The organism is Blautia sp. AF19-13LB (assembly GCF_003479105.1).
In the GTDB taxonomy this organism is placed as follows: Bacteria; Bacillota; Clostridia; order Lachnospirales; family Lachnospiraceae; genus Fusicatenibacter; species Fusicatenibacter saccharivorans.
Map to the genome: position 1 here is coordinate 115,344 of NZ_QUGO01000007.1, position 56,269 is coordinate 171,612.

At 53.4% G+C, this 56,269-nt stretch carries 67 protein-coding genes and 1 riboswitch (2 of these 68 only partly in view); of the genes, 51 read left to right on the plus strand and 16 right to left on the minus strand.

Translation table 11 applies throughout. The features are described 5' to 3' along the window. Positions 1-129, minus strand: partial view of a M42 family metallopeptidase gene (locus DWX32_RS08870; protein WP_117509152.1) — the 5' portion only. 918 nt of this gene lie to the left of the window's left edge; only the first 129 of its 1,047 coding nucleotides appear in the window; the start codon lies at positions 127-129; the stop codon falls past the left edge of the window. A 294-nt stretch (positions 130-423) separates the two neighbouring features. Between DWX32_RS08870 and DWX32_RS08875 the strand changes: the two genes are divergently transcribed. Next, positions 424-1,299 carry a YitT family protein gene (locus DWX32_RS08875; protein ID WP_055267889.1) on the plus strand — a complete coding sequence of 292 codons (876 nt, stop codon included), beginning with the start codon at positions 424-426 and terminating at the stop codon, positions 1,297-1,299. 80 nt (positions 1,300-1,379) lie between these two features. Here DWX32_RS08875 and DWX32_RS08880 read toward each other — a convergent pair whose 3' ends face one another. Continuing rightward, on the minus strand, positions 1,380-1,967 hold the full coding sequence (locus tag DWX32_RS08880) for a 50S ribosomal protein L25 (protein ID WP_118600932.1): 588 nt from the start codon (positions 1,965-1,967) through the stop codon (positions 1,380-1,382). A 230-nt stretch (positions 1,968-2,197) separates the two neighbouring features. Further along, positions 2,198-3,199, minus strand: coding sequence for a DnaJ C-terminal domain-containing protein (locus tag DWX32_RS08885; RefSeq protein WP_117804994.1), 1,002 nt, complete (start codon positions 3,197-3,199; stop codon positions 2,198-2,200). Positions 3,200-3,415: 216 nt separating this feature from the next. Here DWX32_RS08885 and DWX32_RS08890 point away from each other — a divergent pair, with 216 nt between their 5' ends. The 3 genes from DWX32_RS08890 to DWX32_RS08900 all read left to right on the plus strand — a co-directional run bounded on the left by DWX32_RS08890 (position 3,416) and on the right by DWX32_RS08900 (position 6,699). Then, positions 3,416-4,618: an iron-containing alcohol dehydrogenase gene (locus DWX32_RS08890; RefSeq protein ID WP_055267885.1), complete on the plus strand. Its 1,203-nt coding sequence runs from the start codon at positions 3,416-3,418 to the stop codon at positions 4,616-4,618. A gap of 85 nt (positions 4,619-4,703) precedes the next feature. After that, positions 4,704-5,183, plus strand: coding sequence for a DUF6465 family protein (locus DWX32_RS08895; RefSeq protein ID WP_055267883.1), 480 nt, complete (start codon positions 4,704-4,706; stop codon positions 5,181-5,183). Positions 5,184-5,313: 130 nt separating this feature from the next. Continuing rightward, positions 5,314-6,699: an MATE family efflux transporter gene (locus tag DWX32_RS08900; protein WP_055267881.1), complete on the plus strand. Its 1,386-nt coding sequence runs from the start codon at positions 5,314-5,316 to the stop codon at positions 6,697-6,699. 82 nt (positions 6,700-6,781) lie between these two features. Here the strand turns inward: DWX32_RS08900 and DWX32_RS08905 are convergent, their stop codons facing one another. The 12 genes from DWX32_RS08905 to DWX32_RS08960 form a co-directional block, all read right to left on the minus strand. Beyond that, on the minus strand, positions 6,782-7,555 hold the full coding sequence (locus DWX32_RS08905; protein ID WP_055217914.1) for a histidinol-phosphatase: 774 nt from the start codon (positions 7,553-7,555) through the stop codon (positions 6,782-6,784). Positions 7,556-7,582: 27 nt separating this feature from the next. Beyond that, positions 7,583-8,440: a transporter substrate-binding domain-containing protein gene (locus tag DWX32_RS08910; protein ID WP_055217916.1), complete on the minus strand. Its 858-nt coding sequence runs from the start codon at positions 8,438-8,440 to the stop codon at positions 7,583-7,585. Between the two features lie 122 nt (positions 8,441-8,562). Beyond that, on the minus strand, positions 8,563-9,306 hold the full coding sequence (locus DWX32_RS19840) for an amino acid ABC transporter ATP-binding protein (protein WP_055267879.1): 744 nt from the start codon (positions 9,304-9,306) through the stop codon (positions 8,563-8,565). A gap of 3 nt (positions 9,307-9,309) precedes the next feature. Then, positions 9,310-9,984, minus strand: coding sequence for an amino acid ABC transporter permease (locus DWX32_RS19845; protein ID WP_022462789.1), 675 nt, complete (start codon positions 9,982-9,984; stop codon positions 9,310-9,312). 207 nt (positions 9,985-10,191) lie between these two features. Further along, positions 10,192-11,493 carry a phosphopyruvate hydratase gene (gene eno, locus DWX32_RS08925; RefSeq protein WP_055217920.1) on the minus strand — a complete coding sequence of 434 codons (1,302 nt, stop codon included), beginning with the start codon at positions 11,491-11,493 and terminating at the stop codon, positions 10,192-10,194. Positions 11,494-11,690: 197 nt separating this feature from the next. Further along, the gene (gene sufU / locus DWX32_RS08930) at positions 11,691-12,119 is read right to left on the minus strand and encodes a Fe-S cluster assembly sulfur transfer protein SufU (protein WP_055267877.1); all 429 of its coding nucleotides are present in this window, start codon (positions 12,117-12,119) and stop codon (positions 11,691-11,693) included. Next, positions 12,109-13,326 (minus strand): aminotransferase class V-fold PLP-dependent enzyme, encoded by a 1,218-nt coding sequence (locus tag DWX32_RS08935; RefSeq protein WP_118659664.1) that lies wholly within the window; start codon positions 13,324-13,326, stop codon positions 12,109-12,111. The genes sufU and DWX32_RS08935 overlap by 11 nt, the downstream gene beginning before the upstream one ends. Next, positions 13,313-14,371, minus strand: coding sequence for a SufB/SufD family protein (locus tag DWX32_RS08940; protein WP_118659666.1), 1,059 nt, complete (start codon positions 14,369-14,371; stop codon positions 13,313-13,315). The genes DWX32_RS08935 and DWX32_RS08940 overlap by 14 nt, the downstream gene beginning before the upstream one ends. A gap of 13 nt (positions 14,372-14,384) precedes the next feature. Continuing rightward, on the minus strand, positions 14,385-15,791 hold the full coding sequence (gene sufB / locus DWX32_RS08945) for a Fe-S cluster assembly protein SufB (RefSeq protein WP_118659668.1): 1,407 nt from the start codon (positions 15,789-15,791) through the stop codon (positions 14,385-14,387). 30 nt (positions 15,792-15,821) lie between these two features. After that, positions 15,822-16,574: a Fe-S cluster assembly ATPase SufC gene (gene sufC, locus DWX32_RS08950; RefSeq protein ID WP_055217927.1), complete on the minus strand. Its 753-nt coding sequence runs from the start codon at positions 16,572-16,574 to the stop codon at positions 15,822-15,824. A gap of 175 nt (positions 16,575-16,749) precedes the next feature. Beyond that, the gene (locus DWX32_RS08955) at positions 16,750-18,072 is read right to left on the minus strand and encodes a sodium-dependent transporter (RefSeq protein ID WP_055217929.1); all 1,323 of its coding nucleotides are present in this window, start codon (positions 18,070-18,072) and stop codon (positions 16,750-16,752) included. An 88-nt stretch (positions 18,073-18,160) separates the two neighbouring features. After that, positions 18,161-19,000 carry a helix-turn-helix domain-containing protein gene (locus DWX32_RS08960; protein WP_117761482.1) on the minus strand — a complete coding sequence of 280 codons (840 nt, stop codon included), beginning with the start codon at positions 18,998-19,000 and terminating at the stop codon, positions 18,161-18,163. Between the two features lie 231 nt (positions 19,001-19,231). Between DWX32_RS08960 and arfA the strand changes: the two genes are divergently transcribed. Both arfA and DWX32_RS08970 read left to right on the plus strand, forming a co-directional pair. Beyond that, positions 19,232-20,731, plus strand: a complete 1,500-nt coding sequence (gene arfA, locus DWX32_RS08965; RefSeq protein WP_117801108.1) for an arabinosylfuranosidase ArfA — start codon at positions 19,232-19,234, stop codon at positions 20,729-20,731. A gap of 80 nt (positions 20,732-20,811) precedes the next feature. Next, complete coding sequence (locus tag DWX32_RS08970) at positions 20,812-21,111, plus strand: hypothetical protein (protein ID WP_118594421.1); 300 nt, start codon at positions 20,812-20,814, stop codon at positions 21,109-21,111. A gap of 192 nt (positions 21,112-21,303) precedes the next feature. Here DWX32_RS08970 and DWX32_RS08975 read toward each other — a convergent pair whose 3' ends face one another. Then, positions 21,304-21,906, minus strand: a complete 603-nt coding sequence (locus tag DWX32_RS08975; protein ID WP_022461732.1) for a folate family ECF transporter S component — start codon at positions 21,904-21,906, stop codon at positions 21,304-21,306. A 67-nt stretch (positions 21,907-21,973) separates the two neighbouring features. Continuing rightward, positions 21,974-22,073, minus strand: a riboswitch (THF riboswitch). 92 nt (positions 22,074-22,165) lie between these two features. On the opposite strand from DWX32_RS08975, the gene DWX32_RS08980 reads away from it, so the two are divergent. The 45 genes from DWX32_RS08980 to DWX32_RS09195 all read left to right on the plus strand — a co-directional run. Beyond that, positions 22,166-22,486, plus strand: coding sequence for a helix-turn-helix domain-containing protein (locus DWX32_RS08980; protein WP_005933190.1), 321 nt, complete (start codon positions 22,166-22,168; stop codon positions 22,484-22,486). 19 nt (positions 22,487-22,505) lie between these two features. Next, the gene (locus tag DWX32_RS08985; protein ID WP_118659670.1) at positions 22,506-23,321 is read left to right on the plus strand and encodes a hypothetical protein; all 816 of its coding nucleotides are present in this window, start codon (positions 22,506-22,508) and stop codon (positions 23,319-23,321) included. Positions 23,322-23,450: 129 nt separating this feature from the next. Beyond that, positions 23,451-24,770, plus strand: a complete 1,320-nt coding sequence (locus DWX32_RS08990; protein ID WP_243037570.1) for an SUMF1/EgtB/PvdO family nonheme iron enzyme — start codon at positions 23,451-23,453, stop codon at positions 24,768-24,770. Beyond that, on the plus strand, positions 24,763-25,497 hold the full coding sequence (locus tag DWX32_RS08995) for a 3'-5' exonuclease (RefSeq protein ID WP_118659674.1): 735 nt from the start codon (positions 24,763-24,765) through the stop codon (positions 25,495-25,497). The genes DWX32_RS08990 and DWX32_RS08995 overlap by 8 nt, the downstream gene beginning before the upstream one ends. A gap of 5 nt (positions 25,498-25,502) precedes the next feature. Further along, positions 25,503-26,258 carry a spore cortex-lytic protein gene (locus DWX32_RS09000; protein WP_118659676.1) on the plus strand — a complete coding sequence of 252 codons (756 nt, stop codon included), beginning with the start codon at positions 25,503-25,505 and terminating at the stop codon, positions 26,256-26,258. Further along, positions 26,255-26,506, plus strand: a complete 252-nt coding sequence (locus DWX32_RS09005) for a DNA-binding protein (RefSeq protein WP_118607963.1) — start codon at positions 26,255-26,257, stop codon at positions 26,504-26,506. The genes DWX32_RS09000 and DWX32_RS09005 overlap by 4 nt, the downstream gene beginning before the upstream one ends. After that, a complete protein-coding gene (locus DWX32_RS09010) occupies positions 26,478-27,134 on the plus strand; it encodes a host-nuclease inhibitor Gam family protein (RefSeq protein WP_118607899.1) in 657 nt (218 codons plus the stop codon). The genes DWX32_RS09005 and DWX32_RS09010 overlap by 29 nt, the downstream gene beginning before the upstream one ends. A gap of 11 nt (positions 27,135-27,145) precedes the next feature. Next, positions 27,146-27,976: an ERF family protein gene (locus DWX32_RS09015; RefSeq protein ID WP_118659678.1), complete on the plus strand. Its 831-nt coding sequence runs from the start codon at positions 27,146-27,148 to the stop codon at positions 27,974-27,976. Next, entirely contained in the window at positions 27,969-28,370 is a 402-nt protein-coding gene (locus DWX32_RS09020) for a single-stranded DNA-binding protein (RefSeq protein ID WP_004220570.1), read from the plus strand. Before DWX32_RS09015 ends, DWX32_RS09020 begins: the two co-directional genes overlap by 8 nt. Positions 28,371-28,456: 86 nt before the next feature. Then, positions 28,457-29,323 carry a hypothetical protein gene (locus DWX32_RS09025; protein WP_005933215.1) on the plus strand — a complete coding sequence of 289 codons (867 nt, stop codon included), beginning with the start codon at positions 28,457-28,459 and terminating at the stop codon, positions 29,321-29,323. Beyond that, positions 29,320-30,003, plus strand: coding sequence for a replicative helicase loader/inhibitor (locus DWX32_RS09030; RefSeq protein ID WP_008398642.1), 684 nt, complete (start codon positions 29,320-29,322; stop codon positions 30,001-30,003). The genes DWX32_RS09025 and DWX32_RS09030 overlap by 4 nt, the downstream gene beginning before the upstream one ends. Continuing rightward, a complete protein-coding gene (locus tag DWX32_RS09035) occupies positions 30,000-30,890 on the plus strand; it encodes a DNA-methyltransferase (RefSeq protein ID WP_118659680.1) in 891 nt (296 codons plus the stop codon). The genes DWX32_RS09030 and DWX32_RS09035 overlap by 4 nt, the downstream gene beginning before the upstream one ends. Then, positions 30,887-31,396 carry a type II toxin-antitoxin system PemK/MazF family toxin gene (locus tag DWX32_RS09040; protein ID WP_118659682.1) on the plus strand — a complete coding sequence of 170 codons (510 nt, stop codon included), beginning with the start codon at positions 30,887-30,889 and terminating at the stop codon, positions 31,394-31,396. The genes DWX32_RS09035 and DWX32_RS09040 overlap by 4 nt, the downstream gene beginning before the upstream one ends. Then, positions 31,393-31,932 (plus strand): DUF7768 domain-containing protein, encoded by a 540-nt coding sequence (locus tag DWX32_RS09045; protein WP_118659684.1) that lies wholly within the window; start codon positions 31,393-31,395, stop codon positions 31,930-31,932. The genes DWX32_RS09040 and DWX32_RS09045 overlap by 4 nt, the downstream gene beginning before the upstream one ends. Continuing rightward, positions 31,929-32,537: a Holliday junction resolvase RecU gene (locus DWX32_RS09050; protein ID WP_118659686.1), complete on the plus strand. Its 609-nt coding sequence runs from the start codon at positions 31,929-31,931 to the stop codon at positions 32,535-32,537. The genes DWX32_RS09045 and DWX32_RS09050 overlap by 4 nt, the downstream gene beginning before the upstream one ends. Then, positions 32,534-32,761 (plus strand): single-stranded DNA-binding protein, encoded by a 228-nt coding sequence (locus tag DWX32_RS09055; protein WP_118659688.1) that lies wholly within the window; start codon positions 32,534-32,536, stop codon positions 32,759-32,761. Before DWX32_RS09050 ends, DWX32_RS09055 begins: the two co-directional genes overlap by 4 nt. Further along, the gene (locus DWX32_RS09060) at positions 32,736-33,212 is read left to right on the plus strand and encodes a DNA N-6-adenine-methyltransferase (protein WP_118659690.1); all 477 of its coding nucleotides are present in this window, start codon (positions 32,736-32,738) and stop codon (positions 33,210-33,212) included. Before DWX32_RS09055 ends, DWX32_RS09060 begins: the two co-directional genes overlap by 26 nt. Positions 33,213-33,266: 54 nt before the next feature. Next, entirely contained in the window at positions 33,267-33,554 is a 288-nt protein-coding gene (locus DWX32_RS09065) for a DNA gyrase (protein WP_118659692.1), read from the plus strand. A gap of 4 nt (positions 33,555-33,558) precedes the next feature. After that, on the plus strand, positions 33,559-34,161 hold the full coding sequence (locus tag DWX32_RS09070; protein WP_118659693.1) for a replication protein: 603 nt from the start codon (positions 33,559-33,561) through the stop codon (positions 34,159-34,161). 13 nt (positions 34,162-34,174) lie between these two features. Continuing rightward, entirely contained in the window at positions 34,175-34,918 is a 744-nt protein-coding gene (locus DWX32_RS09075; protein WP_118659695.1) for a hypothetical protein, read from the plus strand. Between the two features lie 73 nt (positions 34,919-34,991). Then, entirely contained in the window at positions 34,992-35,141 is a 150-nt protein-coding gene (locus tag DWX32_RS20125) for a hypothetical protein (RefSeq protein ID WP_226973369.1), read from the plus strand. Between the two features lie 13 nt (positions 35,142-35,154). Next, a complete protein-coding gene (locus DWX32_RS09085; protein ID WP_118659699.1) occupies positions 35,155-35,796 on the plus strand; it encodes a hypothetical protein in 642 nt (213 codons plus the stop codon). Further along, complete coding sequence (locus DWX32_RS09090; RefSeq protein ID WP_118659701.1) at positions 35,780-36,142, plus strand: hypothetical protein; 363 nt, start codon at positions 35,780-35,782, stop codon at positions 36,140-36,142. Before DWX32_RS09085 ends, DWX32_RS09090 begins: the two co-directional genes overlap by 17 nt. After that, entirely contained in the window at positions 36,132-36,695 is a 564-nt protein-coding gene (locus tag DWX32_RS09095; RefSeq protein ID WP_118659703.1) for a tyro protein tyrosine kinase-binding protein, read from the plus strand. The genes DWX32_RS09090 and DWX32_RS09095 overlap by 11 nt, the downstream gene beginning before the upstream one ends. A gap of 3 nt (positions 36,696-36,698) precedes the next feature. Further along, positions 36,699-36,842, plus strand: a complete 144-nt coding sequence (locus tag DWX32_RS19575; RefSeq protein ID WP_005933248.1) for a hypothetical protein — start codon at positions 36,699-36,701, stop codon at positions 36,840-36,842. After that, on the plus strand, positions 36,843-38,180 hold the full coding sequence (locus tag DWX32_RS09100; protein ID WP_118659705.1) for a site-specific DNA-methyltransferase: 1,338 nt from the start codon (positions 36,843-36,845) through the stop codon (positions 38,178-38,180). Positions 38,181-38,203: 23 nt separating this feature from the next. Then, complete coding sequence (locus DWX32_RS09105; RefSeq protein ID WP_005933255.1) at positions 38,204-38,707, plus strand: DUF1492 domain-containing protein; 504 nt, start codon at positions 38,204-38,206, stop codon at positions 38,705-38,707. A 703-nt stretch (positions 38,708-39,410) separates the two neighbouring features. Next, entirely contained in the window at positions 39,411-39,683 is a 273-nt protein-coding gene (locus tag DWX32_RS20130) for a hypothetical protein (protein WP_243037571.1), read from the plus strand. A 324-nt stretch (positions 39,684-40,007) separates the two neighbouring features. After that, positions 40,008-40,586: a protoporphyrinogen oxidase gene (locus DWX32_RS09115; RefSeq protein WP_118659709.1), complete on the plus strand. Its 579-nt coding sequence runs from the start codon at positions 40,008-40,010 to the stop codon at positions 40,584-40,586. Continuing rightward, the gene (locus DWX32_RS09120; protein WP_118659711.1) at positions 40,570-42,492 is read left to right on the plus strand and encodes a phage terminase large subunit family protein; all 1,923 of its coding nucleotides are present in this window, start codon (positions 40,570-40,572) and stop codon (positions 42,490-42,492) included. Before DWX32_RS09115 ends, DWX32_RS09120 begins: the two co-directional genes overlap by 17 nt. 12 nt (positions 42,493-42,504) lie before the next feature. Next, a complete protein-coding gene (locus DWX32_RS09125; RefSeq protein WP_118659713.1) occupies positions 42,505-42,771 on the plus strand; it encodes a hypothetical protein in 267 nt (88 codons plus the stop codon). A gap of 216 nt (positions 42,772-42,987) precedes the next feature. Beyond that, a complete protein-coding gene (locus tag DWX32_RS09130; protein WP_243037572.1) occupies positions 42,988-44,574 on the plus strand; it encodes a phage portal protein in 1,587 nt (528 codons plus the stop codon). Positions 44,575-44,578: 4 nt separating this feature from the next. Then, positions 44,579-45,829, plus strand: coding sequence for a head maturation protease, ClpP-related (locus DWX32_RS09135; protein WP_118659717.1), 1,251 nt, complete (start codon positions 44,579-44,581; stop codon positions 45,827-45,829). Continuing rightward, complete coding sequence (locus tag DWX32_RS09140) at positions 45,829-46,236, plus strand: head decoration protein (RefSeq protein WP_118659719.1); 408 nt, start codon at positions 45,829-45,831, stop codon at positions 46,234-46,236. Before DWX32_RS09135 ends, DWX32_RS09140 begins: the two co-directional genes overlap by 1 nt. A 20-nt stretch (positions 46,237-46,256) precedes the next feature. Next, positions 46,257-47,333, plus strand: coding sequence for a major capsid protein (locus DWX32_RS09145; RefSeq protein ID WP_118043821.1), 1,077 nt, complete (start codon positions 46,257-46,259; stop codon positions 47,331-47,333). 27 nt (positions 47,334-47,360) lie between these two features. Then, on the plus strand, positions 47,361-47,765 hold the full coding sequence (locus tag DWX32_RS09150; protein WP_118043820.1) for a hypothetical protein: 405 nt from the start codon (positions 47,361-47,363) through the stop codon (positions 47,763-47,765). 13 nt (positions 47,766-47,778) lie between these two features. Continuing rightward, positions 47,779-48,105 (plus strand): response regulator receiver protein, encoded by a 327-nt coding sequence (locus tag DWX32_RS09155; RefSeq protein WP_118043819.1) that lies wholly within the window; start codon positions 47,779-47,781, stop codon positions 48,103-48,105. A 4-nt stretch (positions 48,106-48,109) separates the two neighbouring features. Continuing rightward, positions 48,110-48,436, plus strand: a complete 327-nt coding sequence (locus tag DWX32_RS09160; protein WP_118043818.1) for a hypothetical protein — start codon at positions 48,110-48,112, stop codon at positions 48,434-48,436. Positions 48,437-48,451: 15 nt separating this feature from the next. Continuing rightward, a complete protein-coding gene (locus DWX32_RS09165) occupies positions 48,452-49,081 on the plus strand; it encodes a hypothetical protein (RefSeq protein WP_118043817.1) in 630 nt (209 codons plus the stop codon). A gap of 85 nt (positions 49,082-49,166) precedes the next feature. Next, on the plus strand, positions 49,167-50,564 hold the full coding sequence (locus DWX32_RS09170) for a phage tail sheath family protein (protein ID WP_243037573.1): 1,398 nt from the start codon (positions 49,167-49,169) through the stop codon (positions 50,562-50,564). Positions 50,565-50,578: 14 nt separating this feature from the next. Continuing rightward, positions 50,579-51,088 carry a phage major tail tube protein gene (locus DWX32_RS09175; protein ID WP_118043815.1) on the plus strand — a complete coding sequence of 170 codons (510 nt, stop codon included), beginning with the start codon at positions 50,579-50,581 and terminating at the stop codon, positions 51,086-51,088. A 77-nt stretch (positions 51,089-51,165) separates the two neighbouring features. Continuing rightward, the gene (locus DWX32_RS09180; protein WP_118043814.1) at positions 51,166-51,573 is read left to right on the plus strand and encodes a hypothetical protein; all 408 of its coding nucleotides are present in this window, start codon (positions 51,166-51,168) and stop codon (positions 51,571-51,573) included. A gap of 117 nt (positions 51,574-51,690) precedes the next feature. Then, positions 51,691-55,482, plus strand: coding sequence for a phage tail tape measure protein (locus DWX32_RS09185; protein ID WP_118659723.1), 3,792 nt, complete (start codon positions 51,691-51,693; stop codon positions 55,480-55,482). Next, entirely contained in the window at positions 55,475-55,723 is a 249-nt protein-coding gene (locus DWX32_RS09190; protein WP_055236841.1) for a tail protein X, read from the plus strand. The genes DWX32_RS09185 and DWX32_RS09190 overlap by 8 nt, the downstream gene beginning before the upstream one ends. Before the next feature lie 41 nt (positions 55,724-55,764). Further along, positions 55,765-56,269: the 5' portion of a phage late control D family protein gene (locus DWX32_RS09195; RefSeq protein ID WP_243037574.1), read on the plus strand. It continues 368 nt past the right edge of the window; only the first 505 of its 873 coding nucleotides appear in the window; the start codon lies at positions 55,765-55,767; its stop codon lies beyond the right edge, outside the window.

A 56,269-nucleotide genomic window follows, 5' to 3' on the forward strand; every position in this document is an offset into this window, starting at 1 on the left:
GCCCATCGCTTCGTACTCTGCTTTCAGCCATGCAATGGCATCTTTCGTGTAGCCGGTCGGGCTGTCGATGGAGAGCAGTTTTTTCAGTTTCTCTGTTATAAAATCAACATAAACCTTTGTATTTTTCATGTTTCTTCCTCCATTTTTGTTTCTGTTTTTTCTTCTTTTTTCGAAACATTTTGAAACAGAAACTGCAGATTTTTTTCTTTCCGAAAAAAGATCCTGCCCTTCATCATACCACAGAAATAAATTGGATACAACCATCGGAAAACGGAAAAATGGAAATAAGGAAAATGTAACTGGACAAACTACCATATGCCATGCTATGTTTGAAGAGGGGGATACATTATTAGCTGTTATTCAAAAAAGTTTCTTCTATAATAAAATGAAGGTCGCCTCAAATTCAAATAAAGGAGCAAAAAAATGGACACAAAAGAACAGGCATCGCAGCCTGCATTACAAACGTTAAAAGAATATGCTGTCATTACCGCAGCTGTTCTGATCATGGACATTGGAATTTATGTTTTTAAATTCCCCAATAATTTTTCTTTCGGCGGTGTATCCGGTATGGCCGTTGTCATCTGCCGGTTTCTTCCGTTCACTGCCTCACAGATCAACCTTTTTATCAACCTGCTGCTTCTGCTGGTTGGTTTTGCTGTGCTGGGGCGGAACTTCGGCGTCAAGACAGCCTACGTGACCGTGCTTTCCTCGGTTCTTCTGAACATTTTTGAAAAGCTGTTTCCGATGGCACATCCGCTTACCGATGAGATCATGCTGGAGCTCTGCTTTGCCATTATTCTTCCGGCACTGGCGGCAGCACTGCTGTTTTTTGAGAATGCCTCCGGCGGCGGCACAGACATCATCGCCATGATTATTAAAAAATATTCTACAATGAATATTTCCACTGCCCTGCTGGTGACCGACCTCATCGTTGTCATCCTTGCTTTCCTGATTTTCGATACCTTAACCGGACTTTGTTCGGTTCTCGGTCTGATAGCGAAAACACTGCTGATTGACAAAACGATTGAGCGGATGAAGCTGAATAAATTTTTTACGATTATCTCCAACAATCCGCAGCCGATCTGCGATTTCATCACAAAGGATCTCAATCACAGCGCAACCCTTTACGACGCCGTCGGCGCTTACTCCGACCAGCAGCGGACAGTCATTCTCACGGTTGTGGATGTCAAGCAGGCCGTCTATCTTCAGCGGTTTATTCATGATACCGAGCCGACCGCGTTTATTGCGATCACAAAGAGCAGCGAAATTATCGGAAAAGGCTTCATGAGTTATATCTGATCGATTCAAACCATATTTTTCACGCAAAAAATCCGAAGGTTTTTGACGCCTTCGGATTTCTTTGTATGTGCTTATTCTGTTTATTTCTCTTCTGCTTCTTCGGTATCTTCTGCCGATGCTTCTACGTTGTGGGAAGCCATCAGACTTACGACAATGGATTCCGGATTGGTCTTTATGGTGATATCCGGGTCAGCGGCCAAGGACAGATCTTTGACGCGGATGACATCACCGATCTTCATCTCTCCGACATCGACCATTACCTGATCGACCAGGGATGCCGGGTATGCCATGTAGGCAACCTCGTTCAGATCCTCCTGCAGAACGCCTTCTGCGATCTTTTCATGGTTTACAAGGACAATCTCTGCAACGGAATGAACTTTCTCGTTGCTGACCAGTGCCTGGAACTCGATCGAATCGATCTGTCCGGCTACCGGGTTATAATCAACATTTTTGATCAGGACATCGTATGCGGTTCCGTCGACATCCAGCATAATCTGGCTGCCTTTGTGGTCTGTCTTCAGCAGTTTCTCGATATCTCTTTTTACCATCTTAACTGGAATGGATTCTTTCATCTCTCTGCCGAATACATTGCCGACAACGTATCCTTCTCTTCTAAGTCTTTTTGCTTTTACATCCAAACTTCTCTTTTCAGCTTTTAAAGTATTCATTTACCTTTTCCTCCAAAAATCTGATTCTTAGCAGGCTTCTTATCTTGTGAAGGGTGTTAAGTTTGCTTTGCCTTGTGGCTATGAATAAGTTTCTTGGAACAGGATGTTTGGGAACATGCAAGGAAGAATTGGTTTCTTGTTGATTCCTTTTCTTTGTTCTAGATGTAATATAATACCACAAACACGATTTGTCAACCCGGATTTTCCGATTTCACAGTTTCTTCACATTTTCAGCACGCTTCCTTATATTCCATCAGTTTCTGGCGTGCTGTGCGGTTCAGACTGCGCGGTACAGCAATCTCAATCGTCGCATAATGATCACCGTGCACGTTCGCATCTTTCATCGATACCATGCCCTTGCCGCGCAGACGGAGCTTACTGCCGGACTGTGTTCCTTCCTTGATTTTGCAGACCACATCTCCGTACAGTGTCGAGACACGCGCTTCACCGCCAAAGACTGCCGTTGTGTATGGAATCTGAATCGTCGTGTAGATGTCCATTCCGCGCCGTTCAAAGCCTTTCTTTTCTTCTACATTGACCTTCAAAATCAGATCGCCGCGGCGGCCGTTTGATCCTGTATGGCCTTTGCCGCGCAGACGGATGCTCTTTCCGCTCTCGATACCGGCCGGGATTTTAACCAGCAGCGTATTGGTCGTTCCATCCGGGTTCCGCAGGGTAATCTGTTTTTCACAGCCCGATGCCGCTTCCTCCAGGCGGATCGAAACCTCAGCGTGCAGATCGAGATCCTCTGCCGTACCGCGGCCGGAAAATGCATCCTCAAACGGATGTCTGCTACTTCCCGAACGCGTATACCGCTCGCTTCCGAATCCACGGCTTTTGCCATGAAACATCTGATCAAAGAAATCGCCGAACATATCGTCCGCGTTTCCTTCAAAGTGAAATTCGTGATAGCCGCCGTTGTTTCCGCTTCCGCCGAACGGGTTTCCATACGCACTGCCGTACGGATTTCCACCGCCCTGCTGGCCGTACGCGCCGGCTCCCTGGTCGAACGCCGCGAATCCGAACTGATCGTACATTTTCTTCTTTTCCGGATCGCTTAAGACAGAATACGCTTCTGTCACTTCCTTAAATTTCTTTTCCGCATCCGGGTTTCCCGCATTCGTATCGGGATGATATTTTTTCGCCAGTTTCCGGTATGCACGCTTGATTTCTTTCTCGTCTGCATTCCGGCTGACGCCTAATACTTCATAATAATCTCTCTTTGTTTCCATCATCAGGCACCTCCAGTCAAGCCTTTTCCTGATTTCCCAGGTGAACAATTCCTGGCTCTCTTTATCTGTTCTATTTGTACTATAACACGCATTTTTTACACTGTCAATTCTTTTCACGGAAGATTCAAAATTCCTATACGAATTGAAAAACCTGCCGTGCACTGTTACAATAAGAGATATACGATTCTCACGATTTTTTATGGAGGTACTTGATTGATGCATTCCATTTTCTGGTTCCGCACCCGGCAGTGGGTGTTGAGCCGCGTTCTTCATCTGACAGAGCATAAGAAACAGACACTCCTTGCAGCACCGGATGCCGTTCTGCTGCTCCCCACGTTATTCCGGAAACGCCGGATCTCCCGGATTCTCCTGGTGACTACCCCCGGCTTTGTCCGCCGCGGAACACTGACGTCTCTGCTGGACGGCTGTAAAAAAGAAAACATTTCCGTCACCATTTTCTCCGAAATCGCCCCGGATCCGCAGATTGAGAGCGTGGAACAGGGTTTCCGTCTTTATCAGCAGATTCAGGCGCAGGCTATCCTCGCCATCGGCGGCGGATCCGTTCTCGATGCAGCAAAGCTGATCGGTGCCCGCGTCTGCTGTCCGAAAAAGACGGTTCCTGCGATGCGGGGCCTCCTGAAAGTCCGTCGGAAACTTCCGCCGCTGTTTGCCGTGCCGACGACAGCCGGAACCGGTTCGGAGGCAACGGCGGCAGCTGTCATCACAGACTGTATCGACGGGAAACCATACAAATACGCCGTCAATGACCTCTGTCTGATCCCGGATACGGCAGTTCTCGATCCGCGTCTTACGATCAGCCTCCCGTCCTCTATGACCGCAGATACCGGTATGGATGCCCTGACCCATGCCATGGAAGCTTTTCTGAACCTCTTCGCCTCCCACAGCGTGCAGAATGCATCCATCGAGGCAGTCTGCGAAAATTTCCATGCCCTGCCCGAAGCCTGGCGTGACGGCTCCCGTCTTGCCGCACGGCAGGAAATGCTTCATGCATCGTATCTGGCCGGTTTCGCTTTTACCAACAACTTTGTCGGCTACGTCCATGCCATCGCTCACGCCGTCGGTGCACTGTACCACATTCCGCACGGAAGAGCCAACGCGGTTCTGCTGCCTGCTGTTCTGCGCGAATACGGTTCCTGCATTGCGCCTAAACTTGCCGTTCTCGCCGATGCGCTTTCTCTCGGCGGAGATACCGTTTCTGAAAAGGCTGAGCGGATGATTGCAGCTATCGAGGCTATGCGCGATTCGTTTGACATTCCATCCACTCTGCCACACCTTTCGCCGAATGATTACACAGAAATAGCACGCCGTGCTTTAAAAGAAGCAAATCCCACCTACCCTGTTCCGCAGATCTGGGATTCTGAAAAAATCTTTTCTGTGCTCCGCCGTGTACAATCCTAAAGCCGCTGTTTTCTCGAATTTAAATTTGACAGAACGCAAAAAACATGGTAATTTATTAGAGATATCGCATAGAGGAGTGAATAAAATGAATAAAAGAACCATGAAAAAAATGGCCAAAGCGAAACAGCAGGCTGCAGAAGCTGCAAAAACAGCGGAAACCGTTGTAAAGACAGCGGCACCGGCAAAAGAAGTAAAACCAACGACTGAAAAAACCTTACATACAGAAGCAGCAGAAGGAAAAGCAGAAGCTGCAAAAGAGCCGAAAAAAGCAACCAAAAAAGAAACCGTTAAAAAAACAGTAAAAAAGGAGACCACGGAAACCATGGCAGAAGCAACCAAAACCCCACGTAAAATGACAAAAGTATCTGATACCGTTCTTGAGATCTTCGAGACAAAAGTATCTATGAAAGACCTCGAAGCAGTCATCAAAAAAGAAGTAAAAGCAAACGGATTAAAAGGCGAGATCAAAATCTACCTGAACGCAGAGCAGAGAGCCGCTTACTACACCGTAGACGGACAGGGATCTGACGATTTCAAAGTAGATCTGACCACTCTTGCTGAATAATTTTTCTGTCAGCTGATCTATCAGAACAGACCAAAAGCGGCATGTCCGAAACAAAGTCTTCCGGATTTTGTTTCGGACATGTTTTTTGCTGTCTGTTCCCAAACCCAAAAAAACGACAAGGTATTTTTCTATGAAAACTGTAAACCATCTCGGAACCGATCCGATCGGAAAACTGGTTCCCCGTATTGCTTTTCCGAGCATGCTGGCACAGTTCGTGAGTGTTCTGTACAGCATTGTAGACCGTATGTACATCGGCCACATTGCCTCTGTCGGTGATCTGGCGCTCGCGGGTGTCGGCGTCTGCGGTCCCATTCTCACCATGATCGGCGCGTTCTCCTCCCTCATCGGGGTCGGCGGCGCACCGCTGCTCGGCATCCGGCTCGGAGAGAAAAATGAAAAAGAGGCATCCCGCATCCTGGCTAATGCGTTTCTGATGCTTGTTTCCCTGTCTCTCGTTCTGACAGCCGCGGCGCTTTTTTTAACCCGCCCGATGCTGATGGCATTCGGAGCCAGCACCGTTACGTATCCTTACGCCAGAGCCTATTTTATGATCTACGTTTCCGGCTCTGTGTTTGCGCTTTTATCGACCGGCCTGAACCAGTTTGTGATCTGCCAGGGCTTTGCCAGTGAGGGAATGAAATCTGTTCTGCTAGGCGCCGTCCTGAATCTGCTGCTGGACCCTGTGTTTATCTTCGTTCTGCATCTCGGCGTGCGTGGCGCAGCAATTGCAACCGTGCTCTCCCAGATCGCAAGCTGTCTGTATGTGCTGCATATTCTGTTCGGAAAGACGATTCCGATCCGCATCACCTTCGGCGGGTATTCATTTGCGATCATGAAACGCATTCTGACAGTCGGTTTTACTCCGTTTCTAATCATTGCCATCGACAATGTGATGATCATTGCGATGAACGCCGTCCTGCAGCGGTATGCACCCGCCGGACAAGGAGACAGCTTCATCACCTGTGCAACGATCGTTCAGAGCTTTATGCTGATTATTACGATACCGCTCGGCGGAATCAGCGGCGGAACGCAGTCAATCCTCGCATACAATTATGGAGCTGGAAATTCCGGGCGTATTCTTGAGGCACAGAAAACCATCATCGCACTCTGTGCCGGATTTACGACCTTGATGTTCCTCGTCTCCAATGCCGCCGGAACGCTGTTTGCGCAGCTTTTTACTTCCGATCCGCAGATCGTCTCGATGGTGGTCCGCGCGATCCATATTTCGACACTCTCAGTCATTCCGCTCGGCATTCAGTACGAGATTGTAGACGGCTTTACTGCAATGGGCTGCGTGCGCTATTCGTTTGCACTCTCCTTCTTCCGGAAATTCGTCTACTTTACCGCTCTGTTTCTTCTGCCGCGGTTCTTTGCACTGGAAAACATCTTCTACGTGGAACCTATTTCCGACCTGATCGGGCCGGTTGTCTCAATGATTGTTTACTGGACTTCGATTCAGAAGATTCTGAAACAGCGGGAAGAGGCGGTACGGCTGATGCACACAAAAAAAGCATAAAAAATCTCATATCAAAAAAGCTGTTCTTTTCCGCGGAGTTTTCAAAACTCTCACCAGAAAAGAACAGCTTTTTCTGCTTCTGTTAAAATGTCTTCGGCATCGGAACGGTTTCCTGTACTTTCAGACCGTATTTTGCTGCCAGCTGCAGTGCCTTCTGTTCCGTCTCCGGATTCCAGACGGCTTTCGGCGTATGGGCATCACAGCCGAAAACGGCGGTGTTTCCTTCTTCGCCGGCGATCTTCCAGAACTTCTCGTTCGGATACCATCTTTCTTCCATCAGACCAAGGAAATTGATCTCCAGCGGAATGTTTCTCTTTTTCACCTCACGGCAGAGTCTCCGGTATTCCCGGTCGAACACTGCTTCGTCGCCGTTGAATAAAAAGAGATCCGGGTGTGCCAGATACAGGTATTTTCCGGTATCGATGCCTGCCAGGCACTGGTCCACATACTGTTTCAGGTAGCTTCCGTCTGTTGTTCCATGGCCGCTGTAGAGAATCTTTTCGATCTCATTTCCCAGGCTGTGCTGGCCAAGCACAAAGTACTCAAACGGATAGTCCGACAAAAAATCAATCAGCTGATCCCAGAATCTCGGGAAATACTCTGTTTCGAGTCCGAGATGGATTTCAATATCCTTGTCATACTCTTTTTTCAATGCCAGCACGGTGTCTACATAGCCTTCCACCTGATCGAGCCGCATCCGCATGCCGGAATCGTAGCCGTCCGGGAACGGATAAGGCGAATGGTCGGAAAAACCGAGAATTTTAAGGCCGCCCTCAATCGCGCGCTCCACATACTCCCGCTCCGTTCCGTCCGCATGGCGGCACCGCCATGTATGGGTATGATAATTTGCAATCATGATCTGTAACCTTCTTTATTTTGTATCTTATTCTGCTGCTTCTTTGGAGATATCCGTTCCAAAATATTTTTCCGAAAGCTCTGTCAGTGTTCCTTCTTCTGCGAGCTCGCCAAGTGCTTTGTTGACTGCCTCAAGCAGCGTCTTGGTCTCATCGCCTTTTTTCATCGGAATACCGACTTTTGTGGATTCCGGATCGAGACATGCAATTTTGATCTCTGCATCCGGGTGTGCTTTCATATAATCGTAATACGTTACCTCTGCGTTCAGAGTTGCATCGATACGGCCGCTTAAGAGAAGCTCGAAAGTCTGCTCCAGATCGTCAACACCGGTAACGGCTGCGCCATATTTCTCGGCAACTTCTGCATACGTACTGGAAATGGTGTTCGCGGTGCTCTTTCCGTCGAGATCCTCCATGGACTGGATTTCATCGTTAGCAGAGTTTACGATAACAGCGGTGCGGTTGTATGCGTATGGATCGGAAAAGCTGTATTTCTCAGCGCGCTCCTCTGTGATATCTACGCCGTTTACCATGATATCGTACCGGCCGGAATCGATTCCTGCAAGAAGGCCGTCCCACTCACCCTCTACAAAGGTTGCTTTCACGCCGAGTTTCTCTGCGATCTGCTGTGCCACTTCTACGTCATAGCCGACCAGGTTGTCGTCCTCATCGTGATACGTCCACGGTGCCCAGGTTCCTTCCATTGCCACAACGATCTCACCCTTGCTCTGGATCTGCTCTAAAAGATCCCCAGACGCACTTGCAGAAGATGCTGATGAAGAGGAAGAAGCACTGCTGTTATCTGCCGTGCTGTTTCCGCATCCGGTCAGTAAAAAGGATGATGTCAGGATACCTGCCAGAAATACTGCTGCCATTTTCTTTTTCATAATATTCGCCACTCCTTTTTTGTTTTGTTCTGGAAGAAGCTGCCTTTGCTTCTTCTGTTTTCTTTATTGCAAACTGTCCGGATTCCGTGCTCCGGGCAGGATTTGCCGCTTTGCGGGATACCTTACTCGTAATGCTGTTCAATATTCTGCAAAAATGTTCTCGTCCGCTCTTCCCGCGGATTTGCGAAAAATTCCTTCGACGGACCTTCCTCAACGACAACGCCGTTTTCCATAAAGACAACTTTGTTCGAAACGTTTCTTGCAAAGCCCATCTCATGCGTGACAACGAGCATTGTCATTCCCTCTTTGGCAAGCTGGCGCATAACACCAAGCACCTCGCCGGTCAGCTCCGGGTCGAGTGCTGAGGTCGGCTCATCAAAATAGATAATTTCCGGATCGGTTGCCAGTGCACGGGCGATTGCCACCCTCTGCTGCTGTCCGCCGGAAAGCTGATGCGGATAGTAGTCCGCACGGTCCAGCATGCCTACTTTTTCAAGCGCTGCACGCGCTTTTTCCTCCGCCCTGGTTTTTGGCATTTTTCTGCCGATGATCAGGCCTTCGGTTACGTTATGAAGGGCTGTTTTGTTCAGGAACAGGTTATAGTTCTGAAATACAAATGCGGTTTTCTGACGGATCGCCGCGATATCTTTTTTGCTGATGTTGTGGAACGGATATTCTTTCCCGTCAAAGATCAGGCTGCCGCCGTCCGCATGCTCCAGAAAGTTGACACAGCGCAGCATCGTCGTTTTTCCCGAACCACTCGGACCGAGGATTGCAACAACATCGCCCTGTTTTACTTTTAAATCTACACCTTTTAATACTTCCAGGCTGCCGAACGCTTTCTTTAATCCTTTAATTTCCAGCATGGCTTATTCCCCTTTTTTCTGATATGTACTCAGTTTCTTCTCTCCGATTCCCTGCAGCTTCGTGAGCACAGTGGAGAACAGCAGGTAGATCAGTCCTACTTCAATATACAGTGCCAGCGGCTCATGGGTGCGCGCTACAATCCGCTGCGTTACCATAAACATCTCCGTTACGGTGATATTTGCGGCAAGGGAAGTATCCTTTACCATGGCGATCAGAGAGTTGGAAAGCGGCGGGAAAGCGGTGCGCATCGCCTGCGGAAGGATAATTCTCCGCATGATCTGCAGATACGACATGCCGACACAGTAGCCGGCTTCGAGCTGGCCTGCCGGAACGGCTTCCAGGGCCGCACGCATCGTCTCGGCACTGTAGGCGCCCTCATTCAGGGAAAAGACGAGAACTGCCGCCGGAAACGGATCGATCAGAATACCGGCGCGCGGAAGTCCGTAAAACACAACGAAAAGCTGGACCAGAAGCGGGGTTCCGCGGAAAATCCAGATATAGAAACGTGCAATCTGACGAAGGCCTTTGATGTTTGCAAACTGTACCATAGCCATTGCCGTCGCAATTACAAGTGCAATGGAAAACGAGATTACAGTAAGCGGAATCGTCACCTTAAGGCCCGGCAGAAAGATTTTCCAGAAAGAATCCAGAAGAATATTCCATAATCTTTCGCTCATTTCGATATATCCCCCTTATTTTTACATTTTCCTAGATAGGATAACACTTCAAGTCCGCTTCAAGTCAAGTGTTTTTTCATATACCCCTCCCCCGCATGCAAGAATCCCCGGGAAACACGTTTTTCAACGGCCCCGGGGACACTTATTTATGGTTGGTTTTAAGAGGAAGGATCTTGTCTTTTTTTATGGTATTATGTTATTTACTGCTTAGTCCTGTGTCACATTAAATGCTCTTGCACCAGGGTATACAGCGGCCGTTCCAAGTTCTTCTTCGATTCGGAGAAGCTGGTTGTATTTTGCAACACGCTCGGTACGGCTCGGTGCACCGGTCTTGATCTGGCAGGTGTTCAGGGCAACAGCCAGGTCTGCGATGGTGGTATCCTCGGTCTCACCGGAACGGTGGGAGGAAATTGCGGTGTAGCCTGCTTTGTGAGCCATTTTGATTGCCTCAAGGGTCTCAGATACAGAACCGATCTGGTTCAGTTTGATCAGGATGGAATTTCCGCAGCCAAGGGAGATACCTTTTGCCAGACGCTCAGTATTGGTTACAAACAGGTCGTCACCGACAAGCTGTACTTTTCCGCCAAGCTCTGCGGTCAGCTCTTTCCAGCCTTCCCAGTCTTCTTCATCCAGAGCATCCTCGATGGAGATGATCGGATATTTCTCTACCAGTGCTTTCCAGTGAGCGATCAGCTCTTTGGAAGTAAATACAGTGCCGGCTTTCGGCAGTTTGTATTCACCCTTGGTTCCTGTCTTCCACTCGGAGGAAGCAGCATCCATCGCGATCTTGAAGTCTCTGCCTGGCTCGTAGCCTGCTTTTTTCACTGCCTCAAGAATGGTCTCGATGGCTTCTTCATCGGATTTCAGAGCCGGTGCAAAACCGCCTTCATCTCCAACCGATGTTGCCAGTCCGCGCTCTTTTAAGATGGCAGCCAGTGCATGGAAGACCTCAGCGCACCATCTTAAGCACTCTTTGAAAGAAGATGCTCCAACCGGCATGATCATGAACTCCTGTACATCCAGGCCGGAAGAAAGTGCGTGGCATCCGCCGTTGATGATGTTCATCATCGGAACCGGCAGACGATTTCCGGAAACGCCGCCGAAGAAGCGGTACAGCGGAATCTCAAGTGCGTTTGCTGCTGCTCTTGCGCAGGCAATGGATACAGCCAGAATGGCGTTTGCACCCAGGCGGGATTTATCTTTTGTTCCGTCTGCATCGATCATGGCTTTGTCTACAGCGTAGGTATCGGATGCATCCATACCTTTTAAGGTATCGTTGATGACGGTGTTGATGTTTTCTACTGCTTTCTGCACACCTTTTCCAAGGTATCTTGCTTTATCTCCATCTCGTAATTCCAGTGCCTCAAACTCACCGGTAGATGCGCCGCTTGGTGCCATGCCGCGCCCTACAACGCCCCCTGCAAGAACAACCTCAGCTTCTACGGTTGGGTTTCCTCTGGAATCCAGAATTTCTCTTCCTTTTACTTCCTCAATTTTCAGGCTCTTCACTTTTCGTGTGCTCCTTTCTCGTTTGTTTCTGGAGTTTCCCGCCTGCGAAGTGTCCAAGATCCGCAGACGGGAGATAACAATGATTGATTCACTTTGGTTAGTCTTTACTAACTGTAATTCATTATAACTAATTTTTTGAAAATTGCAAGTGGGTAAAGTGATACTTTTTCTCAGAAATGCAAAAAGTTTTTCTGTTCTTATTTTTCCTGTTTAAATGCCTCTTCCAGCGTATGCCATCCAAGCACTGCACATTTCACTCTTGCCGGCATGTGGGAGATGTCCTTCAGTGCACCAGCCTCCTCGAGTTTGTCAATCTCCTCGTCGGATGCTTCTCCTTTGATCATGCGCAGAAACAGATTTCCCAGGCGCAGTGCCTCGTCCTTCGTCTTTCCGATGATCATGCCGAGCATAATGTCCGCCGATGCCTGCGAAATCGCACAGCCGTCGCCCACGAACGCACCGTCCGTGATCACATCGCCGTCGACTTTTAATTTCAGCCAGATATCATCGCCGCAGCTTGGGTTGACGCCCTCGAGTACGATGTCCGCATCCGGCAGATCATGCTTGAATTCCGGACGCAGATTGTGCTCCGTCAAAATTTCGTTATAAAATCCTCTACTCTCCATAGCCCATTCTCCTTCTGATTGTGGATACACTTTCGATCAGTGCATCAATCTCTTCCGGTGTATTATAAAACATCATGCTGGCTCTTGTCGAACTTCGGACGCCAAGATATTCCAGAAGCGGCTGTGCACAGTGGTGGCCTGCCCGCACATCGATGCCGTCAGAAGAAAGAATTTCGCTCACATCGTGCGGATGCACGCCGTCAATCGTAAACGAAACGATGCCCGTATGGTTGGCCGGATCTTTGGAACCGAGGATATGAACGTACGGCAGCGCGCCGAGTCCTTCCATAGCACGTTGCGTCAGTTCCAGCTCTTTTTTCTGGATATAATCAAATCCTTTTTCCTGCAGATACCGGATCGCTGCGGCCAGCCCCACCGCACCGGCTGCATTTACCGTTCCCGCCTCAAATTTCTGCGGAACCGGTGCAAAAACGGCTCCGTCGCGGTGAACGGAATCGATCATCTCGCCTCCGGTTAAAAACGGCGGCATTTTTTCCAGCAGTTCCAGTTTTCCATACAGACAGCCGATTCCCATCGGGCCCATCAGCTTATGGCCGGAAAAGGCGAGAAAATCTGCATCCAGCGCATGTACGTCGACCGGCATATGCGGAACGCTCTGGGCGCCGTCCACAACGACAACGGCTCCCACGCGGTGCGCCATCTCCGTGATTTTCTGGAGCGGATTCACGCAGCCGAGCACATTCGATACCTGCGCAACAGCCACAAGACGTGTTCTCTCATTAATGCCCTTTTGGAGCTCCTCATCGGTCAGCTCGCCCTCACTGGTACATTCCAGATAATGGAGCTTCGCCCCAGTCATACGCGACACCATCTGCCACGGAAGCAGATTGCTGTGATGCTCCATGATTGTTACAGCGATCTCGTCGCCTTCCTTTAAAAAGTTCAGGCCATAGCTGTATGCCACAAGGTTCAGGCTTTCCGTTGTATTCCGGGTAAAAATAATCTCCTCCGGCTCTTCTGCATGAATAAACTCCTGTACGGTCTTTCTTGCCTCCTGATAGCTCTCCGTCGCCTCCAGGCTTAAAGGATAGAAGCCTCGCAGAGGATTTGCATTTTTCTGTTCGTAAAATTCCTGTACTGCAGCAAGAACGCATGACGGGCGCTGTGCCGTCGCCGCGTTGTCCAGATAGATCGTGTCCATTTGCTGCAGAAGCGGGAAATTTTTTCTGATGTTATCTGTTGTCACGGTCAAGCACCTCCGCAAGCTGTGTTTTTACTTTCTGTTCGATGTCCGCATCGCCGATCTTCTGGATTTTTGCTTCCAGTTTCGCCCGCGCTATCGTATTTTCTGCCTGTGTACGGTCCATGCCGCGCGCACCGAAGTAAAACAGTGTCTCTTCATCGAGTTCTCCGATTGCCGCGCCGTGGCTTCCCTGTACGTTTTCCTCTGCACAGAGGATCACAGGAATCGTCTTGTTGACTACATCATCGCCGAGCAGCAATACCTGTTCTGTCTCTGCTCCGACGGAATCTGCCGAACCGCGCACAAAGTCGATTGTGCCGCGGAAGATCTTTTCCGCCGCATCCATCAGCGTTCCGTCTGCCTGGATCGTGCTCTCGGTTACTTTTCCGAAGTGGCGCACATTCAGATTGACATCAAATTTCTGCTGATTCTGCAGAAGATAGCCGATTTCTGCCTGCAGTGATGCGTGATCCTTCTGCAGTTCGGTCCAGATACCGTCATAGACATCGCCTTTTCCGACAACGACCTGTAAAAGATCCAGTGCACCATTTTCCTCGCAGATGCATCCGACATCATTTAAAAGCTCCTGTTCCTCACCGCGCATCATCACCTGCACGAGCCGGATGCGGCTGTTTTTTTTCGCGTAAAGTTCTGTCCGCACCGCGAGCTGTCCCGCTGCCTGTGCCGGTTCAAATACCTCGAAAACGGTAAGGGAAGCTCCCTCTTCTGCCGCCGCGCGGATCTTTCCGGATGAAACCTTCTCTTTTCCCTGTCCGATGGAAAGCGTGACCTGTTTCGTCTGCCCCTCCTTTGCAGAGACACTCCAGTTTTTCGTCTGCTCCGGTGCAAAAAGGACATCCGTCTCTTTTCCTGCCCCGGTATTCATAGCTTCCGGAAAACCCGTTATCTCATCATCCGCAGACGGCTCTTCCGCGCAGATTTCACACGGCGCACCCGCCGCCCATTTTACTTTTGTATCATTTAATCCCAGCCAGTACCATGTTTTCGATGGAAGCTGGTTGATTTTCATGCTGTTCTGTTCTTCCATGTGTCTGGCCTCCTTATCCAATGCTGCCCTTCATCTCGAGGCGGATCAGATTGTTCATCTCCACCGCATACTCCAGCGGCAGTTCTTTTGAAACATCATCCGCGAATCCGCTGACGATGCACGCTCTCGCATCCTCTTCCGTCATGCCGCGCGACATCAGATAAAAGACGGCTTCATCGCTGATGCTTCCGATCTGTGCTTCATGGCCGATGTTCGCATCTTTTGTACGGATATCCATCGCCGGAATCGTGTCCGACCGGGAGATGTCATCGAGCATCAGAGACTGGCAGGAAACGGCTGATTTCGTGTTCTTTGCCGCTTTTGTTGCAGAGACTGACGAACGGAAGGTGCTGATGCCTCCGTCCTTCGAGATCGATTTCGTGTTAATATAGGAACTCGTATCCGGCGCGCTGTGGACAACCTTCGCTCCGGTATCGAGATTCTGGCCCTTACCGGCGAACGTGATGCCGGTAAATTCCATCTTTGCGCCTCTTCCTTTCAGCACGCTCATCGGGTACAGGTAGGAAACGTGGGAGCCGAATGAACCGGAAACCCACTCGATTTTTCCGCCCTCCTCGACCTGCGCGCGCTTCGTGTTCAGGTTGTACATATTCTTCGACCAGTTTTCAATCGTAGAATAACGGAGTCTTGCATTCTTTCCGACAAACAGCTCCACACATCCGGCATGGAGGTTGGCCACATTGTATTTCGGTGCGGAACAGCCCTCGATAAAGTGAAGGTCCGCGTCCTCATCGACAATAATCAGCGTATGCTCGAACTGGCCTGCGCCCGGCGCATTCAGGCGGAAATACGACTGCAGCGGGATTTCCACGGAAACCCCCTTCGGCACATAGACAAACGAACCTCCGGACCAGACGGCTCCGTGCAGTGCGGCAAATTTGTGGTCGGTCGGTTTCACCAGTTTCATAAAGTGTTTCCGCACCATATCCGCGTACTCACCATGCAGCGCACTCTCCATATCGGTATAGACAACACCCTGCGCCGCAACTTCCGCGCGGACGTTGTGATAGACCAGCTCCGAATCATACTGTGCGCCCACGCCGGCGAGTGATTTCCGCTCTGCCTGCGGGATGCCGAGACGCTCAAACGTATTTTTGATGTCATCCGGCACATCGGACCACTTTGCTTTCATTTTGGTATTCGGGCGGACATACGTTACGATGTCATCCATGTTCAGAGCCTCGATCGACGGACCCCAATCCGGAATCGGCATCTGGTTGTAGATCTGTAAAGAACGCAGACGGAACAGCTGCATCCAGGCAGGGTCTTTCTTCTCATCCGAAATTTTCTGTACAATTTCCGGCGTCAGGCCGGCTTTTACTTTATAGGCATCCTTTTCATCGTCTTTGAAATCATAGATGCTTCGGTCAATATCCTCTACATAACTTTTTTCTCTCACAGCGTTTTCATCCTTTCTGTACCTTCGGTTTTACGCCAGTGACTTTTCGTATTTTCCAAATCCGTCCCGGTTGATCTCCTCTACAAGAGATGCATCGCCAGTTTTGACGATTTCACCTTCCACCATGATGTGGGTCTGATCCACCATCAGCGATTCCAGAATCTTCGTGCTGTGCGTGATGATCAGAAGACTTCCTCCGCATTTTCTGCGGTATGCCTCAATTCCGGCAGAAACGGTGCGGACCGCATCGACATCCAGGCCGGAGTCGGTCTCATCGAGAATGGTAAGGGACGGCTCGAGCATCAGAAGCTGCAAGATCTCGGCTTTCTTTTTCTCACCGCCGGAAAATCCGACATTCAGATCACGGTCTGCATACGACGGATCCATCTGCAGAACTTCCATTGCTTTTTCCAGTTCTTTCCGGAACTCAAACAGACGCATCCGTTTGCCGGTCTTTAACTCGACGGCGCTGCGGATAAAAGAGCTTAAGGTTACGCCAGGCACCTCAAGCGGATTCTGAAACGAGAGAAACAGTCCCATTTTGGCGCGTTCATTGACCGGCTCTTCTGTGATGTTCTTTCCCTGGAACCAGATTTCGCCGCGTGTCACGTTATATTTCGGATTGCCGAGCAGCGTATTGCCAAGCGTCGACTTTCCGGTACCATTCGGTCCAAGCAGCACATGCGTCTCCCCTTTTCCAATCGTAAGATTGACGCCGTGCAGGATCTCTTTTTCTTCTACATTTACCGTTAAATCTTTCACTGTTAAAAGATTTTTTCCCATATTGATATCCTCCTTATTTTGCTTCGAGGTTAAAATCTCTGTTTTCGCCTCCGATTGTAGATCTTTTTTCCGAGTATTTCAATCGGATTTATATATTTGAAAAATTTTATCAAAAAACGCACCTGCCGCCGGATTTTTTTTCCGCACGACAGGCGCGTTTTCTATCAACATCGTTTCAGCCGATTCCGCCCAGCACGATTCCGAGAATCAGAACCAGCACACAGATCGGCACGTAGATATATTTGCAGATCGGATAATACAGATCCGTGAATTTGCTGCTTCTTCCCTTGTCTACCTGGGACTGCACATACTTCTTTCCGCAGATCCAGAAGAACATGACTCCGGCAAGGCCGGCGCCGAGCGGGCAGATGTAGATCGACAGAACATCCATCCACTGGGATACAATGCCCTGGATCAGAAGAGATACGACCACACCGATAACCCCGATCACACCGCAGGCTGCTACTCTTCCGAGATGAAATTTTTCCTGTACCGTTGCAATCGGTGCTTCGTACAGGTTAATCAGAGAGGTAAGGCCGGCAAAAAAGACAGCGACAAAGAAAACGATTGCGATCAGCGCGCCACCCGGCATAGACTTTATCAAATTCGGAAGGAAAATGAACAGAAGTCCAGGTCCTCCTGTATTTAACTGTGCTCCCGTAGTTGCCATCGCCGGGATAATAACCAGCGCAGCAAGCATAGCAGCGAGCGTATCAAAAAATGCTACTCTTCCGGCGGCGGCCGGAATATTTTCTCCATCTGACAAATAGGAACCATAGATCAGTGTTCCGTTTCCGGCTACAGACAGGGAAAAGAATGCCTGACCAAGTGCAAAAATCCAGGTCTTCGGATCTGCAAGTGCTTTTGGTTCCACACGGAAAATATAACGGTATCCATCCGCTGCACCGGGCTGAAAGGCAACATAGATACCAAGTGCAACAAACAGGAGAAAGAAAACAGGCATCAGCACCTTATTGACCTTCTCAATTCCCTTACCAACACCAAATGCCAGAATGACCATCGCAACCACAAGAGCTACGATCTGCCAGAAATTGTTTCCAAACGCAGATGCCATGGATTCAAACGCTCCGGCAAAATCCTCTACGCTCACAGCTGACAGTGTCTTTCCGGTAAAGGTTCCGATCATGTACCTGAAAATCCACCCCATGACAACCGTATAACCGATCGCCATTGCCAGGGAACCCAGCACCGGAATCAGACCAAGCGCCTCTCCGGCTTTTCGTTTTCCTTTCGTTTCACATGCAAAACCGAACGCATCAACCGGACCGGATCTTGTGGCACGGCCAAAACTCATCTCCCCGCTCACACCGGTAAAGCCGATCAGTGCAACGAACAGGAAATACGGAATCAGAAAGGAACCTCCTCCGTACAAGGAAACCCGGGTAGGGAACATCCAGATGTTGCCCATTCCAACTGCAGAGCCGATGCAGGCCAGGATAAATCCCCACCGACTGTTAAATGACTCTCTCTTTTTCATACTGCTCTCCCTTTTTCTTACTTTTTCTGAAGATATCATGGCCAAAGTACCTTTTGACTCCAACATCTTCTGAATATTTTATCATAAGCTATTGGGAAAAGCTATAGCATTTCTCATCTTCCTGCAACTTCACTTTATATTTTATGCTTTTTCCGCCTTGCTGCTGCCATTCCCGCGGAGAACATCCGCAGTGGCGTTTGAAATAGCGGCTGAAATGAGACAGATTGGAAAAACCGCAGATTTCCGCGGTCTGTCCGATGGAAAGTGCCTGATTTGTCAAAAGATTTTTCGCCTTGTCGAGCCGTACTTCAATCAGATCGCTGTGCGGGGTGCTGCTGAAAAACTGTTTATAATAAGAATAAAACTGGCTTTTTTCCATATTGGCCATCTGGCAAAGCTTTTCTGTCGTCCAGCCTTTCTCATAATGGCTCAACATCTTAAGGCGCAGCTCCTGGAATTCCTGATACAGTCCGGCCGGCTCCTCTGCCGCTTTCTGGTACAGCCGCATACCGCGCGATGCCGTAATCATCATCTGACGAACCAGTGCTTCCTCATATTCCACTGCGTATGGATCTTTCACAATATATTCCCTCTGCAAAAGGCGAATCAGCTCATCAATTGCTTCCGTATTCTGTGGATAAAAAACAGCATTCTGCGGAATTCCATACGTTTCACCCAGATTCTTACCGCACCAGAAATGGACATAGCTGTTGCGAAACTTCTGAACAGCCTGATAATGCTGCTCGTGATCCGGCGTGTAAAAAAGGCAGGCATTTTCCTGTGCAATGAAAAACGCAGTTCTGTCATACACCTTCATCGGCGTTTTAAACAACAGAAACAGATAGTCCCCGCTGCCCTCCGGCCGATATATCGTCTCATAATCGGCGTTGGATCTATTATATTCACAAATATGAACTGAAAATTCCATTCTTCTCGTTTCCCCTTTTCTTTTCTTCTCCCTATTTTACCGCAAAACCGGAAAAAAAGTCAAATTTGCCGGACAAAAATCTCTGGTTTTTTTCTATCTTCCTGTTAAAATTGAAACTATCCAAAGCGAAAGCGAAACGGTGGAATAAAATCATAGACACGCCGGTGATCCTTTGTTTTTCTGGATCGTGTCTGAAAACGAACATTTCTTTTAACAGGAGGATTTTTAAGTATGAAAAAAGCAGAGATTATCATTGACAAATATTTTCTCACCGGAAAAGTTGACAAACGAATCTTCGGTTCCTTTATCGAGCACCTGGGACGCGCCGTTTACGAAGGCATCTATCAGGAAGGAAGTGCTCTCTCCGACGAGCAGGGCTTCCGAAAAGATACCCTGGATCTTGTCAAAGAGCTTCAGGTACCGATCGTCCGTTACCCGGGCGGAAACTTTGTCTCGGGCTATCACTGGGAAGACAGCGTAGGTCCGAAAGACAAACGGCCTGCAAAACCGGATCTTGCCTGGGGCGTGATTGAGACAAACGAATTCGGTCTGAATGAGTTTGCGGACTGGTCGAAAAAAGCCGGCAGTGATATTATGATGGCCGTTAACCTCGGAACCCGCGGACCGGAGGATGCCAAAAATGTGCTGGAGTACTGCAACTTCAAGGGCGGCACCTACTACAGTGATCTGAGAAAATCCCACGGTTACAAAGATCCACACAACATCAAACTCTGGTGCCTCGGCAACGAGATGGACGGACCGTGGCAGATGGGACATAAGACCGCTTCTGAGTACGGACGTATTGCAGCAGAGACTTCCCGTCTGATGAAATTCATGGATCCGACGATTGAAACTGTTGCCTGCGGAAGCTCCAATCTTACGATGCCAACCTTCGGTTCCTGGGAATATACGGTTCTGGACGAATGCTATGATGAGGTGGATTACCTTTCTTTACACCAGTACTACGGAAATTATGCAAATGATACTGTCGATTTCCTGGCAAGCTCCAAGGGCATGGATGATTTCATCTCCGGTGTAGTTGCGATCTGTGATGCAGTCAAAGCGAAAAAACACGGCAAAAAGCAGATTAACCTTTCCTTCGATGAGTGGAACGTATGGTATCACAGCAATGAGCAGGATCAGAAGCTGGAGAAATGGGTACGCGCACCGCATCAGCTTGAGGATGTTTACAACTTTGAGGATGCACTTCTCGTCGGAAGCATGCTGATCACACTCCTGCGCCACGCAGACCGTGTCAAGATTGCCTGCCTCGCACAGCTTGTCAACGTTATCGCTCCGATCATGACATCCGATACCGGTGCATGGCGTCAGACGATCTTCTATCCATACATGCATGCAAGCGTATACGGCCGCGGAACCGTCTTAAATACACAGGTTCTGACACCGGTTTACGAGAGCAAAACGTACGGCGAAGCTCCGTATCTCGATTCTGTCTGCATCTGGGATGAGGAAAACGATGCACTGACCATTTTTGCAGTCAACAAGAGCCTGGATGAGGATATGGAGGTTTCCTGCGATCTGCGTCAGTTCGAAGGATGTCGTCTGGCTGAGCACATCGTGCTGACAAACGACGATATGAAAGCGGTCAACACCGAAGCAGATCCGAACCACGTTGCTCCGACCCATTCCGATGCTACCAAACTGGAGAATGGAAAAATGCACACCGTTCTTGGAAAACACAGCTGGAATGTGATCCGTCTTACAAAATAATGGAACCGTATAAGGTATGGCCTGAAAAACAGAACATCTGAATTTTTCATCCAAACATATGCATAAAGGAGTTTTATTTTATGGCACAGGCATATTTATTTGTTCATTTTCGGGAAAAAACAACACCGGACGGCGAACAGGTTTATTTCGGCATAAGCCGCGATGGTTTCCACTGGGAAGCTGTCAACGACGGCGTTCCGGGTGCCGGCCAGGGATATGTGCCGTTTGTTGCAGACAGCCTTGCTTCCGGAAAATTTGTTCGTTCTGATGCTTCCTTCTCGTTCCCATACGGCTACAAGCATGGAACGATTCTTCCGATTACAGAGGAGGATTACGAGCGGATCAAAAACCAGGACTGGTCAGATCACGGATATCAGTAAAATCGCTGTCCGCCTGATGGGATTTTCATACAAAAAGAACTGCGGCAGGCTTCCTTTTGGGGAAGTTCCTGCCGCAGTTCTTTTTCGCTTTTCTTTTCCGACAAAACCCATCCGCTTCCTTTTTGTTCTGGCGGACAGTACCTTTTCTGCAGATTGGTAAATGTATCGTTTTGATGGTGTCTGAATTTTTCTTTATCTCTGTGCCTGTGCAGCGGTTCTTGCATGGAACATGCGGAAGACGCCGGTCTGCTCGATCAACTTCGTCAGGCTATAGAAAATGATGGAATCGATCGGCCACATAATCAGGTTCTTTAAGGCACGTGCCGGAAGAAGCACCATGATTCCTTTTCCATACAGCATGCTGATCCACAGGGTGTTCAGCAGTACGTTGACAGTCAGCATAACGATGAACTTGGCTGCAAGCACACGTTTGATGGTCAGTTTTTTGCGATAGTAGAAGCATCCATACATAAAAGATGCCAGCATCGCATTAAAGGTGAATCCGAAGAAGAACGGGCCGCTCGGTTTCAGGAAGTATTTTACGACATCAAGAATGCCGGAGAAAAGACATCCTGTCACTGGTCCGAACAGGTAATCGACAAGGCGGTTCGGGATTCCAGAAAATCCGATGCGGACATAAGGTCCGATATCAATCGATGCTACCTGGTTCAGAATCATCGCCAGCGCTGCGAACATGGCACAGGCTGCGAGGGTTGTGACTGCTTTCAGCTCTTTTGCTGACTGCAGAAACATGTTTTTTGTTTCTTTTGCTGTTTCATTTGCATTTTTCTGCATAAAAAAATTACCTCCTTTACAGATATCTGACTACAATAGGAGATAATCTCTTGTCTCTATCTTCTGTTGCAGCGAGATGCAATTCATATACCGCAAGATTTTCTCTTTTCGTCTCCCTGGCTACTCTCTATCCTGGGAGCACTTTACGCATATGAACTTACTCTGCAGTTGTTTTTGTCCTGCTCATTATATAGTAAAATCCCCTTGATTTCAAGAGGATTTTACATTTTTTTCTAATTTTCGGAAAAGATAATATTAAATGCGAAAGGAAGCGAAAGCCTCCGGACGCATTATTTTTTTACCTGAAAAGCACAGAAAGAGAGGTGAGAACGTGCGAAACTACCGATATTTGACATTCGGCGACCGCGAGAAAATCGAGACGGAATACGCAGCCGGAGGACGTCCGGCCGACATTGCGATCGACCTCGGCGTCCATGTGGCGACTATCTATAAAGAACTGAAAAGAGGCGACACCGGCCAGCTCGACAAGAACATGCGCCGAGAGTATAGCGCCGAACTCGCCCAGCGCCGACTCATTGAGAGCTTTAAGTGCCGCGGGCGAAAATCCCCCACTATATAAAAAAGAAAGGAGCGACAACATGGCAGCATTACACGAAATAGCTCGGCAGTACGCCGAAGAAATCCGCGACGGTATAGCGTGGGTGATTATATGGAAAACTGGCCGAAGCTGGCACGCTGAAAGCGTCTGGCTCAACCAAGACTCTGACACCTTCGAGCTGGAGGATCTGAGCACTGCCACCGAAATTCTGGAGCAGGATCCGAACGCTGTCATGGTGAACGGCTACTACTGCGGGCACTTCGGCGAGAACATGACGATCGCAGAACTGGAGGCCGGTATTCTCTGGCACTACGAAGGCGGCCGCAATCTCCTGAAAGACTCGACGGCCTTCCCTCCTGAGCCGATACCACGTCCGGAAAACCTCCCGGCAGATATTCCATGGTACGGAAAGGAAACCACCGAGGAACCGGATCCCTATATATTCGACGGCTACATGAGCGTCGAGGGCTACGAGAAACGCCAGCAGCTCATAGCTGCGGATCAGGCGCGAAGCGATCCACTCCCGGACGAGCCGCCACCAGAACCTCAGCACACAGAGCTCACGATCCAGATCGGCCCACCTGCCGCCACTGCCCTGCTCGGCGCTCTCGCCGACGCAATAAAGGCAGCAGCTCACGCAGTCCGGCAACTCATGGACGAGCTCGCGGAGCGGTTCCGGAAGTTCCGGCAATACGCAAGAAAGGCCGTGGACACTTTTGTGGACTCCCTACTATATAGAGCCAACACCCACCCGAAATGGTGGCACCTATACAAACACGCACGGAAATGGAGAACCCGGAAGAAATACAAGCGGCTGCTTATGAGGCAGCTATGCAGCAGGCTGACCGCTGGATAGGAGGTGATCCCATGAACGACTCGCGAAACCTAAGCGGGCCCGTACTCATGCCCAGCGCGACGGCTGCCGCTATGAAGTATGCCAAGAGTGCGGGCTGGACTGGAATGTAAGCAAGCAGGCGGTGATCCCGTGGTACGGCTACAAGTGCCCGATCTGCCGCAGCAAATACAGAAAAGGAGCAAAACTATGAGAAACGAAGTAATTTACGACAAAAACGGGCGCCCGGACATTATGGTGGTTTTTACCCCGTCCGAGCTGGGACTCCCTGACACCCTGAGAGGCCGCAAGGTTAAGGAATACGCGATCAGCAAGTACCAGAACACATTGATCGACGGCGTTCCGTACTCTCTCCCATTTATGAAACCGGCTGTGAATATCAACCACGACGAAGCGATCCGCCTCTGCGAGAGCAAGGGCGAAGGCTGGCACCTGATCACTAACGACGAATGGGTGGCTCTCGGCTTCTGGAGCTGGGACAACGACACCATGCCGACCGGAAATACTGCGAGCGGCAAAAGCCACAGCCACCCAGAACAGACCGGCACTACATACGAAGGAAGCTGCGGCAAGACGTTGACCGGATCCGGCCCGGTTCAGTGGAATCACGACGGCACGGCCTACGGTGTAGCTGACATGAGCGGTAACATCTGGGAGCACGTCGGCGGCGTTCGGTTTATGGACGGTATGCCGCAGGTGATCCCGAACAATGGCGCAGCCTATGGCGCGGATCAGTCCAAAGACTCTCCAGAGTGGGAGGCAATCTACACCGAGGACGGCGATCCGGTTTACTACAACGTACACAACGGCGAGATCACACTCCAGCCGGTACACCCGGACGGCACCGACTATGACGGCGTAAAGTTCACGGATCTGGAAGTTCGCAGCGACATGGACGCACCGGACAGGCTGAAAGACCTCGGCCTCTATCCTGCCGACGACTACGAAAGCGACGAATACTTCTGGCTCGACTCTAACGGCGAGCGGGTTATTTATCGCGGGGGCGGCTGGGACAACGGTGCGTACGCTGGTGTGTTCTACCTCAACGGCGGCAACTCCCGCGGCATTGCGTACACGAACGTCGGCTTCCGTGCCGCTTGCGTTCGGTTTATCTGCGACTCTGACACTCTGGACGATCTGGACTCTGACAAGAAGCAGCCAGAACCAAAAAAGCGTAGCATTTTAGCTCCGGACTTTATCGGACGGATCAAGCAGGCACTCGCCCGGCAGTTTCAGAAGCTCTACGAAGCCGCACACGGCGAGGATCCGGAAGGCTTCGCTGAACTGGCCGAGAAGGCAACAGACGAAGAACTCGCCAAGGCTGCAAAACTCAGCGCCACACTGGCTCAGGTGAACGCAGCCGTGGATATGTACGAGCTGACCGCTAAGCAGTTAAAGCTCGCAGCCACAACCTCGATCACAATCAAAACGGAGGTGAACGACCATGAATGAGCTCCGGGACATATTCACGAAATACAAAGCAGTCGTATTTTTTGACACTGAGACAACCGGGCTCGAAGCTGAAAGCTGCCAGATCATTGAACTGGCAGCGATCAGAGTCGAGAAAACCGAACGGGTCACCCTCCGCATGGCCGACAGCGCCGACGTGTTCGTGAAGCTGCCGGAAGGTGAGCGGATCCCTCAGAAGATCGTCGAGCTAACAGGAATCACAGACGAGCAGCTCGAAAACGAAGGAATCACCGAGGCTGAGGCTGCCGCTCGCTTCACTGAGTTGATCGGCGGCGGCCGCGTCCTTCTGGTAGCCCACAATGCACAGTTTGATCTCCTGTTTACTGCTGAAATGCTCCGGAGACACGGAAACGGTGGCCCGGAAGCCCTGAAAGCTGCCGACTATCTGGACAGCCTAACCGTTTACAAAGACCGCCGGGCATATCCTCACAAGCTGGCGAACGCGATCCTCACCTATAAGCTGGAGGACAAGGTTCAGAACTCCCACAGAGCGATCGACGACGTGGCGGCACTGTTTGAGGTGTGCAAGGCCATGGACGCGGAACGCTCCGATCTTCTCAGTTATGTGAACGTGTTCGGATATAACCCGAAGTATGGAGTAAGTGGGAAACGGATCGAAAAGGTGGCCTACTGGCCACAGAATTTCAACAAATACATGCAGGCTCCGAGCTATACGCTCCCGGCCAAACTCAGACAAAGAAGGAGGTAACAGAAATGCGAAGCAGCTCGCTGAAAGTATACAGCCCGGTGGAATACACCGGGTACAAAGAAAAAAGAAGCGGCCACCCGTCGGAACCGGGAAGCCGCACAGGCAATCGAAAAACCACGCGAAAGCCTAAGCCTATTTTATACCGGCTGCGCCGTTTTTGCAAGCGCCTGAACTGGAAAAGGATCGGCGGGCTGGCAGTCACCACAGTGGTGATCGTGTTCGCAGTACGCGGCGCCGTGGGTATGTTCTCGGAACACACCCAGACAAAAAACGCCCCGACCGCAACCAGCAGCCCGGCGGCCGAAGAACCTCAATCCTACGTTTTCTACTACAAAGACGGGCAGGCCGTAAACTGGGAGGACGTCACAGACGCATGGGCCGCAGAGGCAGGATTCCAGAAGCGCTACACTCTCACCGACGCCGAGCGACTGGAGATCGCTCAGGTGCTCACAGCCGAAGCCGGAGGCGAACCCTTCGCCGGAAAGATCGCAGTAGCTCAGTGTATTCTCCAGACCTGCGAGGACGAAGGGATCCGGCCGGACGAAGCGCTGCGCGTGTACGCATATAGCAAGCGCCGACCGGAGCCGACTCAGGAAGCCCTCGAAGCCGTGCAGGACGTGTTCGACTTCGGGATCGTGGCAACGACCGAGCCGATCAAATACTTTTACGCTCCCACTCTCGTGGACAGCGAGTGGCACGAGTCCCAGATCTATGTAATGACCATTAACGGACACCGATTTTTTAAGGAGGCAACCGAATGAATAACGAAAACAAGCCAAGCGTGATCGCAGAGCTCACGGCTGCACTTGCCAGCATGGCGGAACGTGCCGCCGCTGCTGAGGCCGAAGCCGAGCAGTACAAGAAAAGCTCAGGCGAGTGGTATCAGTTTTTCACCAGCAAAGACAAGGAACTGAGAGACACGCAGGCAGAACTCCAGAAAGCCCTCGAAGCTCTGGAAGCAAAGGAAGGAGAACAGAACCATGGCAACGACAAAGAAAGCAATAGCTGAGGCCGAACAGGCCGCAGAAATCAAAGAAGCAACCGCAGCACCTACCGCAGAGCCGGAAGCTCCGGCCGTAACACTGGACGAGCTGGAAGGCATGGACATGAACATGTTCGATGTGGAGGAAACCGAAAGCGCTCCGCATCCGGTATGGCGTATCACTGACGACGGCTGCGCCGACTGGGCCTGCCAGAAAATCGCAGAAGAAAAGGCTGAGCTCGACCGGATCACCTCACTGGCAGACAGCCAGATCGAAAAGATCCAGCAGCGCGTCGAGGCAGCTCAGCGCAGATATGAAAACGGCACCCGTTTTCTCACCGGAAAGCTCGCGGAATACTTCGAGACAGTTCCACACAAGACAACCAAGACAAAGCACAGCTACCGCCTTCTCTCCGGCACTCTGGTGAAGAAAATCGGCGGCCGCACCATGAAACAGGACGACGACGCACTGCTGGCCTACCTGAAAGCCTCAGACAACGAGGACATGATCCAGACCACAGAGAAACCAAAGTGGGGCGAGTTCAAGAAGCGGCTCGAAATCGTAGGAGGCCAGATCGTAGACAAAACCACCGGCGAGCTGGTGGAGGGCGTGCAGATCATTGAAAAGCCGGACACCTTCACGGTGGACGTGTAAGGAGGTAGCGCATGGCAACAACCAAGGACACAACAGCAGCTAAAACGGCCACAACCCCACCGGTACCGCTGACGCTGCAGCAAAAATTCATCAAGCTGCGCGAAGCCGTTCCCTCTATCACCCAGAAGGCCCACAGCGACGGCGTAAAGTACAAGTTCGCGAAGATCTTCGACGTGTACCAGCTTCTCACTCCGGCCATGAATGAGTTCGGCGTCAATTTTGACATTGTAGGCGAGCAGGCAACCCGGCACAGTGAAAACGGGGATCCGATCTACTACTCCAACTTCACGCAGCACACCAGAAACGGCGACCGCATTGTCTGGGTGTACGAGGCCGACCTCACGATCCGCTGGACGAACGCAGACAACCCGGACGAGACTCTGGAAGTTACTCTACACGCAATCGGAACGAACGACGGAGGCCCGGACAAGGCCAAAGGCTCCGCGTGGACGTACTGCCTCAAATACTACCTGTTCGAGAAGTTCGGCATTGATCAGGGCGACGACGATCCAGACATGAGCGACCACAGCAGCGAGCCCCCTCAGCAGAGCCAGAATCAGCACACAGGAGCTCAGAACGGGAACCGGCAGGGAAACACCCAGCCGCAGGCACAGAACGGCCAGACGGGGCGCTCAGGCGCCGCACGGCCGCTCTCAGATGCTCAACTCTCCCGCCTCTACCGTAAAGGCGAGGACGCCGGGTACTCTCAGCAGTCGATCAACGACTGGATCCTGAAAAAATACGGACAGCAGGATCCGCACAACCTGACGCGGGCCCAGTACGACGAAGCCTGCGCCGCTATGGACAACGCAAAGCAGCAAGGAGGACAAGACAATGCTTAATCATGTGGAGCTTCTGGGCCGTCTGGCTCAGGAACCAGAAATCAGATACACACAAAGCGGCACCCCGGTGGCGAGTTTCGACCTCGCCGTTCAGGTGCCGAGTAAGAACAAGGACGCCGCTCCGGACTATATCCCGATCGTGTGCTGGAGAGAACGCGCCGAGTTTTGCGGCCGTTACCTCTCCAAAGGCCGCCAGATCGTAGTCGAAGGCCGGATCTCAACCCGTAAATGGAAGGACGAGAAAACCGGACAGAACCGCAAGGCCGTGGAAGTTGTGGCCTCAAACATTTACTTCGCAGACAGCAATGGAGGCAACGCAAATGGCAATCCTCAGCCCGCCAACAACGACGGATTCATGGACATACCGGACGACGGACAGCTTCCTTTTAACTAATAACACCGACCGAAGGACGACCGCCGGACAGACCGGCGGAACTCTACGGCCGAACCAGAAACAAACCACGAAAGGAGGTGCCGACAGTGGCATGGATCCAAATTCACCAACAACTGAAAGACCACCGCAAGGTGCTGGCTGCTGCTGACGAGCTCGATATTGAACCGGCTCACATGCTCGGCCTGCTGATCTCGTTCTGGCTCTGGGCCATTGATAACGCACCGGACGGATCCCTCGCTGGAATATCCGACAGAATGATCGCAAGAGCGGCCCAGTGGGACAAAGATCCGGAGGAATTTGTGGCCGCCCTGACCTCTGCGTCTCTGCTGGACGTAACGGAGGACGGCGTTCTGGAGATCCACGACTGGAGCGAGTACACCGGAAAGCTGATCGAACAGCGAGAAAATGAGAAAAACCGTTCGAGAGCCCGCCGCGCTGCTGCTAAGTCAAACGACCGGAGGACGACCGCCGGACAGTCTGCGGACGCAAGCAAGAGCGACCAGAAAAAGACCGCAGGTAGAGTAGACCAGACCAGAGTAGACCAGAGTAGACCAGAAAATAAGGGGGATACCCCCATAACCCCCGCAGCCGAGAAGCAGCCAAGCGCTCAGGAACGACGTTTCGCAGAGTTCTGGACTGCATACCCGAAGAAAGTCGGCAAGAAAGCAGCACAGAAGGCATGGGAAAAGGCAAAACCCGACGCTGAACTGTTCGAGAAGATCATGCAGGCAGTGGCAACAGCTAAAACCTCGGAACAATGGCTGCGAGAAGGCGGCCGCTTCATTCCCAACCCGTCAACATGGATCAATCAGGGACGCTGGGACGACGAACCTCTCCCACCTGCCGGATCCGGAAGCTATCAACAGCGACCGGGTGGAAATTGTGGAAAACCTGACACCATGGACGTGCTCGCGGGGATAATCGCAGACGAGGAAGGAGGCTTCGAGATATGACAAAAGCAGACGCGGCTCGACTGGTGGCGATCGTCGTCACCGCCTACCCGAATTTTGATAAGTTCAAGGACGCGAAAGCAATCGAGGCCACGGTGAATCTCTGGGCCATGATGTTTGAGCAAGACGAATCCGGGATCGTAGCGCTGGCAGTAAAAAAACACATTGCAACAAACAAATGGCCGCCGAGTGTGGCCGAAGTCCGGGAGATCATGCTGGAGATCCAGCACCCGGAACTCATAGAGCCGGACAAGGCATGGCTGGCCGTGAGCGACCTCATGTACAGCGCCGGACAATTCAACCACGGAGATCTCTCCCGCCAGCTCCCGCCTCTGGTGGCGCGAGCCGTTGAGTCAATCGGCTGGACTTCCCTCTGGGAAATGCACCGCAGCGCATACATAGGCGGCAAGCCCGGCATGGATCGGGTAGCCTTCATGCAACAGTACACGCCAATGTACGAACGGGAAAAGTCTCGCAGCATGACACCGGCACAATTAACCGAGAAGATCGACAACGCGGCCGGATCCCTTCCGGACAAAGGCCAACGCCTGATAGAGTACAGGGAAAGTGAACGCCGCAGGAAAGAGCAGGAAATGGAGGCTATCACCCGCGGTGCCCTCCGACTGGAGAGCCAGATCGTCGAACAAACGAAGCTCGAACTCAGAGGGGAGGTGCTGGGATGATCCTACAAGGTGACGCACTGGAGGAACTCAGAAAGCTGCCGGACAAATGCTGCAGCGTCTGCGTAACTTCACCACCCTACTACAACGCCAGAGACTACGGAGCCGCCGATCAGCTCGGAACCGAAAGCTCTCCGGAGGAATACACCCGCAAGCTGGTGGAAGCCTTCCGGGAAGTCGCCAGAGTCCTGAAAGACGACGGCACCCTCTGGCTGAATATCGGCGACAGCTACGCGAGGCATATCGAGGACGGAGGGATCAAGCGCAAGGATCTGATCGGGATCCCGTGGCTGCTGGCTCTGGCTCTCAGAAGTGACGGCTGGTACCTCCGGGCGGACATTATCTGGAACAAGCCCAACGCCATGCCAGAAAGCGCCAAAGACAGACCGGCAAGATCTCACGAGTATGTTTTTTTACTCAGCAAAGCGGCCGCCTATTACTACGACGCCGAGGCCGTCAAGGAGCTGGCCGTCGGGTACGATCCGAAAAAGCCCGGCCGGAAGCGCGGCAACGCAAAAACCTTCCGCGGCGGCACTGCCTACACTCACGATCAGGCCAAAGCCAACAGCTCTGAGGTGGATCGAGGCAGCCACGGGCTCCAGAGAAATGAAACCGGCAAGAGAAACCGCCGGGACGTCTGGACAATCGCCACACGGCCATATAAAGGCGCCCACCTCTCCACGTTCCCGGAGGAACTGGCCAAGATCTGCATACTGGCCGGGAGTAAACCGGGCGACACGGTTCTGGATCCGTTCTCAGGAAGTGGAACCACAGGAGCCGCAGCCCTCAAAGAAGGGCGGAACTATATCGGGATAGAGATTAACCCGGACACCTGCAAAATACAAGAGCAGCGACTTGCTGAGGCTGCTCAGGAAGGAGCCAAACCATGAAACGCGGTGAAATTTATTACATTGAAAGCACATACCGGGAAACCGGAAGCGAACAGCGAGGCGGCCGCCCTGCGGTGATCGTCTCAAATGACAAGAACAACGAAAACAGCGAGGTTGTGGAAGTGGTATACATGACCACCAAACCGAAAAACGACCTCCCTACTCATGTATTTATCCGGAGCGCACTCTCCCCTTCTACTGTCTTATGTGAACAGGTAAACAGTGTAAGCACGAAGCGGATCGGGACACTGATCGGAAAACTGACAAAGAGCGAGCTCGCAGCCGTGGACTCTGCTCTGGCAATCTCTCTGGGGATCGACTTCATGGATCCGAAGCCCGCAGCCAAAGAAGCGGAGCATTTACTGGAAGAAATGAGCAAGCAGCCACTCCAGATCGTCCGGCCGGATCCAGACATTGAAAAGATCAAGCTCGAAACGGAGCGCGATCTCTACCGGAATTTATACAATGAGCTGCTGAGCAAAACCGTGAAAGGAGCAAGCGCATGAGAAAAAAACTGGTTTACATCTGCTCCCCGTGCCGCGGGGACATTGAAAAGAACATAGAAAAGGCCCAGCGCTACTGCCGCGAAGCCGTCGAACTCTGGGACGACGTGATCCCGATCGCGCCTCATGTATATTTTACCCAGTTTCTTGACGACACCAAGCCGGAGGAACGCGCCGCGGGCATGGACATGGGCCTCTCGCTTCTGGCCATGTGCGACGAGCTCTGGGTTTATGGTATCGAGAATCCGAGCGAAGGCATGAGAAACGAGATCAAATACGCGAAGCAGCACCAGATCCCGATCCGGGACGCTGCCGAGCTTTACAGAAACCGCGAAGCCGAAACACTTCCGATCGGTGACGCCCTGATCGTCCTCCCCTCTCACGTCGGGAACCTGAACGGAGTCGCCGCGATCGAGTCCACCACCGTGCGGATCAATGGCGAAATGATCTTAGACCTTGCGATCGAGCTCAGACGCCACCCCGGCCACGACATCACACTGGAGGCCGACAAAGACGCAAGCCCGGAGGTAGATCAATGAGCTGGGACACGGTTCCGGGAAGAAACAGCGAAGGCTACCCGGATCCAACAGCCAGCACAGCCCTTGCACGGGTACAGCATAGCCAGAAGGGCCTCCAGAGCAAGCGCGCCGGTGAACACTTCGAGAATATGATCACCGCAAGTCTGAACTGGTACTGCGACAAGGGTGTGGCCTTCGTCGAAAAAACTCCAGAGCCCATGAAGCCACTCAGGAAGCCAGACCGGCAGGGCCGGTTCCTCGCCTGCTACACCAAAGCCGGGCAGCCGGACTTCAAGGGAACGCTCACTGGCGGCCGAGCCGTTGTATTTGAGGCAAAGCACACCGACAGCGACAAGATCGACCAGAGCCGCCTCACCCCTGAGCAGGTGGAAAGTCTGACGCTCCACCACAAGCTCGGAGCTGCTACCTTCATAATGGTGAGCGTGGGGCTGGAAAACTTCTACCGGGTACCGTGGGAAGTATGGCGAGACATGAAACAACTCTACGGGCGTAAACACATGAAGATCGAAGATCTGGAGCCGTACCGCGTGCAATATATCGCCGGGATCCTCAAACTGCTGGAAGGTGTGGAGATCGACTACACCGAGGAAGGAGGCACGCCATGAAATGCGAATATTGCGAACTCCGCAGAATCGGGCCTTTTGCAATCCCAAAATCATGCACCATACTGAGCGGAAAGTTCTTAAACAAACAGACGGGCGAACCATTAAAAATTTGTATGCACCACACGACCTTCCCGGATCCGTGCATGAATAACGGGGACGGCTGCGGGATTTACAAAGCACAGAAAGGAGAACGAATCAATGAACGACGCACTACTGAGCAGTAAGAACATGTGCTGGTGTACTCCGCCGGACTTCTTCGCGGAACTGGATCGCGAGTTTCATTTTGAACTGGATCCGGCCAGCACCGACAAAAGCGCCAAGTGCACGAAACACTTCACACCGGACGACGACGGCCTAAAGCAAGACTGGGGGGGGTATCGCGTGTTCTGCAATCCGCCATACGGCCGAGCGATCGCAGACTGGGTACGCAAAGGCTACGAAGAAAGCCGGAAGCCCGGCACCACCGTGGTTATGCTCATTCCTTCGAGGACTGACACAGCGTATTTTCACGACTGGATCTTCGGCAAGGCCAGCGAGGTGAGATTCCTCCGCGGCCGCCTGAAATTCACCGACGAGGACGGAAACGGCGAGGACGCAGCTCCGTTTCCTTCCGCCGTCATAGTGTGGCGGAGTCCGGAAAACACCGGGCGCGAGTTTGCCACATGGCACATATAAAAGCACCAGAGCCAGCGGAGCCACTGCTCCGCCGGTTCAGATAAGGAGGAAACCATGGACGGGATCACTAAACAGACACGCCGCCAAAGTTACGACGGCATACGAACACGCAGCGGCGAACGCTGCAAGCTAATATTAGAAACCCTCGGAAACCGGTCAATGACAGTGGAAGAAATCACCGACGAGCTGGTGGCTGCGGGCCACCTGAAATACTACGACCGCAACTTCGTGGCACCGAGACTCACAGAGCTGAAAGGTGCCGGAGTTCTGGAAGTCGTCGGAAAGAAACCGAGCAAAAGAACCGGAAAAAATACAGCCGTATGGGCTGCGGTAAGGAGGTAAGCACATGAAAAAGCAGAAAGTACAGGCAAAGATCAACCTCGAAGCCCTCGCAGGCGGAGCCTTCGCCGAGAAGCTCAACGAGGCACTCATGCAGGTGGCTGAAAATATTCAGAACCCGAATACAGAAGCAACCACCAAGCGCCAGATCACGGTAAATATTAAATTTACGCCGAACAAAACTCGCCAAATGGTAGGAACTCAGATCGCTGTCACGACAAAGCTCGCAGCTACCGAAGCGATCGACACGCAAATGGTGATGGGCGTCAATATGAGAACCGGCCAGATCGAGATCGCCGAATACGACGGGCAGATCCGCGGACAGATGGATCTCTCCGACTTCACGGACACTGATCAGGATCCCGAACCAGAGGAAACGCAGGCTGCAGCTCCTACACCGGTACAGAATCCAACCGGCAAACCTCTGGATCTGAAAAACAGAGGAAAACAGGCGCCTGCTGCCGCTGCTGAGTTAGTTCCGGGCCGCGACTATGATCCGGACACCGGCGAGGTATACGAAACCGCCGGGCAGCCTACGGACGACCGCCAGACAACCGGCGGACGCAATAACATGAAGGTGGTAAAAATCGCACCAGCAAAAGAAGCATAAGGAGGTCAAGAAAATGGAAGGAATCAAAGAAGCAATCGCATATATCACAGGGCTGGCCGTAAAGGCTGAGAAGCCAGAAACAATCGAGATCAACGGCCGGACATACTGCACGAAGGATCTCAGACGCTATGACGCAGCCGACAAGGCCGAGCCGATCAAAGCGACCACTCTCACCTCTCTGGTGGACTATATCAAGGAAAGCTGCGAGGAACTCCGCGACAGAATGATCATTCAGGTGGTAAGTGCCACAAAGGTGCTGCTCTACTCTGGGCTGCTGGCCGAGCGTGACCGCGAGACTCTGTTCGAGGTCAACGCCCTGCTGCCGCAGTTTGAATACGGCCGCGAATATGATCAGGAGAGCTTCCTCGTGGCCATGCAGTCATGCTTCCAGAAAACAGACGACCGTGAAGCCGTCACCATTATGGCGAGCAATATCGTGAACACACAGCAGGGAACCTTCTCAGACGACGGCGTAAGCCAGCAGGCGATCATTAAAACAGGAGTGACCACAAAGGACGCCGCCTTCGTTCCTAACCCGGTGAGCCTGATCCCGTACCGCACATTTTTGGAAGTTCCGCAGCCTGCGAGCGACTTCGTGTTCAGAATCAGCGAGGGACGCGGCGGAGCCCCTGCCTTCAAGTTGGTGGCTGCCGACGGCGGCCTCTGGAAGTCTCAGGCGGTGGACAATGTAAAGAACTACCTCACCGAAGCACTGGCAGACGTTCCGGATCGCGAAAAAATCACGATCATTGCATAATGTGGCCGACATAAATGTCGGGAACATACCGGGAGGGCCAAGCTCTCCCGGCAAACCAAAGGAGGACAAGAACATGCTGATCATAAACATAGTGCTGGCCCTCGTGGCCGCTCTCCTGCTTTTTGGAGTTATCGGAGAAAAAGACGGACTCAAACAGCAGAACATCACGATCGCCTTCGTGGCCGTGATCGTGCTTATTATTGCATTAAATAGAATTTTCTAAGGAGGACAAAACCATGGAATATAAACCGAAAGTTATCACCGGAAAAGTAAGAGGTACCGGCTGGCCGATCGACGGCCATGTGCTCTGGTTCTCACAGTGGGACTACGACAACCGCGAGAGCTGGCACCTCTACGGCTGGGAGGACTCAGAGGACGAGGCGGTCATGCAGACCGTATTCCAGACCGAAACCGAGGCGGGCCTCTGCCCGTTCGATACGCTGGAGAAGTTCGCAGAGAACTGGAAGGCAAAGAAATGGGAGCCGCAGGGCTCGTTCTGCCTGCCACTGGACAAGGTGGAAGTGCTGGAGGTAAAGCAGGAAGAAAGCACCAACAACACCCGCGAACAGCTCCGGGCTCACGGCTTCGATCTGACACCGAGAAAGCAGACCGACCGGGGCGGGATCCTCTGCCTCCCGCTGGACAAAAACCTGAACGGCGACGTGCAGGCCAAGCACCCGGACTGGGAGCCAGTCGAGTGCCCGATATGCGGCCGGAAATGCTGGAAACACCCGGAAGCTGGCCGCCTCGCCAAAGAACAGGGCGCGAAAATGCTCTGTACTGAGTGCGCGATCAAAGCCGGGCTTCTGTCACCGTTCCGAAAGGAAGGCCCAAACCGCGCGCAGCGAAGGAGGGCAAAGCGTGAAAGAAGAAAATAACACAGAGGGGCTCTACTCTCTCAAAATAGATGCGAGGCACTACTTCCCCGGCAGGAAAATACCGTGGGACGTGCTGGAGACGCTCCAGTGCAGGCGATACGCCGAAGCGCTGGCCTTCTATCTGGAGCGTGACCTCGACGACATAGAAAAACAGGCTCACAGGCTGGCGGAAAGCACCACACTGAGCTACTCGGAAGCACTCTACAAGATCGGCGGCGATATGCTGCGGGGCAATCCGGAAAAACCGGCCCCGCTCTACCGCTGGCCGATCAGGCGAGAACCGGTGCGACCGAACCGCGCAGCCAGACGAGCAGCCAAAAGAAAAGGAGGACGAAATGGACGATAACAAGAACAAGCCTATGGGCTGGCCGATACTCTACACACTGGCAACACTCGCAGGCGTGGCCGTGCTGGCAATCCTGAAAGCCTGCGGCATTATTTCAATGAGCTGGCCGGTGGTGATCGCTGGGCTCGTGTGGGTACCCACCGCTCTGCTGCTGATCACTCTCTGGGTGGCCACTCTCCTGATATGGATCGGGCGAACCGGGAAAAAGATCAGGGAATACAATCGCAGGAGAAAGATCTCCCACACTCTGGACGAATCCATGAAAGGGCTCACGCTAAACGGCGTCGGCCCCATTTATGGTATTAGAAGAAATAAAGGCGAAAACAACACCGACTACGAGAAAAGGATCCGCGAAAAGCTGGGGCTCTCCCCTCGCAGCCTACCAAAATACGAAACCATGGAACAGCTCACCCTCTCCAATGTGGGCCCGATCTATGGCGTCGTAAAGAAACAGGACGAGAGCTGGAAGCGCTACCGCCGCAGAATACTGAAAGCAGCCCGCACTCTGGACACCGTAAACGTGCAGAACGCGCCGAAGCCGCGGAAGGAGTAGCCAATGCCAGAAATATGTGAAAAATGCTGGAACACCGGCTGCAAAGAAAACGAAATCCTCAGAGCGTCAAAGCTGGAGATCTGCCGCGCCTTCGAGTGCGGACTCATTCCAGCAGACGCCGGGGAGTATGTAAGGGAGGACGAATAAATGGACTATAAAACAGAAGCACAGCCAAAGGCAACCGCTGGAGGGGTACCAGTATTCTGCGCCCATGACGCGATCGTGGCCATTGAGAAACTGATCCCCAACCCGAAGAACCCGAACACACACCCGGACGCACAGATCCAAGCGCTCGGCCGCATTATCCGCCAGACCGGGTGGAGGGCGCCGATCACAGTGTCGAAGCGTTCCGGCTTCATAGTAAAGGGCCACGGCCGCCTCGCTGCTGCCAAGCTCGAAGGACTCACCGAAGTGCCGGTGGACTACCAGAACTACACGAACGAGGCCGAGGAATACGCCGATCTGGTGGCCGACAACCGGATCGCAGAGCTGGCAGAGATCGACAACAAGCTGCTGGCTGACATTTTCGCCGACATTGACACCGGCGAGATCCCCATGGAGCTGACCGGCTACACCGACAAGGAAGTGGAAAGCCTCGTCACCGGTCTGGCCGAAGCCCTGCACAATGACCTCACAGAGCCGGACGAGATCCCGGAAGCTCCAGAAGGTGACGGAATGATCACCCAGAAGGGCGACCTCTGGATCCTCGGACGCCACCGCGTTGTCTGCGGCAACTCCACGGACGAGGACGCCATGCGCCTGCTGCTGGACGGGAAGCACCCGGAGATCCTTCTCACAGATCCGCCGTACTGCTCCGGAGGTTTTCAGGAGTCCGGGAAGTCCGTCGGAAGTATCGGAACAAAACAGTCCGACGGCAACGGCGGGCAGAAAACGCCGACGATCAGCTCGGATAACCTCAGCACCAGAGGCTACCAAACGCTGATGAGGGCCGTCCTCTCCACTACCGACATAAAGGTGGCCTACATCTTCACAGACTGGAGAATGTGGCTCTATTTGTGGGATCTGGTGGAGGCTTCGGGCCTTGCGATCCGGAATATGATAGTCTGGAATAAGAAAACACCGGGAATGGGTAACGGCTGGAGGGCCCAGCATGAGCTCGTCATGTTCGCCCATAGAACAAAGCCAGCGTGGGACAACCACAAGGGCTACGGGAACGTGATCGAAGCCACCCGCTCCGGGAATGAACTCCACCCGACACAAAAGCCGGTGGAAATACTGGAGAAGCTGCTGGACAATACACAGTGGGCCGAGGGCGTCCTCGACACCTTCGGAGGATCCGGCACGACTCTGATCGCTGCGGAAAGCGTCGGGCAGCCTGCCTATGTCATGGAAATGGAGCCTGCATTTGTGGACGTGATCGTAAAGCGCTACATAAAGACAACCGGCAAGACGACCGGGATCCGACTGTTCAGGAAGGGTAAAGAGCTGGGCCGCGAGCACTTCGAGAGAATGTTCACGGAATAAGCCAGCGAAAGGAGGTGGAACCCATGCACCAGAACAGTGAGGCAAAACAGCCGAAGGAAACCGACGAGATCAAGAAAAAGCTGGAAAGCTACGCAGCACTCCACCGCAGGATCGACAACCAGATCGAACGGCTGGAGAATCTGGAGGCCGTCATGGGCTCCATATCCTCGCCGAGCTTCGACGGAATATCCGGAGGCGGTGGCGACGGAACCAGCAAACAGGAACGGCAGGTGATCCAGAAGGTAACGCTGGAGGAAACGATCCGCCGTATGATCGCAGACGAGGATCAGGAACGCAGCGAACTGGAGGCCCTGATCTCCGAAATGGAAAAGCCGGATGAGCAGACCGTGTTAGAAATGCACTACTTCGACGCAGCGAACTGGTGGACAGTATGCGCCGCGCTTCATGGTAGCCGGGAGGACTACGACGAACACGAGCAGCGCTACCTCAAAAGAACATTCAAGCTGCACGGCTCGGCGCTTCAATCGCTGGCCAGAATATACAGAGCAAAACAAGAACAGGGATAACAACGCCCGCCAGAAGCCACAGGAAGGCCGACGGCGGGCTTTTTTGTGCACTCGAAGAAATGCACCCACTCAGGAGAAAGCAACAGGCGGAGCGCTCACGAGCACACAGGGGGGGGATAAAAAGGGACAAAAAGGGATAAAAGGGGATAAACCACCGTGCTACTCTGTATAACAGCGAAAGCCGTCCGGGGACATGACAAAGATCCGGACGGTTTTTCCTATGTGCCTACCCTCAGAAAAGAACTGGGAGGGGTGCAAATTTTCCACAGGAAGGAGCAAACACATGGGCGGTCTATTCTATACCGGCCAAAGCCGCCGAACCTCTGGCAGCTTCACCGTGACATGCTCCGGAGCTGAGGACATTGTGAAGCGACTCAACAAACTGGAGAACGGCGGGCAGACGGCAATCAAGAAAACCGTCAACGACTTTATGAGCCGTGCGCCTGCGTGGGTATCGAAGGGAATCCGCGAACACTATGGAGTAGACACTGCCGCAATCAACGAGGCCAAACAACAACCTCGGAGGGGGCAGAGCTCAATCCAAGTGGCGGGGGTTCAAGTTGATAGTGCCTCCCTCATTTATAAGGGGCGGACACTGACGCCGACGCATTTCAAAATGAGCCCGAAGTCCAGACCAAGCGCTCAGCAAAAGAAGCCGATCAGAATCCCCGGCCAACTGATCGCCGGAGCTGGCGACGTTGCAATGGTTCGACCACCGCGACCGTACCAAGTCAAGGCGACGATTATTAAGGGATCCCGTGTGAGCCTCGGCTCGAACGTGTTCCTCACCGGTGGAAACGGCGGCTCCATGCTTCCGTTTCAAAAGACTGGGAGGGGGCGTTCCCCGATCGAGGCCGTGCGTACTCTGTCCGTGCCTCAGATGATCGACGGCAAAGCACGCCAAACCATTGAGACAACAATCTCCGAGAAGCTCGGCGAGCGCTTCAACCATTACATAGATCAAGTAATGAAATAGCCAAACACTCCGAGCTCACGAGCCGAAGCCAAGCCAACGATCACGCGCCAAGCAGCAAGCCAAGCGCGAAGCAATCGAACAGCAAAGCCAAAGCGAAACCAAAAGCAACAGCAACAAAGAACAGCGAAACAAAGCGACCAAACCAAAGAAGCAAAAGGCAAAGTGGCTCGACCGAGCAACCGCGCCGAAAATTTTCCGCAGCCCGAAGGTACTGTCCGGGCCGCCAAACGCCTGCGGTGCTGGCGAGCCCAAAACACGCGCAGACTCAGAAAAATTTTTTCAGGCCGTTTCGTTTCGCTTGCCCCAAAGAAAGGAGGTGGCGCCATGGCGGAAGGCAAGCAGAATCTCCAAAACGCTGCCATTATTGCGAAGCTGTTCGGCGTCACCGACCGCCGGATCCAGCAGCTCGCAAAAGAGGGAATTATTCCAGCCGCCCAACAGCGGCCGTACATGTTCGATCTGCTTCCGACGGTGCAATCTTATATCCGTTACCTGAGCGACAAAGCCAACGGCCGAGAGGCCAAAAGCGCCGACACTGCTCAGGTTGAAATGGAGAAGCTGCGGGCCGAGGCTGACATGAAACGCAGTAAGGCAGACATGGCAGCCATGCAACTGAAAGAGCTCGAAGGCAAAATGCACCGCAGCGAGGACGTGGAGGCCGTGACGAATGACCTCGTTTACACTGTCCGCAGCATGATAATGGCACTCCCCGGACGTTTGGCCATGGACGTTGTGCAGGTGGCAAGCGCCAACGAAGCCTCGGCACTGATCCGGGCGGAGTGCTACAAAATTCTGAACGAGCTCGCAAACTACAACTACGATCCGGCGGTATATCAGCGGCGGGTGCGGGATCGTGAAGGCTGGAGCGACATCATAGTGGCCGCTGATGAAGCCGACGACTAAAAAATCCACCGCGAAACTCAACGCAGCCATAGCACCGGCCATTCGCAACTTTAAGCCACCCGAAGATCTGACGGTGGCCGAATGGGCCGATAGACACCGCCGCCTATCCCCGGAGAACTCCGCGGAGTCTGGCCCGTGGCGCACTTCGCGCACGCCGTACCTGCGGGAACCTATGGAAGCGTTCACGGATCCGAGGATCCGAAAGATTGTAATGGTGGCAGCGTCTCAGGTGGGAAAATCTGAGCTGGAGCTGAACATAATCGGCTACATTATCGACCAAGATCCCGGCTCGATCCTGTTCGTCCAGCCCTCCCTCGACGACGCCCGAAAGTTCTCACGCCTCCGTATCGCTCCAATGATACGAGACAGTAAGGTGCTGAGGGCGAAAGTTTCCGACGTCAAAAGCAAAGACTCCGGGAACACAATCCTCCAGAAGTCATTCCCCGGCGGTATGCTCACGATCACAGGATCCAACAGCGCCTCCGCTCTGGCTTCCACTCCTGCCCGCTACATTCTCGGCGACGAGCGCGACCGCTGGGCCGTGTCCGCCGGTGCTGAGGGTGATCCGTGGGCTCTGGCCGAAGCCAGACAGGCCACGTTCTACAATGCGAAGGCCGTCGAGGTATCAACTCCGACCATAAAAGGCGCCTCGAACATTGAAAGCAGCTACTACCTCGGCACACAGGAACGCTGGTGCCACCAGTGCCCTGAGTGCGGAGAGTACGGCGAGATCACCTTCGACCGTATACACTTCGAGCATACCGTGGCCAAAGTCCGCGGAAAGAAAGCGTACAAGATCGTAGGCCCGATTACATGGTGCTGCCCCTCCTGCGGCTGCATAGTGCCAGAGGAAAAAATGCGGAAGCAGCCCGCGAAGTGGATCGCCGAGAACCCGGCGGCCTACGACGAGGGCGTCCGTTCCTTCTGGCTGAACGCTTTTTCTTCTCCATGGACTCCATGGGAAAAGATCGCGCTCAAATTCTTGCAAGCCAAGGACGATCCACAGAAGCTCAAAGTAGTTTACAACACGCTGCTGGGCGAGCTCTGGGAGGATCGCGGCGACATAGCCGACGAGGACACCATGCTGGCCCGGCGCGAGGACTACGGCACCAACGCCGACGGCTCTCCCGTCGAAGTCCCGGAGGGCGTTCTCGTTCTCACCTGCGGCGTAGATACTCAGGACAACCGTTTGGAGTACGAAGTCGTGGGCCACGGCTTCTACGGTGAAACGTGGGGCATAAAAAAGGGCTACATCATGGGAAAACCAGACACCGACGAGGTATGGCAGCAGCTCGACGACGTGATCGACCACGTTTACCGCTTCAAGGACGGAAAAGGGCTGCGGATCTCGATCACCTGCGTGGACTCCGGCGGCCATTACACCCAAGAGGTGTACACTCGCTGCCGTGAGCGTAAAAACAAGCGCGTTTTTGCTATCAAGGGCAAGGGTGGCGACGGGATCCCGTTCGTGACGCCTCCGTCAAAGGTTCCGATCAAGGACAACAAGCGGATCACCTGCTGGCTCTACACGCTCGGAGTTGACGCCGGAAAGGAAACGATCATGTCAAGCCTAAAGGTTCAGGAGGCTGGCCCGAAATATTGCCATTTTCCGATCCACGAGTCCTGCGGCTACGATACCTATTATTTCAACGGCCTGCTCTCCGAACGTCTGGAGCTCACGCAAACAAAGCGCGGCAACCAGTGGCACTGGGTAAAAATCCCCGGACACAACCGGAACGAGGCCCTCGACTGCCGAAACTATGCGAACGCCGGGCTAAAAATCATAGATCCGGACATGTTCGCAGTAGAGCGACGTCTGAAAAATGTCCAAGAAACGCCGCAGACCAAACCGACGCAGCGCCGAAAACCGAAACCGGCAGCGCGGAACTACTTCGACGAGTGGTAAGGAGGTGAACCCATGAGAACAAAAGAAATCATACAGCAAGAGCTCACAGAAACGAGGGCGCGACTCAGTGCGTATCTGGCCCGTGAGGCTGACATGCTCAGCAAAGACGGGGTGCAGCTCTACACAATCGGCTCCAGAAACCTGCAACGGTACCAGACCTCGCTCGCTTCCGTTCAGGACATGATCGCGAAGTTGCAAAAGCGAGTCCGCGAGCTGGAGGCGGAACTGGCGGGCGGATCTGCTCGCCGCGCCGTGGGGGTAGTCCCCCGCGACTGGTAAATGGGTAAACGCTGGCCGATCGGCTGGCTTTACTACGGCGACGACCGCGGGAAATTTTCGCTCCTTTAGATACCGCGGCCGCTGCCGTTTTTAATTACTTGCAAGGAGGTGAGAAAAACGAAGTACGACCAAACAAGGGGGCTATATCTCCCGGATAACGTGCGCCCTCAGAATAAGGGCTACGGCGAAGCAGGCGCAAGCTGGAGAAAAAAAGCCGTGAAAGGCTTCAATGCTCCAAGCGGATCCGCTCACGAGGATATAGACTTCAACAACTACACCATGCGCCAACGCGCCCGCATGTTATACATGGCCGCACCGATCGCTACCTCAGCGATCAAGACCAACCGCACAAACGTGGTAGGCGTCGGGCTCAGACTCAAAAGCCGGATCGACCGCGAAGTGCTCGGACTCTCACCGGATCAGGCAGAACGGTGGCAAAAAGAAACCGAGCGAGAGTTTGCCCTCTGGGCCAACAACAAGAGAGCTTGCGACGCCACCGGCATGAATAACTTCTACGGGCTCCAGCAGCTCACGCTGATCTCGTGGCTACTCTCCGGTGACTGCATAGGGCTGATCAAGCAGTACGAAACCACTCGGCTGCTCCCCTACTCTCTCCGCGTTCACCTGATCGAGTCCGACAGGATCGCAACCCCGAACAACTACGGGGCCGGGACAACGCTCTACTACACGACCGGAAAGAACCCGGAAACGGGCAACACCATATACGACGGCGTGGAAGTAGACAAGAACGGCATGGTGGTGGCGTATCACATACGCAGCAACTATCCGTATGAGCTCGGCGCTCCGGTTACTGAATGGGCCCGCGTTCTGGCATACCAGAAAAGCACCGGCCTTCCGAATGTGCTCCACGTCATTGACACAGAGCGCCCGGATCAGTACCGCGGCGTGAGTTATCTCGCGCAGGTGATCGAGCCGCTGCTGCAGCTTCGCAGATATACCGAGTCCGAACTCATGGCCGCAGTAGTCGAGAGCTTTTACACTGCCTTCATTAAGACAGAAGCCCCGACTGATGAAATGCCATTCAACGAGGTGGATCAGGTACCACCCGGAGAAATGCGGAACCCGAACGAGTATAGCATGGGGCCGGGCCAGATCAATGTCATGGGGCCGGGCGAAAGCGTGGAATTTGCAAACCCAACGCACCCGAACGGAAGTTTCGACAAGTTCGCCGAAGCGATCAGCGCACAGGTAGGCGCCGCGCTGGAAATTCCCAGCGATCTGCTCCTGAAATCCTTCAACGCCTCATACAGTGCGAGCCGTGCCGCTCTGCTGGAAGCGTGGAAGGCGTTCAAAATGCGCCGCGAATGGCTGGCGGACGACTTCTGCCGCCCATGCTATGAAGTGTGGATGAGCGAAGCCGTGGCCCGTGGCCGCATTTATGCGCCGGGCTTTTTCCAGAATCCGGCGATCCGCGCCGCATACCTCGGCAGCGAATGGCTCGGCCCGTCTCAGGGACAGCTCGATCCGGTGAAGGAAATCACCGCCGAGATCCTCGCGTGCAGCGAAGGCTTCTCCACTCACGAGCAGAGCACGATCCGCCTCAACGGTGGCCAGTGGGACAGCAACGTGGAGCAGCTCAGGCGTGAAAACGAAAAGCTCGGAGGCGATCCACCGGATCCTCACCAGAGTGGCACCGGAACAACGGAACCGGACGACGGACAGGATCCGCCAGAAGGCGACGACAATCCGCACAACCCTGAAACAGCTCGCAAGAGGGGCACGGTGGCTCTCCGCAGCCTCGTGATCGGCGAGCAGATAAAGCAAACCATACAAGGAGGATAAGCCAATGAAAACCAAACATAGTGGCCCGATCATGGGCCCGGCTGCTGCTCCACAGACTCCCACGGCGACAAAGTTCTGGAATATGGCCAGCACTGGCGACGACGAGGGCGAGATCACTCTCTACGGTGACGTTATGAGCCAGCAGCCCGTTGACTGGTGGACAGGCGAACCGGAGCCCGGCCTTTTTATCACGCCGGAGGGCTTCATGGAGGATCTGGCAGCAGTCAAAGACAAGGGGCACATCACCGTCAAGCTCAATAGCTGCGGCGGCGATCTCTACACCGGGATCGCAATCCACAACGCGCTGAAAGCTCTCAGCGGTGAGGTGAACGTCATTGTCGAAGGAATCGCGGCCAGCGCTGCGAGCGTTATCATGTGCGCGGGCGACACCGTGACCGTGTACCCCGGTTCCCTAATTATGATCCACGGCGTAAGCGTTATGCTCTGGGACTACATGAACATGCAGGACATGAAGCAGCTTATGAAAGGAATGGACGCCAGCGAGCGAGCCGTGGCCGAGATCTACAACAGCAAGACAGGGATCGAAGTCGATACTCTCCGCGGCATGATGACCAAGGAGACGTGGTTCACCGGCCGCGAAGCTCTGGAGAAGGGCTTCGCTGACGCAATCAAAGAGGACGAGGACGATCCAGAAATGAGCATGAGCGCCGACAGAAAGGTGCTTTTTGTTAATGGAGTACGCCACAACGTTGACGGGCTCCAGCATGTGCCGGGCACTATCCCGGTGAAAGCAATCGCGACTCCACCGGCTGCAAAGCCCGGAGCAAATAAAAAGAAGCCGACCACAAAGGCGGCAAAAAAAGAAGGAGGTAACAAACCTATGGACGAGAAGGAACTGAGGGCAGCATACCCGGAGATCGTGGCCCAGATCGAGGCCAGCGCAAGAACCGAAGCGCAGAACGCTTCCGGCGAGGCAGTGGCAGCAGAACGCCAGAGAATCGAGCAGATCGACTCGATCGCCGCCTCTATCCCGGATCAGCAGCTCGTACACGACGCCAAGTACGGCGACAACCCTTGCACAGCTCAGGAGCTCTGCTTCCGTGTTATGCAGACCAGCGCAGCGTCCGGCCAGAATTTCCTCGCAGCATATCAGGCAGAGGGAGCAAAATCCGGAGCAGCAGACGTAGGCGCAGCACCTAACGGCGGCGCACCTGCAAGCGCTCAGGAACAGGACGCAGCAGACATTCAGGCGGTAGTTTCCGCCTACAACCAGACCAAAGGAGGTACGAAGTAATGAGTAAAAGACTCGACGAGACGATCGGGGCCGTAGGCTTCGACAACCTGATCAACGGCCAGTACCCGCCCGCAGAGGTTTTCACTGTGAAGATCCGTAAGGAAGCCACAGAGGCCAAAATCTACAAGCGCGGCACTGTTCTGGCACTCTCCGCCGGTACCGCAGGCGACGGCTTGCGTGTAATTCTCGGTACCGCTGCGAAAAGCAACGAGACGCTGACAGCCAACTGCGTGCTGGCTGACGACGTGGAAGTCGGAACCGCTTCCGACGCGGTGACGACTGCATACCGTACCGGCCATTTCAATGAGAACAGCCTGATCACTGACAACAGCCACGCGATCAGCGAAACGGACAAGGAAGCGCTCCGCTCTGCCGGAATCCTGCTCTCTGACGCCGTAGCATACTAAAAAACAAGGAGGACAGACAAATGGCTTTTAATTTTTATGATACCCACACACTGCTCGCCTCCGTGCAGCAGCTCCCGCCGCTTCACTCTTTCCTTTTGGATCGCTACTTCCCTACTAACGCCGCCTCTGACGTGTTCGCCACTGACGACGTGCTGGTGGAATACCGCAAGGGATCCAAGAAAGCGGCACCTTTTGTAGCACCTCGCAAGGGTGGAATCACGATCCTGCGCGAAGGCTACACCATGAAGCGCTTCACTCCGGCGCATATTGCACCGAAGCGCCCGCTCTCCATTGACGACCTGAAAAAGAGAGGCTTCGGGGAGGCTCTTTATACTAACCTGACTCCGGCCCAGAGACAGGGCGTGATCATGCTCGGAGATCTCGACGAACTCCGCGACATGAACACCCGCAGAAAGGAGGCCATGGCTGCGGAGGTAATCTTCACCAATGGCTGCATTATGCACGAGTACACGGACGACCTCGGCACCTACGAGGAAAAGGAAGTCCGCTACTACGACGGCGCCAGCAACCCGGCAAAATACACCCCTTCCGCAGACTGGGCCGACACCGAGGCAGGCGGCAAGCAGATGATCGACGACGTGGCCGCCATGATCTCCATGTTAAGCACGAGAGGGCTCCCTGCGACTGAGTGCCTCATGGCTCCGGACGTTGCGGATCTTTTCCTCCGCAATCCGTGGATCCTGAAACTGCTCGACAACCGCAACTACCATATCGGAGGCGTAGATCCTGAGACTCTGCCTGCTGGCGCTTCTAAGATCGCCCGCCTGAACATCAAGGGCCGCATGATCGACTTCCTCACCTATGAGGACACCTACACCGAGCTGGACGGTACCGTAAAGCAGTATATCCCGCAGGGCATGATCGCTGTAGGCGCTCCGGCTGCTGGCCGCACCGTTTACGGCGCGATCACTCAGGTTGAACAGGCCGACGGCGAGTTCCACACCTACACCGGCGTGGACGTGCCGAAGTATATCAGCGACGCCACTCACAACCTCCGCGAGCTCGTTCTCAGCTCTGCGCCGCTGCCTATGCCTAACAACGAGTGCCCGTTCAGCGTGGCGAAAGTTATCAACTAAGCGCAACGAGCAGAAAGGAGCAAGACCATGAGAAAAATCAGGGTAACAGTGGGAACCGTTGGTTTTTATGACGCCAAGCACGCCCACAAGAGAAAGACAGCAGCAGACGGCCCGTTTGAGTGTGAGGACACTCAGGCAGAGCACTTCGTCTCTGCTGGCGTCGCTGAATATATCGGCGGCGTAATCAAAGCAGACGAGGCGGACGAGCAGGAAGTAACCGGCCACCTCGCAAAGAGCCAGCTCGAAGAAATGACGATCCAGCAGCTCCAGAACCTCGCGGGGGATCTCGGCGTTGACGTTACCGGCTGCAAAAAGAAAGCCGAATATGTGGACGCGATCGCAGCCGCAGAAGTAACCGCTGGCGGCGTAGTTGACGACGAGGACGCAGACGGCGACGATCTCCCGGATCTGAACGCAGCGGATCCGGAATAACGGAGGTGAGTACATGATCCGAATGATCAAAGGCACCTACGGGCTCGTGAAAAACGGAACCGTGGAACCTATGACGAAACACTCTCCCGCCTTCTCTATCACCGCAGCCCGCGAGGCTGAGCTGGTGGAGGCTGGCGTGGCCGTGTATGAGGCAGAGCCGGAAAGCACTCCCTCAGAATACAACGGCCTGAACATGACAGAGCTCAGAGAGGCTGCAGCAGCGTATGGCGTAGACGCGAGCGCAGTCCGCAGCAAAAAGGAAGTGATCGCCCTGATCGAGGCAGCCAAGGCCAAAGCTGACAGCTCCGCAGAAATCGAGGCGGAACCTTCCGAGGCATAAGCTCGTGAGCTTCAAAGACCAAATAAAGCAGGATCTCTCAGACGTTTTCCTGAATCTGGACGAGTTCGCAGACCTTCACCGGATCGAAGGAAAGGAAGTCCCGGTGGTAATTGACAGCGACATGCTGGAAAAGCTGAGCAAAATCGGCGACAACCGTATTCACGGAATGGACGAGGCCGACATGGTAATCATGGGAAAAGCCTCCGACCTTCCGGAAAATCTGGATCCCGGCCGCCTTCTCAATCTGGACGGCCGCGAGGTGATCGTCGTCACTACTACGTCGGAAATGGGGCTCGTACAAATTGCGGTTCGCCAGAATCGCATGAGCTAAGGAGGTGACGGCAGCATGACACTGGTAAACAGTATCGACAAAATAGTGAGCTGGCTCACTGAAAACGTATGCAGCAAGATCACCCTCAAACTGCCGGACGACTACCGGAACGACACCGGCTACGACGTCGTAATGGTACACCCTGCGGCGTTCCCGTTATACGTTCCGGGGAAGGATCGGCTGCCGCCAAACGTGGCCGCTCCGATCCCTTCCGTCTGCGTGCAGCTCATGGAAGGAAGCGACGAGCTCATACAGAAAAAGAGGCAGCTCCAGATCCGGCTCTGCCTCGCCTGCTGGAATCCCGGCCAACACGGCGGGGAGATTTTCAACCCTCGCGAAAACGCGAAGGCAACCGGCGGCTACTCCTACTACGTCAATACCGGAGAAGCTGCCAAAACATACTCGCGAAATATGGACGGCTGGCGCGACTGCTACAATCTGGCCGACCTCGTGCTCCGCGAGATTGAAACTGCGGAATATATCGCAGGCCATAGGCTCGTAAAAGAGCAAGGGATCAAGTTCGGCCCGTTCACAGAGGACGGCAATGTCTGGGACTACTATCCGTACTGGCATAGCTGGATCAGCTTCGCACTGGAAATCGGAACGACTCCGGCGATCCCGCAAGAATACGAAAATTTTTTATAAGGAGGACTAAAACATGGCATATTTGCATGGCGCATATGGCGAAATCGGCGAAAGTAAAGTGGCTTCCGTCACTCAGGCCGACGTGGTGGCCGCGTATATCGGCACCGCACCGGTGAACCTGATCAGGGGTTACGCTGACAAAGATCTCGTTAATATGCCGGTAAAAGTAACCAATATGAGCGAAGTCCAGAGCCTCGTCGGCTACTCCGACGACTGGGAAACATTCACCCTCGGTTCTGCGTTCGCTGAGCACTTCGACAACACCGTCGGAAACGTTGGCCCGATCTATATCGTGAACGTGCTCGATCCTGCGGTGCATAAATCCGCACAGAAAACCACAAAGGCCCTGACCTTCACAGACGGCAAGGCAGAGTTCGAGAGCGACAAGATCATTCTCGACACCTTCGCGATCGCAGACAAGGCCGAGGGCGTGGACTATGCTCTCTCTTATAGCATGGCAAAGCACACAGTAACCGTGACGCTGCTCAAAAATACTGACGGGGCCGAACTCTCCGCAACCTTCGACACCGTGGACACTTCCAAGGTGCAGGCGGCCGACATTATCGGCGAGAAAACCGAAACCGGAGAATATACCGGACTGGCTTCCATGGCTCTGCTCTATCAGTACCACAACGTCGTGCTCAATATTCTGGCAGCTCCGGGCTGGAGCCATATCCCGGCCGTATACAAGGCCATGGTGAGCACTATCCAGAAACTCAACGGCCACTGGGACGGCTTCGTTCATGCCGACGTTCCTCTGGAGGACAAAGGAACCAAGATCGACACACTCGCAAAGGCTCAGAAATGGGCTATTGACAACGGCTACACCAGCGAGTTCTCGAAGGTATACTGGCCGAAGATTAAGGACGGCAGCGGCCGGATCTTCTGGCTGTCCACAGTAGGCGCCGCCACTATGCAGCGCGTAGACCTGAGCCACGACGGCGTTCCGTTTGAATCTCCGTCCAACAAGGAAATCATGGCCACGAGCCAGTATTTCGGCGAGGACTCCAAGAGCCGCGGCTTCGATCAGGAGACTGCGAACAAGCTCAACGAGAAGGGAATCACAACGGCCTGCTTCTGGGGTGGCCGCTGGGTATTGTGGGGCCCTCATACTGCTGCGTACAAGTACAACGGCAGCATGGACGCCCGCGCGATCTTCGACGTAAATATCCGTATGCTGGAGCATATCACGAACAGCTTCCAGAAGGATCACGGAACCGAGATCGACAGCCCTATGACTCCGCAGGACAAGGACAGCGTGCTGAATTTTGAAAAGGAAAAGCTCGACACCCTTCTGGGAATCGGCGCCCTGATCGGTACCCCGTCCGTGGAATTTGTGGAAAGCGCGAACCCTACCAGCAACATGCTGAACGGCGACTTCGTTTGGGACTTCTCCGTAACTAACACGCCTCCGTTCAAGTCTGGCACTGCTCGCGTATGCTACACAGACGAAGGCTTCCAGTCCTTTTTTGCTACTGAATAAGGAGGTGCAGAACAATGGCAAAATGGCTCGATATTAAAGGCCCGGTAGTGGCCGACACCGTATACGCGGACAGCACTCTGGTGGCGAAGGACGTCGCCTTCACTCTGCCCGGTATTGAATTTTTAACCGCTGACGTGCAGGCCATGGGTAACATGACCGTGCCACTGATCGGACTTCTGGAGAACATGGAGCTCTCCATTACAAAGATCGGCGTAGACAACGGCCTGCGCCGCATGAACCGCCTCAAAAAGCAGAGCTTCGAGTTCCGCTGGGTTCAGAACGTCGTAAAATCCGACGGATCCACCGCGACCGAAGGCTGCAAGGCTTTTGTGCGTACCATGCCGGGATCCTTCCCTGAGCTGGGCGTCGAAGTTGGCAGCGCAACCGAAGCCGAGAACACTTACAACGTGACAAGGCTCCAGATCTACGCGAACGGCGTCGAGATCTGCTGCGTTGACCGTTTGGCTCAGATCCTCCGTATCAACGGCGAGGACTACATGAGCAAGATTAACAACCTGCTTTAATGCAGTAACCTAAAAATAACCACGGCCCGCCGGTCAATCCACTGGCGGGCTCTTTTTTTGTTTGAAAGGAGAACAAAATGAACGGAACCCTCACTCTGAAAAATCCCGTGATGATCAACGGGGACAAAATCACAGAAATGAAGTACGACACGAACGAGATCGACGGCGTGCTTTTCGCAACTGCTGAGGCAAAGAGAAAAGCGGCCGCAGGTATGAAGAACCTGTCCGTGTCCGCAGCGGCAGAGTTCGACTTCGGCCTCCACCTCTACCTCGGCTATGCTGCGATCGTGGCCGTGAATCCGACCTATGACTTTTCCGATCTGGAGCGCATGAAGGGCGCGGACGTTGTGGAGGTAATGGCCCTCGGCCGAAATTTTATGCTGAAATCGGAGCCGGAACCACAGGAAAACGACTCCGTAGAGCCTACCGCGACTACGCCAGAGTCTACCACACCAGCACGACAGAGCTCGAAAAAAAGCGAGTAACTGACTTCATCATAGAGTATGCAGAAGCGGCCGAGGATCTCGCAGCCGAAAGAAAACGCGCCGAGAAAAATCGGCCACTGAACATAAGGGGGCCAAAGCACACAAGGAGGTGAAGACGTGGCAGACCATACTCTACAATCTACGATAGAGATCGCCGGATCCCTCAGCCCCTCCCTTCAAGCGGCCATAAACGCGGCCGTCTCTCGTCTGGAGGAAATGAGCAAAGAAACGCTCGAAGCCGCCGGTGCCTCCGCACAGTTAGCGGCAAAGATCAGCACGCAGGAGACAGTCCTCAAAAATCTGGAACAAGGCTACGCCGACTACGTTGTGACGGGCCAAGAAGGAACCGAGGAAGCCGAGCAGCTCGCGAGTACAATCCAAGAGCTGTCCGGTGAACTGACGGAAAATCGAGGCACGTTGGACGCAGCGGAAAAAGCCGCCCGCTCCCTGTCTGAAACCATGGACGACGCAGGCGGAGAAGCTGAAACGCTGCGCTCTACAATCTCCAAGCAGGAGGACACCCTCCAGCAGTTAAAGCAGCGCTATGTTGACGTTGCAACAGAACAGGGAGAAACCAGCGACGAAGCGCGGGAGCTCGCCCGGCAGATCCAAGACCTGTCCAGTGAGCTACACGAGAACAAGACCAAGCTCTCAGACGCAGAGTACGCAGCGGACAAACTGGACAACTCTCTGGAGGAAGTCGAAAGCTCGGCCAAAAAGGCAGACGACGGCTTCACCATGTTTAAGGCTACACTGGCAAACCTCGCAGCCGAAGCGATCACGCGGGCGGTGGACGGTATCAAGAATCTGGCCGGGAACGTCATAGAACTGGGCCAAAACTTCACCAGCACCATGTCCGAGGTATCGGCAATCAGTGGCGCAACCGGCGAGGACTTCGAGAAACTGGAAGCCTGCGCCAGAGAATACGGCGCCACCACGGTTTTCTCGGCCAGCAATGCAGCCGAGGCCCTCAAATACATGAGTCTCGCCGGGTGGGACGCTGATCAGTCCACAAGTGCGCTGGGTGGCGTTCTGAATCTGGCCGCTGCTTCTGGCATGGAGCTGGGAGCTGCTTCTGATATGGTAACGGACTACCTGAGCGCCTTCGCCATGGAGGCCGGAGACGCCGCATACTTCGCGGATCTTCTCTCCTACGCACAAAGTCACAGCAACACCACGGCCGAAGCGCTGGGCGAAGCCTACAAAAACTGCGCCGCCAACCTGAACGCAGCCGGGCAGGACGTCGAAACCGTCACCTCACTGCTCGAAGGAATGGCGAACCAAGGCTACAAGGGTTCAGAAGCCGGAACCGCAATGGCCGCAATCATGCGAGATATAACCAACGGAATGAAGGACGGCGCGATCAAGATCGGAGAAACCTCCGTGGCCGTAATGGACGCACAGGGCAACTTCCGAGATCTCACCGACATTCTCACAGAAGTGGAAGCTGCCACAAATGGGATGGGCGACGCAGAACGAGCCGTCGCGCTATCTTCCACTTTTACCGCAGACTCCACAAAGGGCCTGAACCTGATCCTCAACGAAGGCATGGACAAGATCGCCGGGTACGAGGAAGAACTCCGCGGAGCTTCTGGATCCGCTGAGGAAATGGCCAATATTATGAACGACAACCTCAGTGGCGACGTGGCAGCAATGAACAGCGCCTTCGAGGAACTGGGGCTCAAAATCTACGACGCGCTGGAAAGTAAGCTACGCGCAGGCGTGCAGTTTATCACCAACGGCGTGATCCCGGCGGTCGAATGGCTCGGCGGGCATATCCCAGAAGTGACCATAGCAGTGAGCGGCCTCGGTGCCGTTATCGCAGCTATGAACTGGGGAACCATATCGAGCAAGATCGCAATGGTGAAGGGCGCACTGGTAAAACTCGCTGCAGCACTGGGAGGCGTATCACTTCCAGCTATTGCTATTATCGCAGTGATCACGGCCGTGGCTCTTGCCTTTACGAATCTATGGAAAAATAACGAAGAATTTAGGAACAAGATCACAGCGATCTGGGACGGAATCAAAGCCAAGTTCGACGAGTTCGGGCAAGGAATTGTGGACAGGCTCAACGCGCTGGGGTTCGAGTTCGAGGACATAACCGAAGTAATGAAGGCAGTCTGGGACGGCTTCTGCGAGGTGCTCGCTCCGATTTTTGAGGGCGTATTCCAGCAGATCAGCAATATTCTGAGCGAGGCCCTCGACATTCTGACCGGCCTGTTTGACATCTTCGCCGGAATTTTTACCGGTGACTGGGACATGGTATGGCAGGGCGTCCAAGAAGTTTTCGGCGCAGTCTGGGACTTCGTTGTGGCAACCTTCGAGAACTGGATCAGCACGTTCACCTCTCTGGCGGACACTGTTCTGGGCTGGTTCGGCACCGACTGGGAAACCGTCTGGACGAATGTTAAAACATTTTTTTCGGACACATGGAACGCGATCTCGTCGTTTTTCTCTGGAATCCTGACGGGAATCAAAACATTTTTCACGGAGACATGGGACTCGATCGTCTCGTTCTTTTCCGGAATTTTATCCGGAATTTCTTCGAGCGTCACCGGAACCATGACCGAGATCCACGACACCTTCACGAATATCTGGAACTCAATCACCGGATTTTTGTCCGGAGCATGGGAAACAATTAAAAACATTGTGACCGTCGGGATCATGGCCGTGAAGGAAATTATCAGCGCAGCCTTCCAGATCATCACGCTGCCGTTTCGGTTTATCTGGGAAAACTGCAAGGACACGGTGCTCTCTATCTGGGAGACTATCAAGAGCGTGATCGGCGAAAAAATCGACGCCGTAAAAGAAAAGATCACCACGGTAACGACTGCGATCTCCAACGTAGCAAGCGCAGCATGGAACGCGATCAGCTCCACGGCTTCCTCCCTCTGGGAAGGAATCAAGGGCACGATCGGTTCCAAAATCGACGCAGCCAAGGAGAAAGTAAGCACCGCGACGAGCGCGATCACCAGCGTGGCAAGTTCCGCATGGTCAAGCGTAAGCTCCACGGCTTCCTCTCTCTGGAGCACAATCAGCTCCACGGTGAGCAGTAAGATCTCAGCGGCCAGTTCCGCCGTAAGCTCGGCAACGAGTACGATCACAAGCGTGGCAAGCTCTGCATGGTCAAGCGTGAGCTCTGCTGCTTCCTCAAAATGGGAAAGCGTCCGGAGCACGATCAGCAGCAAACTGAGCAGCGCGAAATCTACCGTTTCCAGCTTAATGAGTGGAATCACTTCCACCATGAGTTCGGGACTCAGCTCCGCGCTCAGCACGGTGACGGGTAAGTTCTCCAGTATTTACTCGACGATCAGCAGCAAAATGTCGGCAGCGAGGGACGCTGTAGGAAACGCGATCAGCGCCCTGAAATCAAAGTTTAATTTCTCGTGGAGCCTGCCACACCTGAAACTCCCTCATGTGAGTATCAGCGGCAGCTTCTCGATCAACCCGCCAAGCGTACCGCACTTCGGTATTTCATGGTACAAGGACGGCGGTATTCTGACGCGCCCGACAGTTTTCGGCGCAGCAGGTAACAATCTTCTGGCCGGTGGTGAAGCTGGCGCCGAGGCCGTGGTTCCACTTGCAACCCTCTGGGACAAGCTGGAAACCATGATCACCTCAGTGTTCAACACTGCAAGCACAACCGGAAGATCTTCTGGCGAAGGACTCACAAGCACGGCCGGAAGGCTTCTGACTCTGGACGACTTCTCTCTCGGAAGTCTTGCAGACAGTGGCGGCGTGGTAGTTTACTACGACTTCTCCGGCTTCACATGGAGCCCACAGATCCAGACAGAAGGAACCGGCGACGACACGGACGACTTCATGGCGAAGCTCAAAGCCCACGAGGCCGAGTTCTTCGACTGGCTGGAAGAATTTATTAAAATGCGGGAGGTGGCTCAATATGCGTAGAGTAACAGGTTACAAAGACTACACGACACGCGAAGGGGACACCTTCGACGCGCTGGCCCTCGAAATGTACGGGGAGGAAATGCTGGCGCACTATATCGTAGAATTTAACCCCGACTATGCGGACGTGCTGATCTTCGACGCGAACGTGGCCCTCCGGCTGCCGATCGTCGAAGGTGCAGAGACGCCGGAAACTCTGCCGCCGTGGCGCCGGGACTCTGAGGACGAGGACGACAGCGCGTGAACCTCTACTACAACGGGGTGGATATATACGGGGACGTGTCGGTGAACTACTGCGTGCATGAAATGTTCGCGGAAAAGCAAGCCGACACCCTCGTGATCCGCTTCAACGACACCAAGGGAACATGGAGCAAGTGGCAACCGGCCGAAGGTGACACCGTGCAATTCAAAGAAGACGCGAGTGATACCGGGAAAATGTTCGTACACTCCATGAAACCAGAAAACGGGCTTTTTACGATCCGGGCCATGTCCATGCCGAAAAGCGGCAAGACAAAAAAGAGCAAAAGCTGGGAGGGCGTCCGGTTCCTGCAACTGGCGAATGAGTTCGCAGGAAATCACGGGCTAACATTCCAGAACTACGGCTGCTCGGATCAGGTTTACCCGTATATCAAGCAGGACAACGAGACAGACTTCGCCCTATTCCACCGGCTCTGCACTCTGGAAGGCTGCCAAATGCTTATATTTGACGGCAAGCTGCTGGCATATAACGAGCAGTACATAGAGGGCCAGACTCCAGCCGGTAGCCTCTCCGTAGATGAAAACGGCGTTT

Coding starts and splice junctions, on each gene's coding strand:
- DWX32_RS08875 (WP_055267889.1), top strand. CDS start 424: ATGGACACAAAAGAACAGGCATCGCAGCCTGCATTACAAACGTTAAAA.
- DWX32_RS08880 (WP_118600932.1), bottom strand. CDS start 1,967: ATGAATACTTTAAAAGCTGAAAAGAGAAGTTTGGATGTAAAAGCAAAA.
- DWX32_RS08885 (WP_117804994.1), bottom strand. CDS start 3,199: ATGGAAACAAAGAGAGATTATTATGAAGTATTAGGCGTCAGCCGGAAT.
- DWX32_RS08890 (WP_055267885.1), top strand. CDS start 3,416: ATGCATTCCATTTTCTGGTTCCGCACCCGGCAGTGGGTGTTGAGCCGC.
- DWX32_RS08895 (WP_055267883.1), top strand. CDS start 4,704: ATGAATAAAAGAACCATGAAAAAAATGGCCAAAGCGAAACAGCAGGCT.
- DWX32_RS08900 (WP_055267881.1), top strand. CDS start 5,314: ATGAAAACTGTAAACCATCTCGGAACCGATCCGATCGGAAAACTGGTT.
- DWX32_RS08905 (WP_055217914.1), bottom strand. CDS start 7,555: ATGATTGCAAATTATCATACCCATACATGGCGGTGCCGCCATGCGGAC.
- DWX32_RS08910 (WP_055217916.1), bottom strand. CDS start 8,440: ATGAAAAAGAAAATGGCAGCAGTATTTCTGGCAGGTATCCTGACATCA.
- DWX32_RS19840 (WP_055267879.1), bottom strand. CDS start 9,306: ATGCTGGAAATTAAAGGATTAAAGAAAGCGTTCGGCAGCCTGGAAGTA.
- DWX32_RS19845 (WP_022462789.1), bottom strand. CDS start 9,984: ATGAGCGAAAGATTATGGAATATTCTTCTGGATTCTTTCTGGAAAATC.
- sufU (WP_055267877.1), bottom strand. CDS start 12,119: ATGGAGAGTAGAGGATTTTATAACGAAATTTTGACGGAGCACAATCTG.
- DWX32_RS08940 (WP_118659666.1), bottom strand. CDS start 14,371: ATGGAAGAACAGAACAGCATGAAAATCAACCAGCTTCCATCGAAAACA.
- sufC (WP_055217927.1), bottom strand. CDS start 16,574: ATGGGAAAAAATCTTTTAACAGTGAAAGATTTAACGGTAAATGTAGAA.
- DWX32_RS08955 (WP_055217929.1), bottom strand. CDS start 18,072: ATGAAAAAGAGAGAGTCATTTAACAGTCGGTGGGGATTTATCCTGGCC.
- DWX32_RS08960 (WP_117761482.1), bottom strand. CDS start 19,000: ATGGAATTTTCAGTTCATATTTGTGAATATAATAGATCCAACGCCGAT.
- arfA (WP_117801108.1), top strand. CDS start 19,232: ATGAAAAAAGCAGAGATTATCATTGACAAATATTTTCTCACCGGAAAA.
- DWX32_RS08970 (WP_118594421.1), top strand. CDS start 20,812: ATGGCACAGGCATATTTATTTGTTCATTTTCGGGAAAAAACAACACCG.
- DWX32_RS08975 (WP_022461732.1), bottom strand. CDS start 21,906: ATGCAGAAAAATGCAAATGAAACAGCAAAAGAAACAAAAAACATGTTT.
- DWX32_RS08980 (WP_005933190.1), top strand. CDS start 22,166: ATGCGAAAGGAAGCGAAAGCCTCCGGACGCATTATTTTTTTACCTGAA.
- DWX32_RS08985 (WP_118659670.1), top strand. CDS start 22,506: ATGGCAGCATTACACGAAATAGCTCGGCAGTACGCCGAAGAAATCCGC.
- DWX32_RS08995 (WP_118659674.1), top strand. CDS start 24,763: ATGAATGAGCTCCGGGACATATTCACGAAATACAAAGCAGTCGTATTT.
- DWX32_RS09000 (WP_118659676.1), top strand. CDS start 25,503: ATGCGAAGCAGCTCGCTGAAAGTATACAGCCCGGTGGAATACACCGGG.
- DWX32_RS09005 (WP_118607963.1), top strand. CDS start 26,255: ATGAATAACGAAAACAAGCCAAGCGTGATCGCAGAGCTCACGGCTGCA.
- DWX32_RS09010 (WP_118607899.1), top strand. CDS start 26,478: ATGGCAACGACAAAGAAAGCAATAGCTGAGGCCGAACAGGCCGCAGAA.
- DWX32_RS09015 (WP_118659678.1), top strand. CDS start 27,146: ATGGCAACAACCAAGGACACAACAGCAGCTAAAACGGCCACAACCCCA.
- DWX32_RS09020 (WP_004220570.1), top strand. CDS start 27,969: ATGCTTAATCATGTGGAGCTTCTGGGCCGTCTGGCTCAGGAACCAGAA.
- DWX32_RS09030 (WP_008398642.1), top strand. CDS start 29,320: ATGACAAAAGCAGACGCGGCTCGACTGGTGGCGATCGTCGTCACCGCC.
- DWX32_RS09035 (WP_118659680.1), top strand. CDS start 30,000: ATGATCCTACAAGGTGACGCACTGGAGGAACTCAGAAAGCTGCCGGAC.
- DWX32_RS09040 (WP_118659682.1), top strand. CDS start 30,887: ATGAAACGCGGTGAAATTTATTACATTGAAAGCACATACCGGGAAACC.
- DWX32_RS09045 (WP_118659684.1), top strand. CDS start 31,393: ATGAGAAAAAAACTGGTTTACATCTGCTCCCCGTGCCGCGGGGACATT.
- DWX32_RS09050 (WP_118659686.1), top strand. CDS start 31,929: ATGAGCTGGGACACGGTTCCGGGAAGAAACAGCGAAGGCTACCCGGAT.
- DWX32_RS09055 (WP_118659688.1), top strand. CDS start 32,534: ATGAAATGCGAATATTGCGAACTCCGCAGAATCGGGCCTTTTGCAATC.
- DWX32_RS09060 (WP_118659690.1), top strand. CDS start 32,736: ATGAACGACGCACTACTGAGCAGTAAGAACATGTGCTGGTGTACTCCG.
- DWX32_RS09065 (WP_118659692.1), top strand. CDS start 33,267: ATGGACGGGATCACTAAACAGACACGCCGCCAAAGTTACGACGGCATA.
- DWX32_RS09070 (WP_118659693.1), top strand. CDS start 33,559: ATGAAAAAGCAGAAAGTACAGGCAAAGATCAACCTCGAAGCCCTCGCA.
- DWX32_RS09075 (WP_118659695.1), top strand. CDS start 34,175: ATGGAAGGAATCAAAGAAGCAATCGCATATATCACAGGGCTGGCCGTA.
- DWX32_RS20125 (WP_226973369.1), top strand. CDS start 34,992: ATGCTGATCATAAACATAGTGCTGGCCCTCGTGGCCGCTCTCCTGCTT.
- DWX32_RS09085 (WP_118659699.1), top strand. CDS start 35,155: ATGGAATATAAACCGAAAGTTATCACCGGAAAAGTAAGAGGTACCGGC.
- DWX32_RS09095 (WP_118659703.1), top strand. CDS start 36,132: ATGGACGATAACAAGAACAAGCCTATGGGCTGGCCGATACTCTACACA.
- DWX32_RS19575 (WP_005933248.1), top strand. CDS start 36,699: ATGCCAGAAATATGTGAAAAATGCTGGAACACCGGCTGCAAAGAAAAC.
- DWX32_RS09100 (WP_118659705.1), top strand. CDS start 36,843: ATGGACTATAAAACAGAAGCACAGCCAAAGGCAACCGCTGGAGGGGTA.
- DWX32_RS09105 (WP_005933255.1), top strand. CDS start 38,204: ATGCACCAGAACAGTGAGGCAAAACAGCCGAAGGAAACCGACGAGATC.
- DWX32_RS20130 (WP_243037571.1), top strand. CDS start 39,411: ATGGTTCGACCACCGCGACCGTACCAAGTCAAGGCGACGATTATTAAG.
- DWX32_RS09115 (WP_118659709.1), top strand. CDS start 40,008: ATGGCGGAAGGCAAGCAGAATCTCCAAAACGCTGCCATTATTGCGAAG.
- DWX32_RS09120 (WP_118659711.1), top strand. CDS start 40,570: ATGAAGCCGACGACTAAAAAATCCACCGCGAAACTCAACGCAGCCATA.
- DWX32_RS09125 (WP_118659713.1), top strand. CDS start 42,505: ATGAGAACAAAAGAAATCATACAGCAAGAGCTCACAGAAACGAGGGCG.
- DWX32_RS09135 (WP_118659717.1), top strand. CDS start 44,579: ATGAAAACCAAACATAGTGGCCCGATCATGGGCCCGGCTGCTGCTCCA.
- DWX32_RS09140 (WP_118659719.1), top strand. CDS start 45,829: ATGAGTAAAAGACTCGACGAGACGATCGGGGCCGTAGGCTTCGACAAC.
- DWX32_RS09145 (WP_118043821.1), top strand. CDS start 46,257: ATGGCTTTTAATTTTTATGATACCCACACACTGCTCGCCTCCGTGCAG.
- DWX32_RS09150 (WP_118043820.1), top strand. CDS start 47,361: ATGAGAAAAATCAGGGTAACAGTGGGAACCGTTGGTTTTTATGACGCC.
- DWX32_RS09155 (WP_118043819.1), top strand. CDS start 47,779: ATGATCCGAATGATCAAAGGCACCTACGGGCTCGTGAAAAACGGAACC.
- DWX32_RS09165 (WP_118043817.1), top strand. CDS start 48,452: ATGACACTGGTAAACAGTATCGACAAAATAGTGAGCTGGCTCACTGAA.
- DWX32_RS09175 (WP_118043815.1), top strand. CDS start 50,579: ATGGCAAAATGGCTCGATATTAAAGGCCCGGTAGTGGCCGACACCGTA.
- DWX32_RS09180 (WP_118043814.1), top strand. CDS start 51,166: ATGAACGGAACCCTCACTCTGAAAAATCCCGTGATGATCAACGGGGAC.
- DWX32_RS09190 (WP_055236841.1), top strand. CDS start 55,475: ATGCGTAGAGTAACAGGTTACAAAGACTACACGACACGCGAAGGGGAC.